The organism is Streptomyces sp. NPDC058653 (genome assembly GCF_042716895.1).
Taxonomy (GTDB): Bacteria; Actinomycetota; Actinomycetes; order Streptomycetales; family Streptomycetaceae; genus Streptomyces.
This window is the reverse complement of the sequence record NZ_JBHXRM010000053.1, coordinates 1-52,687: the sequence shown is the minus strand read 5'-3', so window position 1 is coordinate 52,687 and position 52,687 is coordinate 1. Positions and strand designations below refer to the sequence as shown.

44 protein-coding genes, 2 tRNA genes and 2 pseudogenes are annotated in these 52,687 nt (G+C 69.6%); 21 read left to right on the top strand and 27 right to left on the bottom strand.

Annotated features, from left to right (window positions below):
* A pseudogene (locus tag ACFWU9_RS32055) lies at nucleotides 1-3,653 on the bottom strand (peptidase M23); the annotation flags it as partial.
* 331 nt (nucleotides 3,654-3,984) lie between these two features.
* Between ACFWU9_RS32055 and ACFWU9_RS32050 the strand changes: the two are divergent.
* Nucleotides 3,985-4,275, top strand: coding sequence for a helix-turn-helix domain-containing protein (locus tag ACFWU9_RS32050; protein ID WP_384324579.1), 291 nt, complete (start codon nucleotides 3,985-3,987; stop codon nucleotides 4,273-4,275).
* Between the two features lie 254 nt (nucleotides 4,276-4,529).
* Nucleotides 4,530-4,811: a hypothetical protein gene (locus ACFWU9_RS32045; protein ID WP_384324578.1), complete on the top strand. Its 282-nt coding sequence runs from the start codon at nucleotides 4,530-4,532 to the stop codon at nucleotides 4,809-4,811.
* A 754-nt stretch (nucleotides 4,812-5,565) separates the two neighbouring features.
* Here ACFWU9_RS32045 and ACFWU9_RS32040 read toward each other — a convergent pair.
* The 12 genes from ACFWU9_RS32040 to ACFWU9_RS31985 form a co-directional block, all read right to left on the bottom strand.
* Nucleotides 5,566-5,799, bottom strand: a complete 234-nt coding sequence (locus ACFWU9_RS32040; RefSeq protein ID WP_384324577.1) for a hypothetical protein — start codon at nucleotides 5,797-5,799, stop codon at nucleotides 5,566-5,568.
* 17 nt (nucleotides 5,800-5,816) lie between these two features.
* Complete coding sequence (locus tag ACFWU9_RS32035; protein ID WP_384324576.1) at nucleotides 5,817-6,458, bottom strand: hypothetical protein; 642 nt, start codon at nucleotides 6,456-6,458, stop codon at nucleotides 5,817-5,819.
* Nucleotides 6,455-6,871 carry a helix-turn-helix domain-containing protein gene (locus tag ACFWU9_RS32030; RefSeq protein WP_384324575.1) on the bottom strand — a complete coding sequence of 139 codons (417 nt, stop codon included), beginning with the start codon at nucleotides 6,869-6,871 and terminating at the stop codon, nucleotides 6,455-6,457. The genes ACFWU9_RS32035 and ACFWU9_RS32030 overlap by 4 nt, the downstream gene beginning before the upstream one ends.
* Entirely contained in the window at nucleotides 6,858-7,223 is a 366-nt protein-coding gene (locus ACFWU9_RS32025) for a hypothetical protein (protein ID WP_384324574.1), read from the bottom strand. Before ACFWU9_RS32025 ends, ACFWU9_RS32030 begins: the two co-directional genes overlap by 14 nt.
* A 102-nt stretch (nucleotides 7,224-7,325) precedes the next feature.
* Nucleotides 7,326-7,517, bottom strand: a complete 192-nt coding sequence (locus tag ACFWU9_RS32020; RefSeq protein ID WP_384324573.1) for a hypothetical protein — start codon at nucleotides 7,515-7,517, stop codon at nucleotides 7,326-7,328.
* A gap of 95 nt (nucleotides 7,518-7,612) precedes the next feature.
* Entirely contained in the window at nucleotides 7,613-7,858 is a 246-nt protein-coding gene (locus ACFWU9_RS32015) for a hypothetical protein (protein ID WP_384324572.1), read from the bottom strand.
* Between the two features lie 256 nt (nucleotides 7,859-8,114).
* Nucleotides 8,115-10,796: a hypothetical protein gene (locus tag ACFWU9_RS32010; RefSeq protein ID WP_384324571.1), complete on the bottom strand. Its 2,682-nt coding sequence runs from the start codon at nucleotides 10,794-10,796 to the stop codon at nucleotides 8,115-8,117.
* Nucleotides 10,793-11,008: a hypothetical protein gene (locus tag ACFWU9_RS32005; protein WP_384324570.1), complete on the bottom strand. Its 216-nt coding sequence runs from the start codon at nucleotides 11,006-11,008 to the stop codon at nucleotides 10,793-10,795. The genes ACFWU9_RS32010 and ACFWU9_RS32005 overlap by 4 nt, the downstream gene beginning before the upstream one ends.
* Nucleotides 11,005-11,541: a hypothetical protein gene (locus ACFWU9_RS32000; RefSeq protein WP_384324569.1), complete on the bottom strand. Its 537-nt coding sequence runs from the start codon at nucleotides 11,539-11,541 to the stop codon at nucleotides 11,005-11,007. Before ACFWU9_RS32000 ends, ACFWU9_RS32005 begins: the two co-directional genes overlap by 4 nt.
* A 113-nt stretch (nucleotides 11,542-11,654) precedes the next feature.
* The gene (locus tag ACFWU9_RS31995) at nucleotides 11,655-12,095 is read right to left on the bottom strand and encodes a hypothetical protein (RefSeq protein ID WP_384324568.1); all 441 of its coding nucleotides are present in this window, start codon (nucleotides 12,093-12,095) and stop codon (nucleotides 11,655-11,657) included.
* Between the two features lie 136 nt (nucleotides 12,096-12,231).
* Nucleotides 12,232-12,573 carry a DNA-binding protein gene (locus ACFWU9_RS31990; protein ID WP_384324567.1) on the bottom strand — a complete coding sequence of 114 codons (342 nt, stop codon included), beginning with the start codon at nucleotides 12,571-12,573 and terminating at the stop codon, nucleotides 12,232-12,234.
* On the bottom strand, nucleotides 12,570-12,806 hold the full coding sequence (locus ACFWU9_RS31985; RefSeq protein ID WP_384324566.1) for a helix-turn-helix transcriptional regulator: 237 nt from the start codon (nucleotides 12,804-12,806) through the stop codon (nucleotides 12,570-12,572). The genes ACFWU9_RS31990 and ACFWU9_RS31985 overlap by 4 nt, the downstream gene beginning before the upstream one ends.
* A gap of 88 nt (nucleotides 12,807-12,894) precedes the next feature.
* Here ACFWU9_RS31985 and ACFWU9_RS31980 point away from each other — a divergent pair, with 88 nt between their 5' ends.
* A complete protein-coding gene (locus ACFWU9_RS31980) occupies nucleotides 12,895-13,611 on the top strand; it encodes a helix-turn-helix domain-containing protein (protein ID WP_384324565.1) in 717 nt (238 codons plus the stop codon).
* A gap of 44 nt (nucleotides 13,612-13,655) precedes the next feature.
* A complete protein-coding gene (locus ACFWU9_RS31975) occupies nucleotides 13,656-15,116 on the top strand; it encodes a tyrosine-type recombinase/integrase (RefSeq protein ID WP_384324564.1) in 1,461 nt (486 codons plus the stop codon).
* A gap of 63 nt (nucleotides 15,117-15,179) precedes the next feature.
* Here the strand turns inward: ACFWU9_RS31975 and ACFWU9_RS31970 are convergent.
* A tRNA-Ser gene (locus ACFWU9_RS31970) sits at nucleotides 15,180-15,270 on the bottom strand.
* A gap of 216 nt (nucleotides 15,271-15,486) precedes the next feature.
* Here ACFWU9_RS31970 and ACFWU9_RS31965 point away from each other — a divergent pair.
* Complete coding sequence (locus tag ACFWU9_RS31965) at nucleotides 15,487-15,960, top strand: SSI family serine proteinase inhibitor (RefSeq protein ID WP_384324563.1); 474 nt, start codon at nucleotides 15,487-15,489, stop codon at nucleotides 15,958-15,960.
* Between the two features lie 296 nt (nucleotides 15,961-16,256).
* Nucleotides 16,257-20,480, top strand: a complete 4,224-nt coding sequence (locus ACFWU9_RS31960; RefSeq protein ID WP_384324562.1) for a PAS domain-containing protein — start codon at nucleotides 16,257-16,259, stop codon at nucleotides 20,478-20,480.
* 188 nt (nucleotides 20,481-20,668) lie between these two features.
* Here ACFWU9_RS31960 and ACFWU9_RS31955 read toward each other — a convergent pair whose 3' ends face one another.
* The 3 genes from ACFWU9_RS31955 to ACFWU9_RS31945 form a co-directional block, all read right to left on the bottom strand.
* Nucleotides 20,669-22,327: a long-chain fatty acid--CoA ligase gene (locus tag ACFWU9_RS31955; RefSeq protein WP_384324561.1), complete on the bottom strand. Its 1,659-nt coding sequence runs from the start codon at nucleotides 22,325-22,327 to the stop codon at nucleotides 20,669-20,671.
* A gap of 251 nt (nucleotides 22,328-22,578) precedes the next feature.
* The gene (locus tag ACFWU9_RS31950; protein WP_384324560.1) at nucleotides 22,579-23,235 is read right to left on the bottom strand and encodes a SigE family RNA polymerase sigma factor; all 657 of its coding nucleotides are present in this window, start codon (nucleotides 23,233-23,235) and stop codon (nucleotides 22,579-22,581) included.
* A 512-nt stretch (nucleotides 23,236-23,747) separates the two neighbouring features.
* The gene (locus tag ACFWU9_RS31945; RefSeq protein ID WP_384324559.1) at nucleotides 23,748-24,053 is read right to left on the bottom strand and encodes a hypothetical protein; all 306 of its coding nucleotides are present in this window, start codon (nucleotides 24,051-24,053) and stop codon (nucleotides 23,748-23,750) included.
* A gap of 329 nt (nucleotides 24,054-24,382) precedes the next feature.
* On the opposite strand from ACFWU9_RS31945, the gene ACFWU9_RS31940 reads away from it, so the two are divergent.
* Nucleotides 24,383-25,381 carry a bifunctional DNA primase/polymerase gene (locus tag ACFWU9_RS31940; RefSeq protein ID WP_384324558.1) on the top strand — a complete coding sequence of 333 codons (999 nt, stop codon included), beginning with the start codon at nucleotides 24,383-24,385 and terminating at the stop codon, nucleotides 25,379-25,381.
* Nucleotides 25,382-25,477: 96 nt separating this feature from the next.
* On the opposite strand, the gene ACFWU9_RS31935 is transcribed toward ACFWU9_RS31940, so the two are convergent.
* The 4 genes from ACFWU9_RS31935 to ACFWU9_RS31920 form a co-directional block, all read right to left on the bottom strand.
* Complete coding sequence (locus ACFWU9_RS31935) at nucleotides 25,478-25,837, bottom strand: hypothetical protein (protein WP_384324557.1); 360 nt, start codon at nucleotides 25,835-25,837, stop codon at nucleotides 25,478-25,480.
* A gap of 85 nt (nucleotides 25,838-25,922) precedes the next feature.
* Nucleotides 25,923-26,378 (bottom strand): lamin tail domain-containing protein, encoded by a 456-nt coding sequence (locus ACFWU9_RS31930; protein WP_384324556.1) that lies wholly within the window; start codon nucleotides 26,376-26,378, stop codon nucleotides 25,923-25,925.
* A gap of 398 nt (nucleotides 26,379-26,776) precedes the next feature.
* Nucleotides 26,777-26,863, bottom strand: a tRNA-Ser gene (locus ACFWU9_RS31925).
* A gap of 113 nt (nucleotides 26,864-26,976) precedes the next feature.
* A complete protein-coding gene (locus ACFWU9_RS31920) occupies nucleotides 26,977-27,375 on the bottom strand; it encodes a hypothetical protein (RefSeq protein ID WP_384324555.1) in 399 nt (132 codons plus the stop codon).
* 26 nt (nucleotides 27,376-27,401) lie between these two features.
* Between ACFWU9_RS31920 and ACFWU9_RS31915 the strand changes: the two genes are divergently transcribed.
* On the top strand, nucleotides 27,402-28,523 hold the full coding sequence (locus tag ACFWU9_RS31915; protein WP_384324554.1) for a tyrosine-type recombinase/integrase: 1,122 nt from the start codon (nucleotides 27,402-27,404) through the stop codon (nucleotides 28,521-28,523).
* Nucleotides 28,524-28,595: 72 nt separating this feature from the next.
* Here ACFWU9_RS31915 and ACFWU9_RS31910 read toward each other — a convergent pair whose 3' ends face one another.
* A complete protein-coding gene (locus tag ACFWU9_RS31910; RefSeq protein WP_384324553.1) occupies nucleotides 28,596-29,189 on the bottom strand; it encodes a hypothetical protein in 594 nt (197 codons plus the stop codon).
* Between the two features lie 142 nt (nucleotides 29,190-29,331).
* Here ACFWU9_RS31910 and ACFWU9_RS31905 point away from each other — a divergent pair, with 142 nt between their 5' ends.
* The 3 genes from ACFWU9_RS31905 to ACFWU9_RS31895 all read left to right on the top strand — a co-directional run bounded on the left by ACFWU9_RS31905 (nucleotide 29,332) and on the right by ACFWU9_RS31895 (nucleotide 34,298).
* The gene (locus tag ACFWU9_RS31905; protein WP_384324552.1) at nucleotides 29,332-29,988 is read left to right on the top strand and encodes a DUF3800 domain-containing protein; all 657 of its coding nucleotides are present in this window, start codon (nucleotides 29,332-29,334) and stop codon (nucleotides 29,986-29,988) included.
* 689 nt (nucleotides 29,989-30,677) lie between these two features.
* Nucleotides 30,678-32,486: a TerD family protein gene (locus ACFWU9_RS31900; protein WP_384324551.1), complete on the top strand. Its 1,809-nt coding sequence runs from the start codon at nucleotides 30,678-30,680 to the stop codon at nucleotides 32,484-32,486.
* A 225-nt stretch (nucleotides 32,487-32,711) separates the two neighbouring features.
* Nucleotides 32,712-34,298, top strand: a complete 1,587-nt coding sequence (locus ACFWU9_RS31895) for a family 43 glycosylhydrolase (protein ID WP_384324550.1) — start codon at nucleotides 32,712-32,714, stop codon at nucleotides 34,296-34,298.
* Nucleotides 34,299-34,502: 204 nt separating this feature from the next.
* Here the strand turns inward: ACFWU9_RS31895 and ACFWU9_RS31890 are convergent, their stop codons facing one another.
* Nucleotides 34,503-35,987: a cytochrome bc complex cytochrome b subunit gene (locus ACFWU9_RS31890; protein WP_384324549.1), complete on the bottom strand. Its 1,485-nt coding sequence runs from the start codon at nucleotides 35,985-35,987 to the stop codon at nucleotides 34,503-34,505.
* Between the two features lie 561 nt (nucleotides 35,988-36,548).
* Here ACFWU9_RS31890 and ACFWU9_RS31885 point away from each other — a divergent pair.
* The 5 genes and pseudogenes from ACFWU9_RS31885 to ACFWU9_RS31865 all read left to right on the top strand — a co-directional run bounded on the left by ACFWU9_RS31885 (nucleotide 36,549) and on the right by ACFWU9_RS31865 (nucleotide 41,331).
* A complete protein-coding gene (locus ACFWU9_RS31885) occupies nucleotides 36,549-38,273 on the top strand; it encodes an enoyl-CoA hydratase-related protein (protein ID WP_384324548.1) in 1,725 nt (574 codons plus the stop codon).
* A gap of 224 nt (nucleotides 38,274-38,497) precedes the next feature.
* Nucleotides 38,498-39,136: a dihydrofolate reductase family protein gene (locus ACFWU9_RS31880; protein WP_384324547.1), complete on the top strand. Its 639-nt coding sequence runs from the start codon at nucleotides 38,498-38,500 to the stop codon at nucleotides 39,134-39,136.
* Nucleotides 39,137-39,190: 54 nt separating this feature from the next.
* Entirely contained in the window at nucleotides 39,191-39,529 is a 339-nt protein-coding gene (locus ACFWU9_RS31875) for a YciI family protein (protein ID WP_384324582.1), read from the top strand.
* A pseudogene (locus ACFWU9_RS31870) lies at nucleotides 39,526-39,795 on the top strand (sigma factor); the annotation flags it as partial. The gene ACFWU9_RS31875 and the pseudogene ACFWU9_RS31870, both read left to right, overlap by 4 nt.
* A gap of 594 nt (nucleotides 39,796-40,389) precedes the next feature.
* A complete protein-coding gene (locus ACFWU9_RS31865; protein ID WP_384324581.1) occupies nucleotides 40,390-41,331 on the top strand; it encodes an RNA polymerase sigma factor in 942 nt (313 codons plus the stop codon).
* 27 nt (nucleotides 41,332-41,358) lie between these two features.
* Here ACFWU9_RS31865 and ACFWU9_RS31860 read toward each other — a convergent pair whose 3' ends face one another.
* Both ACFWU9_RS31860 and ACFWU9_RS31855 read right to left on the bottom strand, forming a co-directional pair.
* Complete coding sequence (locus ACFWU9_RS31860) at nucleotides 41,359-42,480, bottom strand: asparaginase (RefSeq protein ID WP_384324546.1); 1,122 nt, start codon at nucleotides 42,478-42,480, stop codon at nucleotides 41,359-41,361.
* A 221-nt stretch (nucleotides 42,481-42,701) separates the two neighbouring features.
* Nucleotides 42,702-44,189, bottom strand: coding sequence for a S1C family serine protease (locus tag ACFWU9_RS31855; protein ID WP_384324545.1), 1,488 nt, complete (start codon nucleotides 44,187-44,189; stop codon nucleotides 42,702-42,704).
* Between the two features lie 270 nt (nucleotides 44,190-44,459).
* Between ACFWU9_RS31855 and ACFWU9_RS31850 the strand changes: the two genes are divergently transcribed.
* The 3 genes from ACFWU9_RS31850 (at nucleotide 44,460) to ACFWU9_RS31840 (ending at nucleotide 47,189) form a co-directional block, all read left to right on the top strand.
* On the top strand, nucleotides 44,460-45,269 hold the full coding sequence (locus ACFWU9_RS31850) for a glycerophosphodiester phosphodiesterase (RefSeq protein WP_384324544.1): 810 nt from the start codon (nucleotides 44,460-44,462) through the stop codon (nucleotides 45,267-45,269).
* Between the two features lie 68 nt (nucleotides 45,270-45,337).
* Nucleotides 45,338-45,946, top strand: coding sequence for an ATP-binding protein (locus ACFWU9_RS31845; RefSeq protein WP_384324580.1), 609 nt, complete (start codon nucleotides 45,338-45,340; stop codon nucleotides 45,944-45,946).
* Between the two features lie 262 nt (nucleotides 45,947-46,208).
* Nucleotides 46,209-47,189: a DUF5926 family protein gene (locus ACFWU9_RS31840; protein WP_384324543.1), complete on the top strand. Its 981-nt coding sequence runs from the start codon at nucleotides 46,209-46,211 to the stop codon at nucleotides 47,187-47,189.
* A gap of 269 nt (nucleotides 47,190-47,458) precedes the next feature.
* Here the strand turns inward: ACFWU9_RS31840 and ACFWU9_RS31835 are convergent, their stop codons facing one another.
* Together ACFWU9_RS31835 and ACFWU9_RS31830 are read right to left on the bottom strand one after the other, a co-directional pair.
* The gene (locus ACFWU9_RS31835; protein ID WP_384324542.1) at nucleotides 47,459-47,974 is read right to left on the bottom strand and encodes a hypothetical protein; all 516 of its coding nucleotides are present in this window, start codon (nucleotides 47,972-47,974) and stop codon (nucleotides 47,459-47,461) included.
* 197 nt (nucleotides 47,975-48,171) lie between these two features.
* Nucleotides 48,172-48,855 carry a bifunctional DNA primase/polymerase gene (locus ACFWU9_RS31830; protein WP_384324541.1) on the bottom strand — a complete coding sequence of 228 codons (684 nt, stop codon included), beginning with the start codon at nucleotides 48,853-48,855 and terminating at the stop codon, nucleotides 48,172-48,174.
* A 519-nt stretch (nucleotides 48,856-49,374) separates the two neighbouring features.
* Here ACFWU9_RS31830 and ACFWU9_RS31825 point away from each other — a divergent pair.
* Both ACFWU9_RS31825 and ACFWU9_RS31820 read left to right on the top strand, forming a co-directional pair.
* Nucleotides 49,375-50,934 carry a PP2C family protein-serine/threonine phosphatase gene (locus ACFWU9_RS31825; RefSeq protein WP_384324540.1) on the top strand — a complete coding sequence of 520 codons (1,560 nt, stop codon included), beginning with the start codon at nucleotides 49,375-49,377 and terminating at the stop codon, nucleotides 50,932-50,934.
* Nucleotides 50,935-51,078: 144 nt separating this feature from the next.
* On the top strand, nucleotides 51,079-52,602 hold the full coding sequence (locus ACFWU9_RS31820; protein WP_384324539.1) for an aminopeptidase P family protein: 1,524 nt from the start codon (nucleotides 51,079-51,081) through the stop codon (nucleotides 52,600-52,602).
* The last annotated feature ends 85 nt before the right edge of the window (nucleotides 52,603-52,687 follow it).

Sequence of the window (52,687 nt, the reverse complement as noted above, 5' to 3'; positions counted from 1 at the left end):
CCACCGCGGGCGAAACCCTTCGGAAGGGACATCTCCTTGAGATCGGCAACACCGGGAATCTTGGCGGCTGTTTTGTTCCATACGCTGACAATTCCACCGTTATATACCGTTTCCACCCAGAATCGGACAGGGGCTTTCACTAGCTCCTTCAGTCCACTCCAGATCTTGCCCAAGCCCTTCTTCAGGGTGTCGAACGCGCTCCGCAGACCTGCGGCGAAGGTGTCGAAGCCCTTTTTCACGGCCTCCCAGGCGTTGGTCGCGGTGGACTTGACCGTGTTCCACAGGGACTGCCAGGTGCGGACGATGCCGTCGCGGACCGCACGGAAAATGCCCAGGGCCCGGTCCCGCAGGCTCGTGAACCAACTGATCGCACCCCGCACGATGTCGGGGATGATCGAGTGGCCGAGGAGCTTGTCAAACAGGTCCGTGAAGAAGCTGAGGATGCCCTTGACCGCATCGGACACGATCTTCACGAACGATGTCACCCATCCGATGACCGTCACGATGACCGGCACCAGGAACAGCAGGGCCGCGGACAGGGCGCCCACCAGCAGCTCGGCGACCTTCGTGATGACGGGCATCAGCGGGACCAGCACGGACAGCAGCAGTTGAAGCAGCGGCGGCACCAACTGGAGCACCGCGAAGACCAGTTGCACGATCGCGGGGATGAGCGGCGTCAGGGCGGGGAGCAGGCTCACGAACAGGCCGAGGACCGACATGACGACCGGCATCAGCCCCTTGATCGCCGTGGTGAGGATCTGCCCGAGCAGGGCGGCGACCTGGGTGATGACCGGCCCGAGCGGGGTGAGTACCGCCGTGGCCAGCTGCACCAGGACCGTGATGATCTGAACGATCACGGGGATCAGCGGCATCAAGGCCGGGAGCAGGGCGGCGATGGCGCCCGTGTACAGGTCGACGAACGCCGTGGCTATCAGGCCGATCACCCCGACCAGGGGTGCGATGACCGGCTGAAGGGCGGCGAAAGCCTGGGTGATCGCCTCGCCGATCAGCGTGACGACGGGAATCAGGGCGTTGATGATCTGCGTCATCGGGCCGGCGAGAGCGCCGATGACCTGCACGATGACGTCGATGACCGTACCCAGGATCGGCGCCAGCGCGTCCACGATCAGCGCGAGGTACTGGCCGAGCGGCGCCAGCAGCGGCATCAGGGCGGTGACCAGGTCGAGGATCCCCCGACCGACCATGTCGATGACGGGCAGCAGTGCCTCGACGATCGGCATCAGCGCCTTGCCGAGGACGTCGGCGAGCTGCGCGAGAACAGGGCCGAACGCCTCGGCAAGCGCTGTGATGGTGGGCGCGAGGGCGGCGAGGAGCGGCAGCACCGCCTGGATGACCGCGCCCAACGTGCCTGCGATGAGGACCGCGATGGCCTGGATGGCGGTGAAGATCGATGTGAGGGCGGCCTGCACCTCGGGCAGGGCGGTGATCCGCCGGATCTCCTCAAGGGCCGATCCGATGACCGCGAAGAAGTCGCCGCCCGCGGTGGCGGCGGCGCCCATTATGTTCTGGACGATCCCGAACACGTCCGCCAGGACTCTGCCGAACGCCACCGCCACATCGAGGGCGGTGTTGATCGCCTCGGTCAGCGTGCCGTTCTCCAAGCCCGCGGCGAGCTTGTCCATCACACTGTCCATCGCCGATCCGGCGCCGGCGGTGATGCGGTCCCACGCGGGGCCGGCGGCAACGGTGAGCTGCGCCAGGCCCGTGACGATCTGCCCGGGGATGCGGGCCATGTTCGTCAGCCCGTCGCGGACGACGTCGAACGCACCCTTCAGCTGGCCGGTCTTCTGAAGGTTCGACACGGCGGTCAGCGCGTTCTGCGCCATCGTGTTGAGGACGCCCGCGGTGCCCGCCAGGCCGCCCCGCAGCGTCGGAAGTACCTGTGTGCCGACCCGCTCCAGCCGGGCCCCCAGACCGGCGAACAGGCGGTCCTGCACGTCGAGTTTCAGGGCGGTCCACGCCGGTGCCATCGCCTGCAACGACCCGACGAACGCCCGCGCGTTCGGCGACAGCTTCCCCAGCGCCGTATCCAGGGCGGAGGTCTGTACCGCGGCGGCTTGCTGCGCATCGGCGACCTGCCGGGCAGCATCCGCGACAGCACGGTGCGCGTCCTGCACGGCACGCTCCTGGGCGGCCACCTGGGCGCCCGCGTCACGGATCCGCTCCCGGGCCTCAACAACCGTGTCGGAGCCGTCCACACCTGCCTTGTTCGCCGCCGCAGCGTCGGTCTTCAGCCGGCTGTACTCGGTGCGCTGCGTCTCGACGGACTGCCTCGCCCGCTCGGCCGCGAGCTCCGCCTGCTGGATCTGCAACTGGGTCGCGGCAGGGTCGGTGCGGGTGCGCTGAAGGTCTTCCTCCGCCTGCGCCACATCAAGGGCGGCCTGCCTCTGGTCCAACGACCCCTGCCGCAGACGGGCGTTCATGTCCTGCAAGTCCCGTGCCGCCTGCCTGCGGGCACCGGACAGGGCCTCCTGCGCGGTGCGGGCATCCCTCTGCGCCTGCGACAGGCCGCGCTCGGCATCCGTCACACCCCGCTGCGCGTTCGCCAGGGACCGTTGCGCGGACTCCACCTGCCGGGCGGCCGATACGGCGGCAGCAGCCCCGGCGGCCGGGTCGGCGAACGCGGCCTTGATCGCCTCACCGACACCTGAGGCACCGATCTTGATCGCCGCGAAAGCGGACCCCAGGGTCAGCACCAGCGGCGCGGCCACCGCGGCAAGCGGACCCAGTTGTGCGATGGCGGACCCCAGTGAGGCGATCGACGGCAACGACAGCAGGGCTGCCGCACCGAGGGCGACGATGCGCCCGGACAGCAGCCCGACCCCACCACCAGCACCACTGGATCCGCCGCCGAGGGCACCGAGCCCCGCCGTGAGCGCACCGAGACCGGACATGCGGGCCCGCACGTTGACGGTCCGGTCACGGGTCAGGACAGCCAGAGCAGCAGCCGCAGCGGCCGTGTCGGCGTTCGCCGTAACACCGACCTGCCGCCTGCGGATCAGGTTCGCGATGTCGTTCGCGGCGACACGCGTATCAACATCGACACCGATACGCACACGCTGCCGCCGGCCGAGGTTCCGCAGCTCATCCGCCGCGACCCTCGTATCCACGACGGGGCGAATGTTGACCGAACGGTCCGCTGTCAGCTTGTCGAGAGCCTTCTCAACGCGCTTCAACGCAGCATCGTTGATCTTCGCCGCCACATCGACGGTCGTCTGGCCGAAACCGGCAAGTTTCGCCTTCGCCGCGGTGTCGTCCAACTGGGCGGTGATCCGGACAGTGCGGTCCACGATCAAGCGGGCTATCGAGACCTTCGCCGCCTTGTCGTCGAACGCGGCCGTGACCTTCAACGTCCGGTCGGCGGTCAGGGCTGTGAGCGACGTCTTCGCGGCCTGGTCGTCAAGGGTGGCCTTCACCTTGACGGTGCGGTCCGCTATCAGCTTCGTCAGGCCTGCCGTGGCGGCCTTGTCGTCGAGGTCGACGGTCAGCTTCACCGTCCGGTCGGCCGTGAGCTTGGCCAGCCCGGCGACCGCCGCCTTGTCGTCCAGGTCGACCTTCGCCCTGATCGTGCGGGGCTTCGTCAGCTCACCAAGCCGCGTCTTCGCCAGGGCGTCATCGAGGTCGACGGCCACCTTGATGACGGGCTTGAAGCCGGTGAGGGTGTCCTCGAACTTCCGCCGGAACGCCAGCCCGGCGGTGACTCCCGCAAGTTCGGCCGGCTGCTTCACGGCCCTGGGCAGCTCGACTCGCAGCAGGTCGCCGAACAGGGACGTGTCGGGGACCAGCGAAACCCGGGTGCGTCCGACGACCTCTGGTCCAGCCATGCCCACACTCCCGTCGATCCGACGCCGTGAGCCCTAGATGACCTTGGAACCATCCCTCACATCAAGCGCCTACCTTTGGATTGTATGACCTAGGGAGACACTTCACCTAGGATCAGCGCTGTCGAAGGGTGGTTTCGGGATGGAATCCAAGGTCAAGGTGCGCATACGCCGGATGCCCCCGGCGAATCTCGGCCCGATGCTCGCCGCCGCGCGGGCCCGAACAGGACTCGGCCAACGGCAGGCATCAGGACGCGCCGGCTTCGGCGGCTCATACCTCAACAAGATCGAGCACGGCCAGCGCACACCCTCCCTCGCCGCAGCCCGCCGCCTCGCCGACGTCCTCAACCTCACCGACGACGAACGCACCCAGCTCTACGCCGCGGCCGTCACCGACGCCGGACTCAGCCACCCCGCACGCGCCACGGCATGACGAAGCCCCCGCTGCGGCGGGGGCTTCTGCTGGTATGGCCGCTACTCCAGGCAGGCGGCAGGCTCACCCTGGACGCCGATGTGACGGACGACCCCCCGGACTGACCCATGCCGGGGGGTCGTCACCTGGCGCCCGGTAGCTCAATAGAGTGGCCGTGAAGCCTTCACCACCCGCTGCGGCCATCCTCCGTGGACGATGGAGGTATGAACGCGCCCAACCGGAGCGGACCACGCGGAGTCGCCTCCGCCTCCTGCATGCTGCTCCTCATCGGGCTGGCGTTCCTCTACGCGGCGTTCTCCAACCCCGTCTACGTGAACTATTACGGGGCGCCCCCCGAGACCATCTACCTCGCCGACTCGGTGGCGGTCATCACTGCCATAACAGGTCTCGTCACGGCCCTTGGTGGAGCCTGTGGAGGTATCGCAGCCCTGATCCTGGCCACCCGCTCCAAAGAACCTCAAAGCCCGTCCAGCCCTCAGCAGGACCCGCCCCCGGCGAGTTCCACTCTCAACGACCGTAGCGACACTAATGGTTGACTCGGCTTGCAGCCCGAAGTCCTCCAACCGAGCAAAGGGTGCCTTCACTGCCCGACCGGCATGACGAAGCCCCCGCCAACGACGGGGGCTTCAGCCGACCGTTTACTGGGGACAGTTCACCTCTTTGCCAGCGACGGGGATGTGACGGGGCTCCCGAGCCTTACCCAGCACGTTGACCAAGGTGATGACTTCACCACAGTCGGGGCAGATCGTGACGCCAGCAGGATCGTTAGTCATAGGGCTCCTCTTCTCGGTTCGAGATCTCACCCCATAGGTAAGCGACCCCGACACTGAACAGCAGGGACTAGAACCTTGCTTGGAGTGTCGCCCCGGCACGCGGGGCGAACCGTGACGGGCGGAGAGGGCTGGCAGCCCCGCTAAAGCCCCATGACGGGGTTGTCTTCCCACAGGCGCCTCAGCAACGAGCCTCGGCAGGGGGACCGTCGGCCGAGATCTTGCAGGTGTCCCAGATGGGACACCTGCTGCACGGTCTGTGTTGGGAACCGACGGTCGCGTATACGCAGGGTCACGTTCGGGTGTTGCATCGAACGTCTGGACTGAGCCTCAAACCGACGTTGTCGACGCCGAGCTGGTCGATCGACTCCCCATGTGCCAACTCGGAGTCATCCAGCCCAGTAATGGCAGGTCAGAGGGCGCGAACCGCACCCTTCATGCGGTTACCCCTTAGCCTTTCGGGCACGAAAAAGGGCGCCCGCCCCCTGGATCGGGAACGGGCGCCCTCGACTGCTGCCTGCTACTCGCCGGCCAGCTCCAGCGCCTCGGCCTCGAACGCCTCAATCGTCGCGACCCGCGGGTCCGCTGCACCCTTCGCCTCGCACAGCTGGTCCGTCACGCCGACCAGGCACCGGGCCAGGCCGTACAGCAGTCCGTCGCGCAACTCCGGCTCCAACCCCTGGATCAGGGCCACCAACCCGTCATCGTCACCCTTGGCCGACGCCAGAGGCGCCGCCACAGTGAGGCGCTTCACCTCCGCCACCATGTCCGTCACAGCCCTGCACCGCCGGCGGTCTGAGCGGCGAGCAGCTGCGCAACCGGATGCGCCTCCGGAGCAGGAGGCGTGAAGCCTTTCGCCAGCCGGCCAGGGATCTGCGCCCGGCGCACCCGCTCGCCCTCGATCACGGCCAGCAGGCGACGCCCGTCGAGACTGTCCTGCCGCGTGTCGTAGCGGACCCCGTCCACCTCGAACACGACCCAACTGGAGTCCTGGTGAAGGATCCTGCCGCTCATCCCCAGGTCGAGGAACACCGCAGCGTGCCGCTCAACCGCAGCCTGCCGTGCGTCCCCCAGCTGCTGCACCCGCTCGATCGCCTCAAGGGCCGCCTCGCACGCTTCCGCCAGCCTCTCGGGGGCAAGCCTCTCCAGTTCCTTGCGCGCCGCCACGAGGGCCGCCTGGCGCCGCTCCTGGACCTCGGCCGCCGCAGCGTCCTTCACACGGCGCTCCGCGGCCTCCTGGCGCAGTTTCGCGAGACGGGCGAGGCCGTACTGCTCCGTCAGCTCCCTCTCGGTCTCCTCCGCCTCACCGGCGAGAACCTGCTTCTCCAGGCCCTGGATCAGACCGTCGAGTTCGGCCTTCTCCTTCTGCGCGTCAGCAAGTTGCCGCTGCGCCTCCGTCAGTTCCGTCGTCACGCTGCCGTCTCCGTCCGTCCTGGGGCGACGATCGCCGCCTCGCGTATCAGCCACTGGCGCCCGACCCGTCGGGCCGGGAGACGCCCCGCACGGGCCAGACGCCGCGCGTACTCGGCCGAGCAGCCCAAGACTTGGGCCGCCTCCGTCGTGCTGATCTCCACACTGCCGACCGGGCCGGCCGGGGTTCCGCTGTCGGAACTCGCCGCCTTCTCCTCGGCCACCGACGCCGTATGCAGGGACCACAGCAGCTCGCGGCACGCAGGTGAAGGGACGCCGCCGTTCGCGTTCACCTCGGCCGTCACATCCCGCAGCAGCCGGCGCAGCAACTCCCCAGCCAACGCGGGCGGCACGACAACCGAGCCGTCCTCGCGCACCAGGCCGTGGGCGCCGGGCGGAATGTCACGCCGCGTCATCGGGCCGGCCCCCGGACATGCTCCGCAGCATCCGCACCGCACGCGGATCACCCTGGCGGGCCAGCCTCCGCAGCACCCTCGCCGCCTTCTGCTCCGCCTCCGCCACCAGCCGGCGGTTACGGGCCGACGAGCCCACCGCCGCATTCGCCTCACCGGCCAGCCGGTCAAGCACCTGCGTTGCCTCGGCCACGATCGGCCCCAGCTTCGCCAACGTCTCCGGATCCGACCGGCGCCCCTCACGCGCCAGCCGCACCATGCCCCGGCGGAACCGCGCCCACGCCGCGTCCAGCTCGGCGCGCCCCTCGATCGGCTGCGCGCCGCGGCCCTGCTTGATCGGTGTCGGCTCACTCACTGCGATCTCCGTTCCGTGCATGCACGCGCGCCTGCGTGCGCTTTAGGTGACGACCGGTCCCGCGCGCGCGGGACCGCGAGAACCGGATACTCACCGCGCGCATCAGGCGGCGTCCGGCGGTGTGCTGGCAACCGTGGGCATATCCCCACGACTGAGGTTGCGGAGCTTGGCGGCGTGCCGGAGGGCGAGGCCGCGTTTGCGTGCGGCAGCAAGTTCGGCCCGCCGGCGCTTGTCGTTCTGGATCTTTCGTCGGGCGGCTTCGACTTTCTCGGCTACCACGTCGTTGATGTCCACGTTGTTCCCAGGTTCCGGGCGGGGGCTGGGGTGGATGGGATGCTGTGCGTGGCCGGGGCCTGATTCAGGCGGGCCCCGGCCGTTGCGCGTGCAGATCAGGCAGGGTCCTCGTAGATCGCTCCGGAGAGGATGTCTGTGGCCATGGACGTGATGACGTCCCGGCGGGTCAGTGCCCCCTCTGCGGTGGGCGCGGGGTAGTTGGCGGGCAGGTCTCGTTCGACGGCGTCGACGATGTCGTCGACCTTGAAGGTGATGCCGGTGTGCGCCGCGAGGCCGGCGACCTGCTCTACGGCCTTCTCGGTACGAGCGATCAGGTCCAGTGCTGTTGCCTGGTGGTCCATGGGGATCTCCTTCGGGGTGAGGGTGGGTCTGCTGATGAGTGACGGACTTTGGGGTGTGACTGTCCGTGGTGTCGGACCTTTCCCTGTCGGACCCGGAAGGTCCGACAGAGGTTCGCGGGGCGACCTGGGGCTTCGCGCGTTTCGTGAGTCTCATCTAGATTATTTTGTCTATTAATGTCCGCATTGGATGAGAGAGGCTGTCGGACCCGAAGGTCCGACAGGTCCGACAGTCCGACAGCACTCCTCGTAGTCACCGCTACTCCGGGGCAACCGAACCGGCCACCAGAAGGGCGCCGTCGTCCAGCAGGGCCAGCCATCCCTGGTCGCATCCGAATTGGAGCGCCGCGGACCACAGGGAGTCCGAGGCGCCGGATGCCCGGTACTTGTCGCGGTCGGTCTTCTTGATGCAGTTCCGGTTGACGTCGCGCAGCGGGATCTCGCCGCCCTTGCGCGTCAGGTAGCGGTGCGCCCGCTTGGCTACGTTGACGACGGAGGGGTGCACGCCGTGCATCGCCTCGTACACCGCCGACTGGGACTCCACGGCCGTGAGAACGGCCTCAGCCCGCCGCGCGTCCATCTCGGCCCGCAGGCGTCGATTGGCGGAGTCCTGGACGCCGTCACGGACCTTCCTGGACGTCCTCCACATCACCACGGCCATGTCCCAGTCTTCTGTCGCAACCGCCGTGCGGCCGTGAAGCAGAGCCATCAGCGCGGCGCACTTCACACGCCACAACGGCTCGTGTGTGTCGAGGGGCGCCAACTCTCCGCGTCCAAAGGAAATCTCCAGCGCGAGATCGTCGAGTTCTTGTGTGACGTGCTCGGGAACTGGGATGACGGTGTTGCGAAGCGCAGCTACCCAGTACGTGACCGGGGTGTCCGTCCCATCCGAGATGGTGACGGTGACCGGCCCCGTCCTGTCGGGCCTCACTTTCGGGGTGTCCGGACCGAGCGTCGCGTGTGACCAGCCGAGGCGCTGCGGTAGGCCGATGGACCCCATCTCCAGTAGTTTGGCGGCCGGTTCTTCCTGGACGCCGAGGGACATGGACAGCGTGTAGCTCCCCTTGGGAAGGGCTCGGCGCCGCTCGACCTCGGCGTTGGAAGTGCCTTGCCGCTCGCTCATCCACGCCTTGCAGAGGACGCCGTTGAGGGTGGCTGCGGCAGACATCTGCGCCATGGCGTCGAGCACGCTGCCTTCAGTGGCGAGTGCGTAGCCGCGGGTTCTTCTCTGGATGAGGATCTTCTTCTTGCCGGATTCGTCGTCCGGGTCGATGTCGAGGTCCAGGTAGGCGGCGATCAGACCTTGCCCGGTGGAGATGTCGATGTACGCGAGGTCGATGTCCGGGAACGGCGCAAGCTCCTCAGCGGTGTTCTCAGCTTGGCCTTTGCCGCTACCGGATGGGCCGTACAGTCCGCAGTACCAGCAGAGGGTGGCGGGCTGGTGGATGCCGTTGTCAACGCGGACCGTGTGATCCGCCATGGCCGCGACGCGGGCGAGGAGGGCGTGCAGGACGGCGTCGGGTGAGGTGCGGCGAGCGTGTGCCATCTGCCGGATTTGGCCGAGGGTGCGTGTGGCGCTCCAGAAGGTGCTGGGCAGCCGGTCCTCGGGTTCGTCGCTGGTGTCATCTTCGGGGGCATCCGCCGGCGGCTCGTCTTGGGGCCCGTCCCATGGATCCTCCGTTTGAGCCTGGACGTTGTCTGCCTCGTCTCTGAGGCACCGCCGCTTGACCTCGTCGAGGATCGTGAAGGGCAGGCTTCCGGCCGCGCCGTGGGCGTCTCGGCCGGTCGCCGCGCGGAGGATGTCGCTGGCAGCTTCGCTGAGGTCTCCGCTGTAGTTGAAGTGCGCCCACAGGTAGGGAACGGTCAACTTGCTCCCGGACGGCTGTGCTCCGACTGGCAGGTCCGAGCGGTCGGAGAAGTTGACGGCCACGTGGTCGTCACACAGCAGGCTGTACGGGCTCGAAGACTCGCCGCCTGCGGCGGGTCGCTTCCACATCTGCCGCCCGTCGCTCTGCTGGGTGCCGACGTAGGTGAACCCTGCGGGTTCGAGGATGTCGCTGAACTCCAGGTGTTCGGCGAGGACGTCGAGCGGCCCGTCTCCGGTCAGCGCAGCTGCTCGCGGTGCGCGACGAGGCCGCGGTGGCGCGGGCTTGACGCCGAGTCGCTGGTTCCGGCGGACCTGCTTCTCGCGTGTCGCTTCGGTAAGGGCTTCGCGGGCGTCCGGCCCAAGGGTGGAGGCCGCTTCGGCCAAGGCGGCGAGGTCGTAGGCGGCGCCGCCACCGGGGCCTATGCCGGTAGCGCGGGCCAGTCCGTCCTTCCGGTTGACGCTGCCGGGCAGCTTCATGAGGCGGTCGAGGTTGCCGACTTCGGTGTCCCACGACCAGCCGTGACGGTACGCCTGGGCGGCAAGGATGGCCTGCCAGGTCATGGTGAGGTCTTTGATCCTGGCGCGGTCTTCGTAATCGCCGATGACGCGCAGTTCGGCGAGCAGCCAGACGGGGTTGTAGCCGCCTCCCGAGTGCACCCACCCACTGGGTTCAGGAAGTCTGGATTCGGCGACGACCTTGGCCACCGCATCTTCGTCGGGCGGGGCAGGCAGGTCGTCAGGGCCCGGCTTGTGGCCGATGGTCCCGAAGTCTCCGTCTGCCCACAGGTGAGTAAGGGCGTGCGCGAGGTCTTCCCCGCCGCGCCCTTCCGCCGGGCGCTCACGAAGGGTGGTGACCTGGGTGTAGATGCCTTTCGGCTGTCGCTTGTCGAGCTTGACGGCGTACTCCGACGCCGACGTCAGCCCAGCCTTGTCGGTAGAGAATCTCCGGCCGGCCCACCTGTCGGCGTCGGAGCAGACGCTGATGAAGCCGGGCGCGTCCGCGTACACGTGTGACAGCCACGTACTGATGACGCTGGGGTCCACGGAGGGCGACAGCTCCGTCTCTGTGCTCACTCGTGGGTCTCCGTGCTGTTCTTGGCCGCGATGACTGACTCGGCGAGGGCGGTGATGTCTCGGCACCAGTCGCGTGCCGAAGCCCGGACGGTGCTTGCCGAGGGCTGTTCGGCGAGCTGACTGCGGATGGCTTCGACGACGACGTGACGTCGTTCGAGTTCGGCGCTCCGCCGAGCAAGGAGCTGGTCTCGTGTTGACGTGTCGGTGATCACGCGACCCTCCTTGCGGTGTCGTTGGTGAGGTACTGCTGTGGCTGGCCGGGTACGCGGACGGGCGGCCAGCCGGGGGTTGCGCGCAGCTGGTGCGTGGGCTTGGGCTTGGCGGCCTGGTCGAGTTGCGCGCGGGTGGCCACGCACCAGACGGGCCCTTGGGTCGCGGGAAGCTGTTGCAGCCATTCGGTGACGTCGTCGCCGTAGAGTCGCCACTTCTCGGCGGCGTCGAGCGCGGCAGCGATGCGCCGGGGATCGTCGGGCCCGAGCGCGATCCAGGCCGACGATCCGTAGGGCGGGAAGTCGTTGGCGAGGTAGAGGGACTTTGCGTCCGCCCACAGGCCGACGATGTCGTCCGGCTCGACGTGGATTTCGTCCCGAGTTTCGTCCCGCCTGGGCTCTGCGCACGTGTCGACGCAGTTTTCGGGGTCGCGGTGTCCGCACGCCAACGGCTCGCAGCGGGCAGCCGCTTCACGGCGTCGGCGGAGTTGTCCGGCCAGGTCCCCCATGTTGCTGGTCTCTGCTTCTGTGCTCACGGTCGGTTCCTTCGCGAGGGGCGAGGCGGGGCGGGTACCAGTGACGGTCGCCTCGCGAAAGTGGTGGGCGTGCGGCCCCGGCGCCGCGGTGAGGTGACGCCGGGGCAGGCGCTTCAGGTCGCGTCGCTCTGAGCAATCGAGACCCGGTAGCGCAGAAGCTCCAGCTCCCGGAGGACCCGTTCGAGGGAGTCGCCGAGGAAGCCGTCGACCACGGTGTCCTCGGCGACGGGGGCCGCGTTCATGAGCGCTTCGTGGATGAGCGGCAGGTCGTCCGGTTGGAGGTAGGTGCCGCTGGTGCCGAGCGCGTCGTGTGCGTGGGCGCTGCGCTCCTCGCTGAGCTTGAGGTAGTACGCGGTGCACAGGTCGTTGAAGGCGCGCTGCTGCTCGGCCTCGGGAAGGTTGAGCCAGGCGTTCTTGACGAGGCGGTCGGCCCATCCGCCTTCGCGGCTGCGGAGTGCCTTGGAGATGGCGGCGTCCACGGCGGTCCGGAGGGCTCCAGAGTTGGTGAAACTGAAGGCGATGTCTTCGAAGGCGGTCGGATCTTGTGCGACCATCGTGTGTAGTCCGTTCTGTTGTCAGGGCCCGGTTCGCTGGCGAGCGATGAAGCCGGGCCTTTGGCATGTCTGGGATCGGATGGCGGCCCCTGCCGCGCTGGCGCTGGAACGCTGGCGGTCTCGGTGGGGGCCGTTTCTATGCGCCGCGGAGAGCGTGAATGGGCTCCACATCGGCGACCCTGCAACCGCATTGAGACTGCGATTCACTGCCTGTGACCTGCTGGTTCGTGATCTCGTTACTCGCCGACGGCACAGTCGGGTCGGTGGGCAGATCGGCGCCGTACAGGGCCGAGAGCAGGTCTCTGGTGGGGATGCGAATCTTCCGGCCGAGCCGGAGTACACGCGTCGTGGTCCATTCGTCGCGGCGGATCTGCGAATAGATCGTGTCGGGGTCGACCTGGAAGATCGATGCCGTTGTCCGGACATCGGTGATCGGCCCGAGGGCCTCGATGGCGGCGCGCGTCCAGGTGCCGCTCATGCCGCACCCCTTACCGACTCTTCGCCCTGGTTCAGATAGGCGCGAACTTCGGCCTTGTCGTAGCGGATGACGCGGGGGCCGAGGCGGATCGGGCGAGGCCCGATCCCCTTGCGCGCCCACCTCTTGACCGTGCTGACGTCCACTCGCGCCATGCGGGCGAACTCAGGCCGGGTCAACTTCTCCGCGCTTGCCTGTTCGCTGAGATGCCGATTGTCGGCAGTTTCGTTCGTCACGATGCTAAGGGTGCATGCGGGGGTGGCAGGTGTCAAATGTTTCGGATACCGTCATCTCAGAAAACGATCGCCTCGCAGAAGGAGCCCAGTGGACAAGCCGGAAGATCTCGGGACAACACGGCTCGAAGAGGGGGAGGCGTGGCGAGCGCGGCTGGCCGCCGGCGCCGCGCAGAGCGTGCGGCGAAGGCGACTCGATCGAGGGATCAGCGTTCAGAAGCTGGCCGACATCTGCACCAATGACTACGGCCTGCCGATAAAGCGAAGCGTCCTCGCGAACTTCGAGGGCGGTCGTCGGCCGGCCCTGAGCGTGGCCGAACTGCTGGTGCTCGCGAAGATCCTTGAGCTTTCGCCCCTGGAGCTGCTTTTCCCCGTCGGGATGGACACAGAGACAGAGATCCTGCCCGGCGTAGCAGCGGACACCTGGGAGGCCGCGAAGTGGTTCACGGGCGAGCAGGCTGGCGTTCCAGGACAGGAACCTGCCGAGCCGGCCGAGCCGCACGCGGTGCAGCTGTTCCGTGAATACGACCGGCTAGTCGCCGGGTGGCGCGAGCAGAAGAAGGCCGTCTTCACCCTCGTCCACACCCAGGCCACAGGCGGAGGCGCGGCGGACGTCGCCTTCTTCGAGAGCTTGGCGAAAGCGGTGGCGGAGCTTGAATCGTCCATCACCGTGCAGCGCCAGAGGATTCGCACCCGCGGCCTGAAGCCACCTCGGCTACTTCCAGAGTTGGAGCATCTTGAGGCAGGCGACACGCGAGCCAGCCGCCAGCTGGATGCCCTTTCACCCCGCACCAATGGAGAGAAATGAAGCCATTTCGCGCGTGCTCATGCCGCGATCCGCAGACCAAGCGTTTGCTCGGTAAGAAGTGCCCTGACCTGGCGAAGAAGAGTCACGGCGGTTGGTACGCCCGCTATGAGGCGCCGCGGTCCGCGAGCGGGAAGCGCCGTCAGCCACGAGTCGGCCCCTTCACCACCGAGACGGAGTGCAAGAAGGAGGTCGCCAAGGTTCTCGGCACGGCCGCCAACCCGAAGGCGCACGACGAGCGCAACACCACCTTCGGGCAGTACCTCGAACGCCGCTACGCCTGGCGCATCTCCGAGGCCGAGACCGGGGAAGGGCTCGCCAAGACGACGCTGGACGCCGAGCGCGAGACGATCGACCTGTACGCGAAGCCCGGACTTGGGCACATCAAGGTCGTCGACCTCACCGACGAGCACTTCCGCGAGCTGTACGCGGACATGCGGAAGATCAACCGCCCCGAGGAGCACACCCAGCGGACGGAGTTGCTGCGCCGACTCCTCGAAGCCCGGCACAGCCGGGACGGGAAGCGACTGCACAGCCGGCCGATCGGAGAGTCCCGTATCCGTCGGATTCACGCTGTTCTCCACGGGGCTCTGACCGACGCGGTCAAGCTGTCGAAGATCCGGCCCGACAATCCGGCAGACGGGGTCTGGAGATCGAAAGGCGGCAAGAAGAAGAAGGGCCGCAAGAAGCCGCTGCTGTGGACCGCTGAGCGGGTCGAGCAGTGGCAGAAGACCGGGGTTGTCCCGGCGAAGATCATGGTGTGGACCGCGGACCAGACAGGCAACTTCCTCGACTTCACCGAAGCGTCGCAAGAGCGCCTGTACCCGGCGTTTCACCTGGATGCCTACTACGGGCCGCGGCGCGGCGAGCTGGTCGCCGCCGAAGAGCAGCACTTCAGCCTGGAGCGCGCCCGTCTCCACATCCTCCAGTCGCAGGCCAGCGATGAGCTTGACGACACCAAGAGCGAGGCTGGATGGCGCCAAGTCCCCCTCGACGCGGACACCGTGCGCGTCCACAGGGCGTGGCACAAGCGGAAGCTTGAGGAGCGGCTGGGGTGGGGCGAGCTGTACCAGGACTCGGGCCGGCTCTACTGCTACGAGGACGGCCGCGAGTTGAAGGCGGAGTACCTGTCCAGCCGTTTCGTGATCCTCATCGAGCGGCACGCCAACATCAGGGCGAGGCACGCTGAGGGCTGGTCGGTGGAGCGGATCGCCCGGAAGTACCGGACGACCGAGGCCGCCGTCGGGGTGGCGCTGTTGATGCCGCTGCCGCCGATCCGCTTTCATGATCTGCGGCATGGTGCGGCGACGATGCTTCTTGCGGCCGGTGTGGCGATCAAGTTCGTGAGCGAGATCCTGGGGCACGCCTCGGTGTCGTTCACGATGGACATCTATGCGGTCGTCGCGGAGGAGATGGCCGCGGACGCCACGGCTCGCATCGCGGCGTTCATTCCCCGGCAGAACCGCCTTGCGGCCGTTGGTGCCAGCAATGTGCCATCCCGGGGCTGAATCCGCCCCTGAAAGCAACTCAGGGAGCCCACGCCGTTTGGCATGAACTCCCTGGTCAGGTTGCGGAGGCGGAGGGATTTGAACCCTCGATGGGCTTTAAGACCCAAACCGCATTAGCAGTGCGGCGCCATAGACCGGACTAGGCGACGCCTCCAGCACACCCGCGCGGGCGCGGATGGTGCGTGTCAGATGATGACACAGCCGAGCGCGGTGTCACCAATCGCCGCCCACGGTACTAGGCGGGAAGCCCGCAGGGCAAAGCGCTTCTTCGCGCCCCCGGCCCACGCGCAACGACTGGAGCCCGCGCGCGTTAGTGATGCCGGGCGCGCACCGTCGGGCCCTTCGGATTCGTCTGCCGTCAGGAGTTCCCGTGTCGCGTCGTTTCTCCCTCACCGCCACCGCCGCCTTCGCCGCCTCGCTCGCCGCCGTGGCCGCCTTCGCGCCCACCGCCGCCGCGGTCGGCCCGTTCGGCCTCGCGCCCCTGCCGCTTCACTCGCCGCTCCAGGAGCAGGCGCAGGACCGGCTCACCGTGACCGTCGTCGACACCAACGTCAATCGGGCGGACGGTACGTACGAACTGCGCTGCGCGCCCGCCGGCGGTACGCACCCCGAGGCCGTCTCCGCGTGTACGCGGCTGGACGAGCTCGCCGCCGAGGGGAAGGACCCGTTCACGCCGGTGCCCCAGGGCCAGATGTGCACCATGCAGATGGGCGGGCCGGCCACCGCCCGGGTCACCGGGACGTGGCAGGGCCGGAGCGTCGACGCGACGTTCAGCCGCAAGAACGGCTGCGAGATCTCTCGCTGGCAGAACCTCGTCCCCGTACTCCCCGCCGCCCGGGGCTGAACCGAACGCGGGCACGGCACACGGGCACCGCACACGGGCGGCGCGGGCGGGCACCGCGGGCAGGCGGCGCGGGCCCCCCGGGTGCGGCGTGCGCGGTGGCAGTGGGGGCGGGCGGGGGAGCGCGGGGACGGCGTACGTACCAGGTCCGCACACAACCTTGGTGAGAGCTCCCCCTCATCGGCCGCCCCGCCACGCCCCCAGCCCTTAGACTCCCTCCAGTGACAGGCTGAGACTCCGAGGGGCAAGATGGGACCGGCCGTCCGCAAGGTGCAGTGGGTCAGGGAGGAAGCGTCGTCGTGAGCAGCAGGCCATCCCGAGGCGCTGCTCGCCTCGCGGCGATACTTGACGCGCTTCCAGACGGACTGGTGCTCGTCAACAGCAACGGCACCGTCGTCAACGCCAACACCATCGCGCTCGACGCCTTCGAAACCCCGGGGACGGCCCTGGTCGGGCGAGGTCTGCTCGATCTCCTGCCGCAGTTCGACCCGCGCCTGATCCCCGGTTCGATGCGCCGGCCCGAGGCCTCCGACGAGCGGGGCCGTACGAAGCCCACCCGGATGATCGCCCGCCGTACGGACGGCAGCGAGTTCCCCGTCGAGGTCACCAGCGCCAATCTGGAGGACGGCCAGCAGGCCTACAACGACCTCCACAACTACACCGGCGACGAGCTGCTGATGCTCGTCGTCCGCGATCTCTCGGGGACGGTCGACACCGAGGCGGAGCTGGCGCGTTCGCAGCGCCAGACCGAGATGATCCTGCGGGCCGCCGCCGAGGGCGTGGTCGGTACGGACACCGACGGCCGCGTCGTACTCGTCAATCCCGCCGCCGCGCAGATCCTCGGCTTCCGGGCCAGCGATCTGGGCGGCCAGCAGCTCCACCCGCTGATCCTGCACTCGCGCGGCGACGGTGAGCCGTTCCCGTACGAGGACTCCCCCCTCGCCGACACCCTCAAGTCGGGGCGCAAGCACCGGGTGCGCGGGCAGGTGCTGTGGGCGAAGAACGGCAAGCAGGTCCCGGTGGACCTGACCACCGCGCCCGTACGGGACGGGGAGCAGCTCGTCGGCGCGGTGATGACGTTCACCGACCGGCGGCCGTACGAGGAACTGGTCGAGGCGCACGCGAACGAGGCCAGCGAGACGGCCGAGCGGCACGCGGCGGAGCTCGCGGAGACGATCGAGCGCCACAAGGCCGAACTCGACGCGGCGGTCGAGCGGCACACCGCCGAACTCGCCGACCGCAGCGACCGGTACGCGGCCGAGATCGAGGAGCTGGCGGAGCGGTACGACAACACGGCCCGCCGGCACCACCAGCTGACGGCCGTCCTGGGCGGTGCGCTGCGCGGGCCGCTGGAGGAGCTGCGCGGTGAGCTGTCGACCCTCGCCGCCGACCCGGCCGGGCAACTGTGGCCCGAGGCCAACCAGATGCTGCACCATCTGTCGGCAGGCTACGCGCGGATGACGACGCTGGTCGACAACGTCCTCGGCTATCAGCGGCTCGACGAGGGTCTGGAGCGGCTGAGCAAGGTCACGGTGCTGCTCGACGGGGTCGTCGCCGCCGGTGTCGAGGGCGCGATCGAGCTGATCGGTCCGGGCCGGGCGCAGTTCGCCGTGCACGCGCCGCCGATCGAGGCGGAGGTCGACCCCGTACGGCTCGCGACGGCGCTCGCGCATCTCACGGCGGATGTGGCGGGAGTCGACTCCACGGGGCGTACGCGGGTGGTGCCGGGCGGCGGTTACGTCGACTCGACGATCGTGGTGGCGGCGGCGCAGCGCGGGGATGTCGTACGGATCGAGGTACGCGGGCCGTTCGCGGGCGGCGATCCGGTGCACGAGCCGATCGTGCGCGGGATCGTGCGGGCGCACGGCGGGGTGTTGCAGACGCACGAGATGCCGGGCATGGGCGGCAGCGCGTACGTGCTCGAAGTGCCGCTGGGGGAGGGGGCGGGGACGTATCACGCGCCCGCGCCCGTGGAGAGCCAGGCGCCGGTACAGCAGGAGGCGGCGCAGCAGGAGGCCGCCCAGGGGTCGACGGGCGGCTCGGGCCGGTCCGGCGGCGGGCGCCGGCGTGCGCGGCGGGCGTCGACGGACGCGTTCCTCGGGGCTCCGGGCGAGGAGCCCGCCGGCGAGCCCACGGGGCGGCGCAGGGCTCGTACGGAAGCGGCCCCCGACGCGGGACCGGCGTCCGGGCAGATGCCTGGACAGGTGCCCGGACAGGTGTCGGTACCGGCGCAGGACTCCGGCGCGACCGGCGGCGGTGCCCCGGGCGGGGGTACGGGCCGCAGGCGCGGCAGGCCCAGCCCGGCGGAGAGCGGGGCCGGACCAGTCCCCGGCCCCGGCGCCGAACTCGCGGTCTCGGCCCCGCCCGCTCCCGCCCCGCCCGCTCCTCCCGCCCTGTCGCCCGCCGCTTCCGAGGGGTCGGTCGTGACGGCCGCGGAGGGGGCGCACCCCAACGGGCGCGCGGCCTTCGGCCAGGCCGTGCCTCCGCAGGGCGTACCGCACGGCGCACAGCAGGAGGCGGCGGCCGGTGCGGGACGACGTGCCCGGCACGGCGGCCAGAACGCCCTCCCCGCCCTGCCCTCCGGCCCCTCGCCGGTGGCGGAGCAAACGCCACGCCACGTGCCGGACCAGGCCCCGCAGCAGGCCCGGCAGCAGACCCCCCGGCCGGCACCGCAGACTCCGCGGCCGGTTCCGGCCCAGCAGACGGCGCCGGGGCCCGTACCCGCGCAGCAGCAGCCGGCCGTCCGGCGCCCGCGGCGCGCGCTGGCGGCCACGCAGCAGCGGTCCGAGCCCGCGCCGGCGCCCGCCGCCGACGCCGCGCCCCGCGCGCAGTTCGCGCTCCCCCCGGCCGACGCCGACCGCGCGCCGGCGCCCGGTGCCGGGGGTGCGCCGGACGCCTCGTTGCCGGGGCGCCACGACGCCGTACGGGCGGATCCGCGCGCGGACCACACACCGCTCAAGCCGCACCCGGTCTCGCCCCAGACCGACCGGCGACGCGGGGGGCTCACGGATGCCCCCGCGCGCCCCAACGACCCGCGCAGGACGGACCCGCGGACGAAGGACCCGCGCCGGGCGCTCGCGCCGGAGCCAGTGGCCAGCGCCGTCCCGGCCGACGACCCCAACAGCTGGGCGCCCGCGATGCCCACCGCGTCGGGCGTCGGCGTGATGCCGGGGGCACCGGCCGAGCCTGTCCCCGGTCAGCCTTCGTGGCCCATCCCCGGAGCCGTACCGCCGTCCATCGAGCCGCAGCACCCGCAGACGCACACGCACCCGGACGACGACATCGACGACACCGACGCCGACGCCGACCGGACCAACGGCGGTGACAACGGCCCCGGGAACACCCCCCGGAACACCGGTGCGTCGAACGGCGACGGCGCCGGCGGCGCCCCCCGGGACCCCCGCGCGCCCCAGCCGTTGCCCCTCGCCCAGCCGCTGCCCGACGAGGAGCCGATGCCGGCGGACTCGACGCAGGGCGGGCGGGCGTTCAGCGTGCGTACGCTCGGCCAGGGCGTGCCCTTCTCGCAGCAGATCACCAAGCAGCAGAACCAGAGCCTCGGTTCCGGCCGCCGCCGCAGGCTCTCCTCCCCGCACGACCCCGACGACACCGGCGCCACCGCCTCCGGCCCCTCCCACGGCGGCCAGGGCGGATCGCTCGGCCACGGCCCGCACTCGGAGGGTCGCGCCTACGCGATAGGAGCTCCGGACGAGGGCGCCGAAGGCCCCCAGCCACTGGACGGCCCCGGCGGCGCGGTCGAGGTCGCGAACCGCCCCCAGCCCCGTCCCGTCGACGACGAACTGCCCCCCGAGCCGCTGGACAACCCGCGCCGGCTGCTGGTCTGGCCCGCCCCCGACGTCTCCACCCAGCAGGCCCTCAGCGACCGCGGCTACCGCCCGGTGATCGTGCACTCCCGCGAGGAGGTCGACGCCCAGATCGCGGCCTTCCCCGCGGCGCTGTTCGTGGACCCGCTGACGGGCCCGATCACCCGCACCGCGCTCCAGTCGCTCCGCCAGGCCGCGGTCGCAGCCGAGGTCCCGGTGCTGGTGACGGCCGGGCTCGGGCAGGCGACACGCGAGGCGGCGTACGGGGCGGACCCCGCCGTACTCCTCAAGGCGCTGGCGCCGCGCGACAGCGAACAGCACCCGCCGCGCGTGCTGTTGATCGAGGAGAGCGAGGAGATCGCGCTCGCGCTGACGGCGACACTGGAGCGGCGCGGTATGCAGGTGGCGCGCGCGGGGACGGACAGCGACGCGGTGACGCTCGCGGGCCAGATGCGGCCGAATCTGGTGGTCATGGACCTGATGCAAGTACGGCGCCGGCGCGCGGGCATCATCGACTGGCTGCGCGCGAACGGCCAGTTGAACCGTACGCCACTCGTCGTCTACACCTCCACCGGCATCGACCGCGCCGAGCTGCCGCAGCTCTCCGCCGGGGAGACCGTGCTCTTCCTCGCCGAGCGGTCCACGAGCGAGGACGTGCAGGCGCGGATCGTGGACCTGCTGGCGAAGATCGGTACCAACTGAGCCTCGGGGAAGGTCGTCAGTTGGTACCGCCTCGCGGGTGGGACCTGGACGCGGGGTGGGGTGGGCGTGGGGCGGGGGTACCCCCGGGGCCCCAGACACTTGGCCTGAGCTGGACCCGGGCTTGGCCCCGGGCCTGGACGCGCGGCCCGAGCTGATCCCCGGGCCTGGGCCTCGGACCGGCCCCCTGCCTAGACCTCGGTGACGTCCAGCTCCCCGTCCGCGTACTGCTTACGGATCACCTTCTTGTCGAACTTCCCGACGCTCGTCTTCGGCACCGAGTCCACCACCGACCACCGCTCCGGCAGCTGCCACTTGGCGATCTTCCCGGCGAGGAAGGCCTTCAGCGACTCGTAGTCGGCGCTCGCGTCCTCCTTCAACACGACTGTCGCCAGCGGCCGTTCGCCCCACTTCTCGTCGGGAACGGCGACGACCGCGGCCTCGGTGACGTCCGGATGCGCCATGAGCGCGTTCTCCAGCGCCACGCTGGAGATCCACTCGCCGCCCGACTTGATGACGTCCTTCGCGCGGTCGGTGAGGGTGAGATAACCGTCGTGGCTTATGACGCCGACGTCGCCCGTCTTCAGCCAGCCGTCCTCGCTGAACTTGTCCTCGGGCCTGAGCGGTTCGGCGTCGCCGCCGCCGTAGTAGGAGTTCGCGATCCAGGGCCCGCGTACCTCCAGCTCGCCCGCCGACTCGTTGTCCCACGGCAGCGTGTCGCCGGCGGGTCCGGTCAGCCGGGCCTCGACGCCGACCGGGAAACGGCCCTGCGTGATGCGGTACGGCCACTCCCCCTCGGCGTCGAGACCGGCGGGCGGGTTGGACGTCGTACCGAGCGGTGAGGTCTCGGTCATGCCCCAGGCGTGGCAGAGCCGTACGCCGAGCTTGTCGTACGCCTCCATCAGCGCGGGCGGACAGGCCGCGCCACCGATGGTGACGCGGGCCATCGACGTCAGATCGCGCGGCTTGACGAGGACCTCGGCGAGCAGCCCCTGCCAGATCGTCGGCACGGCGGCGGCGTGCGTCGGCTTCTCGCTCTCGATCATGTCGGCCAGCGGGGCGGGCTGGAGAAAGCGGTCGGGCATGAGCATGCCGACGCCGGTCATAAAAGTGGCGTGGGGCAGGCCCCAGGCGTTCACATGGAACTGCGGTACAACGATCAGGGTCGTGTCCTGGTCGGTCAGCCCCATCGACTCGGCCAGGTTGATCTGCATCGAGTGCAGATAGATCGAACGGTGCGAGTAGACGACACCCTTCGGCTCACCCGTGGTGCCGGAGGTGTAGCACATGGCGGCGGCGGTGTATTCGTCCAGCTCGGGCCAGTCGTACGTGGTGGGCCGGCCGGCGATCAGGTCCTCGTAGTCGTGCACGTGGACGCCGCCGGCGGCAGCCGCTTCCCTCAGCGGGCCCTGGTCGCCGGGGCCGGAGACGACGACGTGCTCGACGGTCGTCAGATGGGGAAGGAGCGGCGCGAGGAGCGGGAGCAAGGACCCGTTCACCAGGACGACTCGGTCGTCGGCGTGCCGGACGATCCAGACCAACTGCTCGGGAGGCAGGCGCAGATTGAGGGTGTGGAGGACGGCCCCCATGGAGGGGATCGCGAAGTATGCCTCGACATGTTCGGAGTTGTTCCACATCAGAGTGGCAACGCGTTGGTCGCCCGTGACACCGAGCTCGTCGCGCAGGGCGCCGGCGAGCTGTGCCGCGCGTGCGCCGATCTCGGCGAAACTGCGGCGGTGCGGCTCACTCTCCCCGGTCCAGGTGGTGACCTGTGACTTCGCGTGGATGGTCATCCCATGACGCAGAATGCGGGTCACAGTCAGCGGTACGTCCTGCATGGTGCTCAGCACGGCGTCCTCCCGGTGGGCGCTGGCGCCAGGCGACAGCGGCGCGGTGTGGCAGAAAGGGTTGCGGAGATTCTGCGCACATACCGCTCGGTATGTCACTACCCGGGAGTACTAAACACTGTGTTCGGAGCGGGACACCCGACGTCCGGTGTCCTCACTTGGTGGTCGCCTCGGCGGACGGGCATCAGCGATCGGTCGCCAACGGACGGGTACTAACGGACGGGTACTAACCGGCGGGCATCAACGGACGGGCATCAACGGACGGGCATCAGCTCCGGGTCCTCGCGCAGTTTCCCCAGCGCGCGCGACACCGCGCTCTTCACCGTGCCGACGGAGACGCCGAGCACCTCGGCGGTCTGGACCTCGCTCAGGTCCTCGTAGTAGCGGAGCACCACCATCGCGCGCTGCCTGTCGGGCAGTTTCATCACCGCGCGCCACATGGCGTCGTGCAGCACCTGCTCGTCCGCCGGGTCGGGCGCGGGCAGCCCGGCCGGCTCGGGAAGCTCCTCGCAGGCGAACTCGTCGACCTTGCGCTTTCGCCACTGCGAGGTACGGGTGTTGACGAGGGCCCGGCGGACATAGCCGTCGAGGGCGCGGTGGTCCTCGATCCGGTCCCAGGCGACATACGTCTTGGTGAGAGCGGTCTGCAGGAGGTCCTCGGCGTCGCTCGGATTCGCGGTGAGCGAGCGCGCGGTACGCAGCAGCACGGGCCCCCGCGCCCGTACGTACGACGAGAAGGACTTGTAGGGCGCCTGCGCGTGGGTCCCCGGATGGGTCTGCTGGTGGGACTGGAGGTGCGCCTGCTGATGGGTCTGCTGGTGCGGTTGGGGATGCGCGGGTGGATGCGAGTTCGGGTGGTACGGCGAATACGAGGCGGCCTTGGAGGCGCTCGTGCAGACGGGCGTGGTCATGACTCCACGCTAGGAGCGGGCCCTTCGCAGGGGATCGCCCCCAGGTCCCGAAGCTGCGTCCGCCTCAGGGAGTAGGAGTGGTGCTGCCCACACCTCCTGAAGATGGAGGAGGGGATCACTCTCGTCAGGGTCACCCCCGGAGGGCGGGTGCCGTTGTGGATCTTCGAGGGGGTGTCGGGGGGTTGGTGTGAAGCCTTGGTGCGACTGACTCCGCAGGTGGAAGCGGTGCGGGCCGCGCACGCGAGGGCGGGGGGTGTCGGAGCCGTACACCTTGGTGATGAGGGGGGAGACGCGGCGCGGCGTGTCGGACGGGGGTGGTGGAGCGAGTACGGGAGCGGTCGGGAGGTGCGGGTGGGCTGCCGGCGGGCGTACGGGAGCGGTCGGCCGGGGCTCAGGAGACCTGGGCGCCCGGGCGCCGGGGCAGAAACGAGGACGGTCTGCACGGCGACACCGAAGTGCCGTCGTACAGACCGCCGCTCACCCCTCAGCCAGGCCCCCCGTCGGGCCGCTCACTAGAAGAGATCGAAGAAATTCACCGAGATGTTCTCGTTGGACTGGTCGATCACGGTGAAGCCGGAGCCGTTCACATTGGCGGTGTTGTTCTGGTTCGACGCACCCGCGCCGGTCGCCGTCTGCTGTGTGGTCGTCGAATTGCCGGAGTTGTCGTCACCCACACCACTGCCGAGGATCGTGGCCACGCTCGCGTTCGATCCGTCGTCCGCGAAGTCGTCGGCGGACGCCGAGCCGGTGAACAGGGCCGCGGCGAGGGGCAGGGCGGCGACGGCGGCGAAGACGCGGGCGGTACGGAAGCTTGCCATGTCAGTTCCTCCAGGAACGAGATCTTCTGAACGAGAAGTACGGCTTTTGCCAGGGCAGTTGGCCGACCGCCCCGACGTTGTTCTCGACGTCGCGGATCAAGAATTGCCCACCGAATCCCCGGCGAACCAGCCTTCAGCGGGTTATTCCCTCGCAAGCGTGAGGACATGTCGATAAACCCCCTTCATGACATCAACAGGCCAGTTCGGTCGGTATGCACCCGTACGGATCGCGCGACGACCCGGTTCTCGCAAGGGGTGAAGCGTTTCGGCACAGTTTCGGCCAATCTTTCCCACTCCCCTTATTCGAACAACAGTGCGAACATAGACCCATGGCCATCACAGCCCCGCACTCGACCACCCTGGCCCTCGCATACGCGCTCTCAGCAGCCGAAAGCGGGTTCCCCGTCATCCCGCTGTCCCCCAGCAAGCTCCCCGCCCTACGCTCACCACATCGGGACCGGCCCGGTTCCGGGGCCAGCCCCTGTCGGGGCGAGTGCGGCCTGCCCGGCCACGGCGTGCACGACGCCACGACCGATCCGGCCGCCGTACGCGCCCTGTTCGCCGCCGCTCCCTGGGCGACGGGCTACGGCATCGCCTGCGGCCGGGCGCCGCACCATCTCGTCGGCATCGACCTGGACGTCACGCCGACGGCGGCGGGGGCGAGCGCGGGGGCCGGCTCTGGTTCTTGGCCGGGTGCGGGTCCGGGTCCCGGGGCGGTTGGCCTGGGTCCGGGTCCGGCGCCGGTCGGCGCTGGCGCCGAGGCCACGCCGGACTCCGTGGCCGCGCTCCAGCAGCTCGCCTTCCAGCACCTGTTCACGCTGCCGGAGACCGTCGTCGTCCTGACCCCGAGCGGCGGCCGGCACATCTGGCTGTCCGGCCCGGCCGGAGTCACGGTCCCCAACTCGGCCGGCCGCCTGGCCCCCGGCATCGACGTACGGGGCGCGGGCGGCTATCTCGTCGGACCGGGCTCCGTCTCCGCCCGCGGCGCGTACCGGCTGGCCCCCGGCTCGGCCGGCCTCACCCCCGCGCCCTGCCCACGCGCCCTGCTTCGCCTGCTCACGCCCCCGGAGCGCGCCCGTCACTCGGGGCCGGGCGGACGCCGTGGCCGCCCGGCGCGCGGTCACGGCCTGGTGCAGTTCGTACTCGCCGCGCACGCGGGCCAGCGCAACACCCGGCTCTTCTGGGCCGCATGCCGGGCGTACGAGCACGGCTTCGGCGACGAGCTCGCGGAGTCGCTGGTCGACGCCGCCGTACGCACAGGCCTCACCGAACACGAGGCGCGCGCGACGATCGCGTCGGCGTCCCGCCTGACGTCGGGCCCCGCGTAGCGCCGTACGGCAGAGGAGCACTCAACAGGTGGAGGGGCTTCAACGGCACACCCACGCCGCTGAACGCCTCTCCACTCCCACCGATCCAGGCGCCGGCTACCGCATGTCGATCCTCAACACGGCCCTGTTGTTGGCCTTGTCGGTGTCGTAGTTCGACGTCGCCTTGACCTCGCTCGACGTATAGGCCCCGTCGCCCTTGTCGATCTTCAGAACGAGGGCGAACGCCTCGATCTCACCGACCTCCAGGCTGTAGTCGTCCTCCTGGCAGACGTACTTCCGGTGCCCCGGCTCCGACGGACCGGTCGGCCCGTCGATCCCGAGGTCGGCCGAGCTGTCCGCGTGCGGCGCGAGCCGGCGGTGGGCGTCGCCGTAACCCTCCCCCGGGGCCTCGCCCGTACGGTCGATGCCGTACTCGACGACCTCCATCAGCGCGTTCTTCAGCACCTTGTACGTCACCGGCACCCTGTAGCTCCCCCCGGGCGCGGTGCCCCTCCCACACGGTACGAGGAGGGACACCGCCCTTTACTTCACAGCGTCCCGGTCAGCACATCTTGTAATCGACGCGGGTCGAGTTGTACGAGCATGTGTCCACCAGGGCCCCGGTCGACTTCTTGAGCGTGGCCTTGTCCCGGTCGTTGTTCCAGACGTACGCGGCACGCCCCTGATAGCGGCTGGTCGAGGTGTTCGTCCCCGAACCGGTGCGCACGGTAACGGTCTTGCCCCGGGCGAGGGAGTAGCTGCCGAACTTGTACTTGTGGCTCGCCCCGTCGACAACGGTCCAGCCCGTCAGGCTGACGGCCCTGGTCGTGGTGTTGCGGATCTGCACGTACTCCCCGTTGAGACTGGCGTTGGAGCGGCTGTCCGTGCCGGGACTGTCGTAGTAGACCTTGTACAGGTGTACGGACCCGACGGCCTGGGCCTGCGTAGGCAACAGAACCGTTCCGGCGACCACGGCGGCCGTGGCGGCAACGGTGGAAAGCGTGCGGGAATAGCGCATGAGCATCCTCTGATCGAGCCGGGCACCCCCCAAAGGGCCCGGCAGGCGCCCAGAGTATGACCAAGCCACCACAACTGACCCCCTTTTCAAGAACAAGGACATACTGCCCGGTAGAACCCTCAACTCCCGTACAGTGAGCCCCATTTCGCCCCACCCGAACCGAGCGAAACACCGCCCCCGGCCCGCGACGCCACGCCCCAAACCCGCCGACGTTAAATAAGGCACCGGCCCCCGCCCGACGGCGATCGCAGCACACGGCCACGCTGATCACAGCGGGTTCCCGCGAGGCCGGGTGACGAACACAGCAAGCCTTGCCCCGTACCGACCACACGCGCGAGGACGAACTCAACGCCAAAGGGGCGCCCCGGTTCGGAGACGCCCCTTCTGACCTGCGACTGCGGTGGGTGTGGGATTTGAACCCACGGTGACATCGCTGCCACGACGGTTTTCAAGACCGTTCCCTTAGGCCACTCGGGCAACCCACCCACGCCCCGCCCGACCAGCGGCGGAGCGGCTACAGCCTACCGGCTGTGGCTCCTCCCTGCTTCTGCCTGGCCAGAGGATGGCCACAGCTTCCGCTGCGGGGGCGAGCCCGATACTACGAGTCACCCTCGCGTCGAGCAGCCGGCAACAGCAACTCCCGCTCAGGGTGCTTCTCCCCGGTGACGCTGCCGAGGACACCGAGGTCGGTCCGGGCGGCTTCGTGGAAGTCGTTGATGGCCCGAAACGCCGCGCGGTGCAGCTCCCACCACTCCTCCAGCGTCCCTTCCGTCCGCCCGGTCGCCTGCCAGTCGATGGCCCGCACGGCCGCGCTCAGGTCGTGAGCGGCCTCCACGACGTCGTCCCCACCGAGCAACATGATCTGCTCGAACGACCGCCCCCGCTGCCACTCAGCCTCGGCCATCTCCAGGACCAGGTCGGCGTCTGGCTTCTCGCTCCGCTTGATGCCCTCGCGGTGCTCGTAGAGCTGCACGGCGAGGAAGATGCCGGCCCGCACCCGGTCGACGTAGCCGCCACGCCCTCATGAAGTGGCCGAACGCCTCGGCCAAGCACCGCGCCGGTATTGCCGAGGCCCTGGTGGTCGTCATGACGGCACTGGTGACCACCCGCAAGGGCCGCCCGAAGCCGGCCATCCTTCGGCTGGCACTCCGTTCCTGGGCCTTTCAGATGGTCAAGGACGACGAGGGGCAGTGGGCCGTACGCAAGGACGTGGTCGACCCTCCGGACGACATCAGCGCGGCACTGGGGTGGGTTGCCGCTCACTCCCTCAAGGTGAGGGATCTCGCCCAATCCGACAACCTTCGGCCAGCCCTCGAAGCCCTGTCGCTGAAACTGAACGGCAGGCGCGCGGCGGACAACACGATCAACCGCAAGCTCACCGTGCTGAGCAACGCCCTTCGGTACGCGGTGGAGCGTGACCTCCTGACCACGAATCCGCTCTCCCGCATCGACTGGCACCCGCCACAGACAGACGACGAAGTCGACTTCCGTTACGTGCCCGGCCCGAACCTGGCGCGCGAACTGCTCGCGGCCGTCAACGCGCAGGGGCCGCGCGGTGAGCACCTGCATGCCTTCTTCGGCTGCCTCTACTACGCGGCCATGCTCCCGTCCGAGGGCGCGGATCTCCGCAAGGGGGACTGCCGCCTGCCGGAGAAGGGGTGGGGTGAACTCGTCCTGGCGGGCAGCCGCCCCGAGGTCGGCGCGGGTTGGACGGACGACGGCAAGCCCTACGAACAACGTGGCCTGAAACGCCGCGCCCGCCGCTCCACCCGCTCGGTCCCGATCCCACCGGCGCTTGTCGCACTGCTGCGCGCTCACATCGCGACGTACGGAGCGGCCCCGGACGGCCGCCTGTTCACGGCGGTACGCGGCGGCCGTATCCGCTCCACGGAGTACACGGAGATGTGGCAGGAGGCCCGCCGCTCGGCCCTCACCGCCCCGGACGTGGGTACCCCGCTCGCCAAAGTCCCCTACTCCCTGCGCCACGCGGGCATCTCGCTCCTGATCAAGGCCGGAGTCGACCCGGTCGAGGTCGCCCGCCGCGCGGGCCACAGCCCGGCGGTGCTCTGGCGCTTCTACGCGAAGCTGCTGCGGGGCCAGCAACAGCAGGCGAACGACCTGATCGACGTGGCGCTCGGCGAGTAGTGTCCCGGAGTCATCTGCTTGGGCAGGCCGTCGTTCCGGAGCCTCGGCCCCCAACCAGCGCTGGACTGACCCTCAGTCATCCGAAGTAGACCCTCTAACCCCCGACCTGCGTTGCCGAGTGACAACCTTCGGCACCTGGTCCAGGGGGTCATGAAAACGTCCCCGCCTGCGATTGATAACCCTGGCTCGGGTATCGATAACTTCGTTTCTGTCAGGGTAGGCGTCCGGTACATCACGTTCGGCTGCGTAGAGATAGTCGCTCATCCACCGGTATTGCTGCTCCAGCGTTTGGCTTCTGGCCTCATCCGGATGCTTGCCGAAGCGCTTCTGCACAGCGGTGCGACCCACGCCGAAGCATTCTGCGATGCGTCCCCACGAGAAGCTTCGAGTGCGCGACTCAGCCACGACGTCGGCTACGACTCGGCCCACCGCATCCTCATAGAGGGCTGCCGCCCGAAGCATGGTCATTCCTTGCACGCTCCGCTGCAAGTACCAGATGCCCAGGCGCACTGCCGCATCAGCAAGATCTTCGTCGTCCATCAAGATCCATGGATCAAGCGGCCAAGCGGGATCGTCGTACGACACCCGTGGCCAAGGTCGGGAAGCGGCGAAGTTGTACTCAGCCGAACTATCGGCCGACGAGTTTTCCCCAGCTAGGTTGCCCATGTGTCCACCCTAGGTGGACAGTTCAGTCACGCAAACAGGGTAAGCGTCGAATTAGCATGCCAACATATCTACGCATGAACGGAGTTGGGACCTACAGCCGTCCACTCCACGACGAAAACAGAACGGAAGGGGTGGCGGTTGCATGGCCGAGATCTATGTATACGCGGATGAGACAGGTGACTTGGACATGTCAGGCTCCGTGGGTGCAAGCACCTACTTCGGGTTTGGCACTGCCGTCTTCAAGGGAGACCACGGACACCGCCTCTGGGAGGGTCTGCAACTCCGATGTCGTTTGGAGCGAAGAGGCGTCTCACTGCCTCAAGGCCTCCATGCGAAGAACGACTCGCACACCACCCGTGGAGAGGTGTTCGAACTCATCGAGTCGCAGGCACCGCGTATTGACACGACCTTCCTCCTTAAGGGAAACGCCTACGAGCGCATCCGTGAGGCCGGCCCGATGCGCCTCTACAAGCTGGCCTGGTATCTGCACTTCAAGGAGATCGTTCGCCGCGTAAGTTCACCTGGCGACACTGTCTACGTGATCGCCGCATCCTTGACGACCAACAAGAAGGAGGGCAGCGCTCGGGACGCCCTTAAGGACGTGTGCCAGCAACTCGCCACTGACCGCGAGATCGTCCTCTGCGTCTGGAACGCCCAGACATCCTGGGGAGTTCAGGTTGCCGACTACTCACTGTGGGCGGTGCAGCGGATACTCGAGGGGCGCAAGTGCTCGTGGTACGACACTTGCATCACGCCTACGCTCGAAACGACCTTCACGCCGTGGGGAAGGGCAAGGTAAAGGTCAGCTATCCCGTCTCCGGGAAGAAGTCCCCTGGACCCCTTATCACTGACCACTAACTATGCAACCCGATGACGCTGACAGCGTCAAGGGCACTGACACATAAAATTAAGCATCACGTCGAACAAATGATCCAATAAAGATCTTGGTGCGCCTCGACAACATTGAGAAACCTCGCCGTCACCGCCCACCTCACCAACCGGTCCCCGGAAACGTGCATGGAGACCAGAGCCAGCCGGGTTCGTAGCTGGCAAGTTGGCCACAGGGTGGCCACACACCCTGATCAACAGCCGGATCGTGGTGAGACACCGTGGGACTGCTACACACGTGGGAGGGGCTGCCGAAGAGTTCGGCAGCCCCTCCCACGTGCAGCTTCGCCAGCTGCGAAGAAACTCAGGTTCGGGCCCAGGAGCCAGCCGCAAGGCCGATCGCGGATTTCAAGACCGTTCCCTTAGGCCACTCGGGCAACCCACCCACGCCCCGCCCACCAGCCGCGGAGCGGGTACAGCCTACCGGGTGTGGGTGGGGCGGCGATTCCCTTGTTTGTGGGGGCGCGGGGGGACCTTTTGCGTAGTTGGGGTGGGAGTGGGGGTGGTGGGGTACCTTCGGATTGGGCAGGGGGCGGGGGGCTCGGGGTGGTCGTTTCTTTTGGATTCGGTGGGTTTCGGCGCGTTGATGAGGCGAGCTGGGTGCACTCACACTCCGGGGACCGGGTCTCGCTGGTGGTGAAGGACTCGCCGTTGACCGAGGCCGTCTGGTTGGAGGACGTGCCCGCCATGCGGCGCAGCCTCGCCGGCTCGTACGCGCGGATGGGATGTCTCATCGAGGCCGACGCTGTCGTGGTCGGTGGTGTACGCGGGGTCGCCCAGGTGGTGAAGGTGCCCCTGCCGAACGCCCCCGCCGGGCAGCTCTTCATGGCGATGATCTTCCTGGCCAAGGCCGATTCCCACGCCATGCTCGGCTACTTCGCCGAGGAGCGCGGGATCACCGGAATGCGCGAGGCCGCGATCCTTGCCAGAAGCGGTGTCGCGGGTCTCGAGGGCTGGGTGCTGCCGCACCCGTACGCGCCCGAGGTCCAGGGCGTCCTGCCGTACCACCGCGGTGACGATCCCACCTGGGACGCGCAGTTCCCCGACCATCCGCTCACGCGGGCGCGGGCCTGGGTGCGGTCGGTTGTCGCCACCGCCACCGTCGATCCCGCGTTCGCCGCTCTTCCTGACTTCGTACCCAGCCGCAGGGCCTTCCGGGACAGGAAGGCGCAGGAGGGAGATCCCGCCGTGTTGTTGCAGAAGGGCGCCAATACACCGGTGCCGAGTGCCAGGGTTCGGGTGGAGCTGGGCTGGCAAGGAGGGCCGGGGACGCCTGATGTGGACGTGTCGGCCCTGTTGCTGGCCGGGGCCGGCAAGGTCCGGTCGGACAACGACTTCGTCTTCTACAACCAGCCCGTTCATCACAGTGGAGCCGTACGTCTCGAAGGCAAGCGCCAGGAGCGCACGGGCTCCGTCGAGACCATCGCCGTGCAACTGTCCTCGGTCGAGCCGGAGATCGGGACCGTGGTGATCGCGGCCTCCACCGACGGCACGTTCAGTCAGGTACGCGGTCTGTTCGTGCGCGTGCTGGACGCGCAGAGCGGCGTCGAGACGGCGCGGTTCAACGCCACGGGTGCCACTAGTGAAACCGCCTTCGTGCTGGGCGAGTTGTACCGGCGCAACGGGGCGTGGAAGTTCCGGGCCGTCGGCCAGGGATACTCCTCCGGCCTCGCCGGGCTCGCCACCGACTACGGCATCACCGTCGACGAGCCCGCCTCGCCCCGGCCGGTCGCGCCCCCGCCCCCCACGCCCGTCCAGCCGACCCGGCCCGTCCAGCTGTCGAAGATCACGCTCACCAAAGCGGCTCCCTCCGTGTCGCTCACCAAGCAGGGCGCCACGTCAGGTGCCATGCGGACCAATCTCTCCTGGAGCGCCCGCAAGCCCTCGCGCGGCTGGATGAACAGGGGACAGGACGCCGTCCGGCTGGAGGACATCGACCTGGACCTCTCCTGTCTGTGGGAGCTGCAGAACGGGATGAAGGGGATCGTCCACCCCGTGGAGAACCAGTTCGGCTCGTTCGACCAGCCGCCGTACATCCGGCTGGACCAGGACGATCGCACCGGCTCCAGCGAGGACGGCGAGAACCTGATGATCAATCTTGATCACGCTGCCGAGATCAAACGCATCCTGGTCTTCGTCGCCATCTACTCCGGGGCCTCGAACTTCGCCGGCCTGGACGGGGTCGCCACGCTGTACCCGCCGGCGGGGCCGCCGATCGAGGTGCGCCTGGACGAGTGCACCGCTCCCTCGCCGATCGCGGCGATCGCGCTCATCGAGAACGTGAACGGCGAACTGATCGTGCGGAGGGAGGCCAAGTACGTCCTCGTGCCGCCCGGGGTGTTCAAGCAGCAGGCCATGGACATCGAGTACGGCTGGGGGATGACCTGGCACGCGGCCGCCAAGGACTGAGCCGCCGGCCGCGACCGCCGCATGTGCCGGAGCCTTCCGCGTCTCGGGGGGGGAGGGAGAAAGAGGGAGAGGGCGGGAAGGCCTCCGGCCGACCCGCCCTATTGACGACCCCTCGGCCGCGCGTGCAGCATTGATGGAACGTGTACGTTCCTGTTGCTTACTGTGCGGGGATGTTCTCCGAGACCGGTGTTCGTGCTGCCGACCCGACATGCGGAGCTGCCGACGATGAACGCTCGAATGCTCAGACTCCACGCGAAGGCCGTCGCCGCACTGGCCGTGGGCTGCCTGGTCGCCACGTTCTCGCCCGGCTCCGCCGTCGCGGCGCCCGACGACCGGGCAACCGTCGACCGGGCAACCGCCCCCGCACCCGAGCACCCCGTATCCGAGCGCCCGGCCGCCCCCGCGCCCGACAACTCCGTCGCCGGCGCGGGCAATCCGTTCGTCGACGGCTGGTACGCCGATCCGGACGTCGCTCTGTACGACGACACGTACTGGGTGTACCCCACCACCTCGAAGACGTACGCGGAGCAGACCTACCTCGACGCCTTCTCCTCGACCGACATGGTCAACTGGACCAAGCACGAGAAGGTGCTGACCACCGCCGACATCTCCTGGGCCGAGTACGCGGTCTGGGCGCCCGCGCCGGTCGAGCGCGACGGCAAGTACTACCTGTTCTTCGCGGCCAACGACATCCAGGACAACGACAGCCTCGGCGGTATCGGCGTCGCCGTCGCGGACAAGCCGGAGGGCCCGTACTCCGACGCTCTCGGCCACCCGCTGATCGAGCAGTTCCACAACGGCGCCCAGCCCATCGACCAGGACGTCTTCATCGACGACGACGGTCAGGCCTATATGTACTACGGAGGCTGGGGGCACGCGAACGTCGTCAAGCTCAACGACGACCTGACGAGCCTCGGCACATTCGCGGACGGCAGTACGTACAAGGAGATCACTCCCGCGGACTACGTCGAGGGTTCGCAGATGTTCAAGCGCGACGGCACGTACTACCTGATGTGGTCCGAGGGAGGCTGGACCGGCCCGAACTACTCGGTCTCGTACGCCATGTCCGACTCACCCACCGGCCCCTTCGTGAAGATCGAGAAGGTACTCGCCCAGGACCCCGCCGTGGCCAAGGGCTCCGGCCACAACTCCGTGGTCAACGTGCCCGGCACGGACATCTGGTACATCGTCTATCACCGCAGGCCGCTCAGTGAGACCGCCGGCAACAACCGCCAACTCGCCTACGACCGCATGTACTTCAACGCCGACGGCACGATCCGACCCGTCACGATGCAGGTCGAGGACAACTTCGCCGACGGCAACGCCCTGGGCTGGAAGACCTACGGAGGCTCGTGGTCGGCGGACGGCGGGCGGTATCGGGCGGACGTCTCCCTCGGTGGCAAGGCCCTGCTCGACACCAACTTCGCCGACTTCACCTACGACGCCGACGTCAAGGTCACCTCGGGGCGGCGCGGTGACGCGGGCCTGATCTTCCGCGCCACACGCCCGTCGGTCGGCGTCGACAGCTACTCCGGCTACTACGCGGGCGTCAGCGCGACCGGCGAGGTGGTCCTCGGCCGGGTGAACGACTCCTGGACCGAGCTCGGGTCCGCGGAGCTGTCCCGCCCCGCGGGCCCGTCCCACCACGTAAGAATCTCGGCCGTCGGCTCCGCGATCAAGGTGTACGTCGACGACATGGCCACGCCGAAGATCTCGGTGACCGATGCCACGTACGGCAGCGGTGCGAATGGAGTACGGGTCTTCGACACGGCCGCGACCTTCGACAACGTCGCCGTCCACAAGGCCGGTTGAGCCCCGGGGGCCGCGATGAGGGCGCCGCCGGTCCGATGTCCGGCGCCTGCCCGTCCGACTCCCGGACTCGCGCCTGATCCCGGGCGGCGACCGGCCGATCACCGAGCTCCTCGCGACCACGGCCCTGACCCCGGCCCCGGCCCCGACGACCACGACCACGACCACGACCATCGTCACGTCCGACCCGACCCGGCCCGGCCCGCCTCAGTGTCCGCCGGTGATCTCCTCGTACTCGTGCGCCGTGGGTTTGGTGATCTGCCCGTCGGCGCCGTAGTAACCACGGCTGAGTCTGACGCGCAGGCGCTCGCTCCAGGCGCGGTCGCCGTTCGGTGGGACGGGCTCGTACTGTTCGTGGGCCGTCAGCGAGTGGAGCTGTCCCGGGGTGAGAGGTTCGTGCACCTCGACGAACTCGCCGTACGACAAACGCTTGATCACACCGGTCTCGCGGCCGTGCAGCACCTTCTCGCGGTCGCGGCGCTGGAGGCCGAGGGCGCACCGCTTCGCGAAGATGTAGGTGACCACGGGTACGACGAAGAGGCCGAACCGGACCGCCCACGTCACCGTGTTGACGGAGAGATGGAAGTGCGTGGCGATCAGGTCGTTCGCCGCGCCGAGCAGGGCCACCAGGTACACGCTCAGCCACGCGACGCCCAGTCCGGTGCGGACGGGGCGGTCGCGTGGTCTGTCGAGGAGGTTCTGTTCCCTGTCGTCGCCGGTCACCCAGGCCTCGATGAAGGGATATACGCCCATCGCCAGGAAAAGACCGACACCGACCAGTAGGGGGAGGAAGTTGTCGATGGCCAGGGTGTGGCCCCAGAGATTGATCTCCCACCCGGGCATGACGCGGAGAAGTCCGTCTGCCACACCCATGTACCAGTCGGGCTGGGACCCCGCCGACACCTGGTCGGGGCGGTAAGGGCCGTACCGCCAGATGGGGTTGATCTGCGCGATGGCCGAGGCGATGAAGATCACGCCGGTGAGCATGAAGAAATAGCCGGTCGACTTCACCGCGTAGACCTGGACGGGCATACCGACGACATTGTTCTTCGTACGGCCGGGGCCGGCGTACTGCGTGTGTTTGTGGTAGAGCAGCAGGCCCAGATGGGCGACCACAAGTGCCGCCATGATGCCCGGGATCAGCAGAATATGAATGGTGGTGAAACGGGGCACCAGATCGTTTCCCGGGAAATCCCCGCCGAACAGGAACATCGACAGATAGGAGCCGACGATGGGGGTGGAGAGGAGTACTCCGTTCACGATCGCGAGGCCGGTTCCGGACAGTTGATCGTCCGGCAGGTCGTATCCGGTCAGCCCCGCGAACATGGCGAGGACCAGCAGGGCGAATCCGAGCAGCCAGTTGACCTCGCGCGGCTTGCGGAAAGCGCCGGTGAAAAAGACACGCATCATGTGCACCAGCACGGCGGCGACGAACACCAGCGCCGCCCAGTGGTGGGCCTGGCGGATGAGCAGGCCGCCGCGGACCTCGAAGGAGATGTGCATCGTCGAGGCGAATGCCTCCGAGACGAGCTGACCGCGCAGCGGCGCGTAGCTGCCTTCGTACACGATCTGGGCCGATGACGGGTGGAACCAGAAGGTCAGATACACACCCGTGAGAATGATGACGACGAAGCTGTAGACACAGATCTCTCCCAGCAGGAAGGACCAGTGATCCGGGAATGCCTTCCGCATGGCGGCCCTGACCACTTTGTGCAGGCCCAGTCGGCCGTCCGCCCAGTCCGCGACCTTCTCCCCCGTACGCCTCTGATGTTTCTGAGGCGCGTGAATCCCTTCCGATCTTTCGGGCTCTTCAAGCTCCTGACGCCCTTGACGCCCCTGACGTCCTTGACGCCCTTGAAGCCTTTTCTGGGACTCGGCCGGTCGGTCCTTGCTGCCCATTCTTCTACCCCTCGTGCAGTGGGGGGTACTCGGTGCGGTCTCGCCCGGGGAGATCAATACCTCGTACGGCGGCGACCGATGGGTGCCGTGACCGCTTTCACCGGTACGGGGCGGCGTCCGGGGCCGTGGATGAGACCTGGCGCTCGTCTTGGGAAGGGCGGGCTCCGCCGTTTGGCGGTGGGATGTCGGTGCGGGGTCGGCGATCGAACGTCGGTGGGCGCTCGGCAGTCGGCCGTACGGTGCCCGTGCGCGCTCGGGCGGGGCTCCCCGGCCCGACCCGCCGGGTGGGTCATGATCGGCGGCGGGTGGCGTCGGGTCGCCCCGGGTCGGTCGGCGTGAGGGAGACAGACGGTCGTGGACATCCTGCTGGTCGCAAGTGCCTTCAACAGTCTGACCCAGCGCGTCTTCGCCGAGCTCGGGGACCGCGGGCACACCGTCCGCGTCGAACTCGCCCTGGGTAACGAGCACTTGCGTGAGGCGGTACGCCGGAGCGCCCCCGACCTGATCATCGCCCCCATGCTCAGGACCGCGATCCCCACCGACATCTGGTCGGCGTACGTCTGTCTGATCGTCCATCCGGGTCCGGCGGGCGACCGGGGGCCGTCCTCCCTGGACTGGGCCATTCATACGGGCGCCGCCGACTGGGGTGTGACGGTCCTTCAGGCCGCGGCGGAGATGGACGGCGGGGACGTGTGGGCCTCGGTCCGGTGCCCGGTGCCGCCGATCGGCAAGAGCGACCTCTACCGCAACGAGGTCTCGGACGCCGCCGTCGAAGCCGTACTGCTCGCGGTGGAACGCTTCGCCTCCGGGACGTACGTTCCGAGTCCGCAGAGCGCCGCCCCCGGGGACACGGGGGTCTGTTCCGCTCCGGTGCGCGTCCGGCCGTACTTCGAGCAGAGCCGACGGCGCGTCGACTGGGCCTCGGACCCGACCGACACGGTCGTACGCAAGCTGCGCGGGGCGGACTCGCAGCCCGGCGTACTGGACGTACTCCTCGAAGAGGAGTGGTACCTGCACGGCGGCCACGCCGACGACACCCTGCGCGGGCGGCCCGGCGAGCTGCTCGCCACCAGGTCCGGGGCGGTCTGCCGGGCGACCGTGGACGGCGCCGTGTGGATCCCCGAGCTACGGGCACGGCGCGCGGCGGGCGGCCCGGCCACCTTCAAACTGCCCGCCGCACTCGCTCTCGGCGACCGGATGCCGGTGCTGCCCGAGGTCGGCGTCCCCTGGGAGCTGCCCGCCGGGCGGCGGACGTGGAGCGAGATCCGCTACCGGGAGGAGGGCCCGGTCGGTTTCCTGTCCTTCGCCTTCGCCGGCGGCGCGATGAGTACGGGCCAGTGCGGCCGGCTGCTCACGGCGTACGAGTTCGCCTGCTCACGGCCGACCACGGTGCTGGTGCTCGGCGGGAGCCGGGACTTCTTCTCCAACGGCATCCATCTGAACGTCATCGAGGCGTCCGCCGATCCCGCGCGGGAGTCCTGGGAGAACATCAACGCCATGGACGACCTCGTGGAGGCGATGCTGACCACGACGGACCGGATGCTCGTGAGCGCGGTCGGGGGCAACGCGGCGGCGGGCGGCGCCATGCTGGCCCTGGCCGCGGACCAGGTCTGGAGCCGGGCCGGAGCCGTACTCAATCCGCATTACCGGCTGATGGGGCTGTACGGGTCGGAGTACTGGACGTACACGCTGCCCCGCCGGGTCGGGCCCGACGAGGCCGAGCGGCTGACGCGGCGCGCCCTCCCGATGACGGCGGCCCGGGCGCGCGAGACCGGGCTGGTGGACGTCGTCATCGATGTCGCGCCCCAGGACTTCGGCTCCGCGGTCGCGCACCGCGCGGCGGGGCTCGCGTCGGCGCCGGCGACGCAGCGGCGCGTCAGCGAGAAGAAGGCGGCGCGCGAACGGGACGAGGCAGTCGCGCCGCTCAGCTCGTACCGGGAGGCGGAACTGGCCCGGATGCGGGACACGTTCTTCGATCCCGCCGCGTCGTACCACGCCCTGCGGGCCGCCTTCGTAAGGAAGACGAAGCCCTCGGCCACGCCGGAACACCTCAGGGCCGGGGTGTCGCGCCTCGGCTGAGGACGGCTGCACGGATGCCCTTCCGTCTGCCGCTGACCGGGGGATTCGGCCGGTCATCTCCCGGTGTCGCCCGGTCCGCGCCGTACGCCTCGCCCCCGCGCCTGAATATTTGTCTCTCCCGACCTGTCGATCGCGGCCGTCCCGTTCGCCGTTGTCAGTGAGGCCGTCGGCACAGGGGCGGCACGAGCGCACGTACGCAAGAGCTCACGAACGAAGGAACGCGCATGCGGAAGCTGATGGTGACCACATTCCTCTCCCTCGACGGGGTCATGCAGGCCCCCGGTGGCAGTGAAGAGGATCGCGACGGCGGATTCGAGCACGGGGGCTGGTCCGCGCCGCACTTCAGGATGGATCTCCTCGACCGGATGGCCGACGTGGTCGGCCGGGCCGACGCGCTGCTCCTCGGGCGCAGGACGTACGACATCTTCGCCGAGGCCTGGCCGCTCGCCGCCGACGACGATCCGATCGGGGCGAAGCTCAACACCATGCCGAAGTACGTCGCGTCGCGGACACTGGACACCGTCGCGTGGCAGAACTCGACCCTGCTGACGGGGGACGTCGCCGACGCCGTCACCGCGCTCAAGGAGAGCGAGGGCGGTGAGATCCAGGTGCACGGCAGCTGTGGACTGCTTCAGACGCTGATCGAGCACGATCTCGTGGACGAGTACCACCTGCTGGTCTTCCCGGTGCTCCTCGGCTCCGGCAAGCGGCTCTTCGGGGAGGGCACGGTGCCGGCCGGGCTGAGGCTGCTCGACAGCACCACGTCGGAGAGCGGGGTCGTCGTCAGCACGTACGGGCGGGGTGGCAAGGTCGAGTACGGGGCGATGGGCCCGGAGACGGACAACTGGCGGACCGAGCGCTGAGTGGGCGCTGAGTGGACGCGACGAAGCGCCGGGCGAAGGGGCGGGGTGAGCGGAATGCCGCAGTACGCGATTCTGATCTACGAGAAGGAGACCCCGGGCGGCGTCGCCGACATCCCGCCGGAGGTCATGGAGGCCAACCTGCGCGTCGGGGAGCAGATCGCCGCGATGGGGGCGCGCGTCGTCCATGAGCAGGGGCTCGAACCGAGCGGGGCGACGCGGACGATCCACAAGGACGGGCTGGTCACCGACGGGCCGTTCATCGAGAGCAAGGAAGTGATCGCCGGGTTCTTCGTGGTCGAGACCACGGATCTTGAAACGGCGGTCGCCATCGGCAAGTTGCTCCCGATCATGGACGGCGCGGTCGAGGTACGGCCGCTGCTTACCGTCGAGTGACGGCGAGCGGGGCGTCGCCGCCCGGCGGCCCGGTCGGGGGCGGGGGCGGGAGCGCGGTGGCGTACGCGGTCGAGGAGGCGCATCGTCGCGAGTGGGCCTCGGTGCTCGCCGCGACGGTACGCGTCACCCGCGATCTCGACCTGGCGGAGGAGTGCGTGCAGGACGCGTACACCGCCGCGCTCGTCGAGTGGGCGCGCGGCGGCGTACCGGACAGGCCCGGCGCCTGGCTGACGACCGCCGCCCGCCACAACGCGCTCGACGCGCTGCGCCGCGCGAGGACCCTCCGCTCGAAGCTCCACCTGCTGATCGAACCGGAGCCTCAGCCGGAGGCGACTCCCGAACCGAACCCGGAGGCCGGGTGGGGGGCGGGGCGGGGCGCGGGGCGGGTCGCCAGCCCCGGTGCGGGGCGAGTCCCCGGACCGGGTGCAGGCCCGGGCACCCGGCCGGGCGCGGGCCCAGGTGCAGGGCGGATCACCGACCCAGACGTCGCGCCGGGCTCAAGGCCGGGGGCGGGGCAGGTCGCCAGCCCGAGTGCCGGCCCGGGCGCGGGACCACATGCCGGACCAGGCGCCAGGCCGGGCACCGGCCCGGGTGCAGGCCCGGGCACCGGCCCAGGCGCAGGGCGGATCACCGACCCAGACGTCGCGCCGGGCTCAAGCCCAAGCGTCGGGCCGGGCTCAAGGCCGGGTGCAGGGCGAGTCGCCAGCCCGAGTGCCGGCCCGGGCGCGGGCCCATATGCAGGACCAGGCGCCAGGCCGGGCACCGGCCCGGGCGTCGGGCCGGGCGCCAGCCCAAGCGTCGCGCCGGGCTCAAAGCCAAGCGTCGGGCCCGGCTCAAGGCATCCGCGTGAGGCCGGCAGCTTGGGCGTTGCCGACGATCGGCTTCGGCTTGTCTTTCTCTGCTGCCATCCCGCCCTCGGCCGCGCCGCGCAGATCGCCCTCACCCTGCGGCTCGTCTGCGGCGTCCCGACCCCCGACATCGCCAAGGCGTTCCTCGTCCCCGAGCCGACCATGGCGGCCCGCATCACCCGCGCCAAGAAGAAGATCGTGGCCGCCCGTATCCCCTTCCAGATGCCCGGCCCCGACGAGTTGCCGGACCGACTCGACGCCGTCCTCGGCACCATCCATCTCCTCTTCACCACCGGCCACATCGCACCCGCCGGTCAGGCGCTGACCAAGGACGACATCGCCGGGCACGCGCTCGGCCTGGCGCGGATGCTGCACGAGCTGCTGCCCCAGGAGCGGGAGGTACGGGGGCTCCTGGGGCTGCTCCTCGCCAACCACGCCCGCCGCGCCACCCGTACGACCGAGGACGGGCGCCCGGCGCTGCTGGAGGAGCAGGACCGTACGGCCTGGGACCAGGAGGCCATCGCCGAGGCGCACGAACTCGTCCTCGGCGCGCTCCGGGGCGGCGACCCCGGGCGGTACGCGCTCCAGGCCGCCATCGCCGCGCTGCACGCGTCCGCTCCGGCGTACGCCGCGACGGACTGGGAACAGATCCTGGTCCTGTACGACGCGCTGCTGGCGATCTGGTCGTCGCCGGTGGTCGCGCTCAACCGGGCGGTCGTTCTCGCCATGGTCGACGGGCCGGCGACCGCGCTCGCCGAGGTCGAGGCCCTCGAAGGGGACCGGCGCCTCGCCGACTACCGCTATCTGCCCGCCGTCAAGGCGGATCTGCTGCGGCGGCTGGGGCGGGAGGGGGACGCGGTCGTCGCGTACGAGCGGGCCCTCGCGCTCTGCGACAACGACGCGGAGCGCGCCTTCCTCACCGACCGCCTCGCCGAGATCCGGCGCACGCGCTGACCCCGCCCCCCGCCCCCGGCCGCTCGCTCAGCGGTGGTTCTGGAACTCCGCCGTCCCCAGCGTCGTGAACCACCCGCGGATCTTCTCCACGTCGTCCGTCTTCGCCAGCGAGAGCAGCAGCAGGATGCGGGCCTTCTGCGGCCCGAGGTCCGCGGCCCCGACGACCGCGCCGCCACTCTCCTCGTCGTAGACGGCGCCGTTGCCCGTACGTGTGGTGGACGCGAACACCACGCCCTGCTTGGTGGCGTCCGCGCGGGCCGCCGACATGGCGGACGAGATGCCGCCCGCGCCGGTGCCCGCCGTGACGACGCCGTCCGCTCCCGCGTCGGCGAACGCCTTCACGGCCTCGCCGCCCGCGCCCTGGTAGCTGTAGGCGATCTCGACCTTCGGCAGGTCCTTCTCACCGATCCGGCCGACGTCGAAGGGGGTGCGCCAGCTCGGCTTCCCGCACTTCTCCACCCGTGCGGGCGCCCTGTTGATCCGGACGCGCTCCTGGTCCACCACGCCCAGCGAACCGCTCGCACCGCTGTTGAAGGTGTCCATGCGCAGCGCGTCCGTCTTGCGCACCTCACGCGCCGCTTGGACCTCGTCGTTCAGCATGATGACGCTGCCGAAGCAGGTGGTCTTCCGGCTGGCCGCGAGCTGGATGGCGTTGTACAGGTTGGCGGGGCCGTCCGTACCGAGGACGGTCCAGGGGCGCATCGCCCCGGTCAGAATCACCGGCTTGTCGCTACGGACCGTCAGATCGAGCCAGTAGGCGAACTCCTCCATCGTGTCCGTGCCGGTGGTGACGACGGCGGCGTCATTCGTACGGAGGGCCTTGTCGACCGCGAGGGTCAACTCGCGGAACTCGGCTATGGAGTAGCTGCCCGAGCCCTTGTTGCCGAACTGCACGGTGGAGACGTCGGCTATCGCGTTCACCTCCGGCTTGAGGTCGCCGACCAGCTCGGCGACGGGGATCTTGCCGGACTGGTAGTCCTGGAAGTCGACTCTGCTGTCGCTGACCCCGGCGATGGTTCCTCCGGTGCCGATGACCGCGACCTTGGGGCGTTTGACGGGGGACTTGTGCTGTTCGGCGGCGGTGGCCGTACCGGCGGTCAGGGCGACGACCGCCGTCAGCAACGCGGTTCGACGCAGGATTCCTCGCATGACGTACCTCTCCCAGACGGACCGATCACGTCAGATCTGGGAGAAAGGTGTCCGAGGCATATTTCACGGCCGGGCGGTCGCGGTTAATTCAGCGTTTCCAGGCCGTCGCCCTGGGACGGGACCGACCCCTGGCCGCTTTCCGGCCGTACGCCTGGAAACCGGCCGCGGACGAGGCGCCGACCCCCCACCCGGCGCCCCGTCCGTCGGTCCTTAGCCCGCTCCTACCGTGTGTCGCCCTTGCGCTGGCCCAGGGTGACGTCCACCTGCCGCTCCTTGCCGTCGCGGGTGTACGTGATCTTGATCTTGTCGCCCGGCTTGTGCGTCCAGATCTCGCTGATCAGCGTCGGACCGCTGTCGATCTGCACGTTGTTGAACCTGGTGATGACGTCACCGGACTTGAGCCCCGCCTTCGCGGCCGGCCCGTCCGGCGTCACCGCCGGGGTACCGCCCGCGTCGTCGCTGGAGATCGTCGCGCCCTCGCCGCCCTCGGACATGGAGACCGTCGCGCCGATGACCGGGTAGACGGGCTGGCCGGTCTTGATGAGCTCCCCGGCGACGTTCCTCGCCTGGTTGATCGGGATGGCGAAGCCGAGGCCGACCGAGCCCGACTGGGCACCGCCGCCACCGCCGCCGCCCGTGGGCTGGATGGCCGAGTTCATGCCGATCACCGCGCCCCGCGCGTCCAGCAGCGGACCGCCGGAGTTGCCGGGGTTGATGGAGGCGTCGGTCTGAAGGGCGCTCATGTACGAGTTCTTGTCGCTCGTGCCGTCGCCGGAGGCCACAGGGCGGTTCTTGGCGCTGATGATGCCCGTGGTGACGGTGTTGGAGAGCCCGAACGGCGCGCCGATCGCGATCGTCGAGTCGCCGACGGCCACCTTGTCGGAGTCGCCCAGCGCCAGCGGCTTCAGCCCGGACGGCGGGTCCTTCAGCTTCATCACGGCGACGTCGTAGCCCTCGGCGCGGCCGACGACCTCGGCCGCGTACTCCTTGCCGTTGGAGAACGTGGCCGTCAGGTCCCCGCCGTCGGCGGCGGACGCCACGACGTGGTTGTTCGTGAGGATGTGGCCCTGCTTGTCGTAGATGAAGCCCGTGCCCGTACCGCCGTCGCCGCCCTGGGCCTGCGCCGTGATGGTGACCACGCTCGGGAGCGCGGCGCCGGCCACCGCCGCCGTACTGCCGGCCTCGCGCTTGATGGCCGGATCGGCCGCGGAGATGGTGCTCGATCCGCCGCCGACGCTGTCGTCGCTGTTGTCGGCGGCCCAGAACCCGATGCCGCCGCCGACCACACCGGCGACGAGCGCCGCCGCGAGGACCGCGGCGATCAGCCCACCGGGGCGCTTGCGTGACGGCTGGGGGCCGGAGGCGGGCGGCTCGCCCCATCCGCCGCCGCCTCCGTAATGAGGCTGGCTCGGCGGGGGCGGGGGCGGCGGCCATCCCGCGTCGGGGGCCGAGCCGGCGGAGCCGGGGTGGTACGCCGGTACGGACCCGGGCAACTGCGTGGTGGGCTCGGAGCCGTGACCCGGCTCACCCGGCCGCCCCGGCTCACCGGCCCGGCCCGGCTGATCGCCGCTGCCCGCCTGGCCGCTGTACTGCCGCTCGTGGGTGAAGCCCCCCGGAGCGGACGCGGGCGTGCCCTCGGGAGCGGCAACCGGCACAGGAGGTACGGACGGGGCGGACGGGACCGCTGTGCCCTCGTTCTCGGTGCTCACAGTCTTTTACTCCTCAGGTTCCACAACAGTCTTCGGCAAGAGTTCCGCTGTATTCCGCCGCGCTCAGGTGCCGGCACATGCCCTTCGGCATGTTCATGTCTCTTGTACGTCTCTGCCCTCAGCTTTTCCCACAGCACGTCAGGCCACGGTAAGCAGTACCTGTGTGTCTCCCCGCCATCCTTTATTACTGGACAAACGGGACGCATCCCCAGCGGGTCCCAGGAGGGGCACCCCGCCACGCTTACCCCGTCTCGGTGACACCATGGCGGGGTGACCCAAGCACGGCAGCCCACCATCCAGGTCGTCGCCCACCGAGGAGCCTCGGAGGACGCCCCCGAACACACTCTGGCCGCTTACAAGAAGGCCATCGAGGACGGCGCGGACGCGCTGGAATGCGATGTGCGGCTGACCGCCGACGGGCATCTCGTGTGCGTACACGACCGCCGGGTGAACCGCACCTCCAACGGACGCGGCGCCGTCTCCGCCCTGGAGCTCGCCGATCTGGCCACCCTCGACTTCGGCTCCTGGATGGAGTCCATGGACAGCGAGGAGAGCCCGGACTGGAAGGACCGCTCCCTCACCTCCGTACTGACGCTGGAGCGCCTGCTCGAACTCATCGCCGACACCGACCGGCGCGTCGAGCTCGCCATCGAGACCAAACACCCCACCCGCTGGGCCGGTCAGGTGGAGGAGCGGCTGCTCCGGACACTGGCCCGCTTCGGGCTCGACGGACCGCCGCCCGGCGAGTCCTCGGTACGCATCATGAGCTTCTCGGCCCGCTCACTGCACCGCATCGCCGACGCGGCACCGCAACTGCCGACGGTCTATCTGATGCAGTTCGTCTCACCCCGGCTGCGCGACGGCCGGCTGCCCGCGGGCGCCCGGATCGCCGGGCCCGGCATCCGGATCGTGCGCAACCAGCCGGGCTATGTGGAACGGCTGCACAAGGCGGGCCACCGTGTCCATGTCTGGACGGTGAACGAACCGGAAGACGTCGAACTCTGCGCGAGTCTCGGAGTGGAAGCAATCATTACGAACCGACCCAAACAGGTGCTGTCCCAACTTGGACGCCTTGCCTGATTTGCCGGGGATTAGGGTGCACACAGGGTGACTTGGAGTGCACCGGCGCGTTCGGTACGTGTTCGACCATGGTGAGTGCGTCAAGGTCTCACCTTGGCCGGTTTCCGGTCCAGGCCATTGGGGCATCCACACCGTGGCGTGGGGCAAAGGAGGTCTCGGGGGTGGCATTTGTGGTGGCACACGAAGTGCCCACGTCGTCGAGCATGGCCGTTCCCCATGGCCCTGCGGGCGTGGGACAGGCAAGGCATCGGATGCGCGAACAACTGCGCGGCCGAGGGATGTCGGACGGCGTCGTCGACGACGCCGTACTGATCCTCTCCGAGCTGCTGAGCAACGCCTGCCGGCACGGCAGGCCGCTCGGCCGGGCGGAGATCGGCGACGGCGACGTACACGCGGCTTGGGAGGTCGACCAGGCGGGCCGGCTGACCGTCGAGGTGACGGACGGCGGCGGCCCGACCCGGCCGGTTCCGGCGACACCCTCGGTCACCGCGCGCGGAGGGCGCGGTCTGAACATCATCAGTTCGCTCGCCCAGGACTGGGGCGTGCGGAACGGCTCCGCGGGTGAGGTGACCGTCTGGGTCGTCGTCACCGAAGGACGGCACCGCGACGATTTCGCTACGCGCGTCGACGTCTCTGAACTGGACTTCGCCGACGCGTTCGACTCGGCCGACGACTGAACCGGTCGCCGGCCGGGCGCGGGACGCCGATCCACCGTGCCGTGGAGCGCTCCCGCCGTACAGCGCCGGGAGCCCGCTCGCGACCGGCGGACCCCTCGTAACCGTCTGCCGTCCCGTACGCGGAGCGTGCGCGCCGAGCCCGTACGCAAGCCCCGTACGCGCCCCCACCCACCCTCGCCCGATGAGCCGTTGCGCCCATGGCGATACGCGGTACGGCTAGGCTCGCGCCGACACCGCACTGCCGCTATCGGGAGAAGCCACCATGGCCAAGAAGCGCCCCCAGACCAAGGCCGCGAAGGCTCAGTCCGCGAAGGCTCAGCTCACGGACGGACCCATTCCGGTCGTGGGCGCCCGCGAGCCCTGCCCGTGCGGCTCGGGCCGCCGCTACAAGGCCTGTCACGGCCGGGCCGCCGCCCATGCCGTCACCGAGCTGGTCCAGCGCCCCTTCGAGGGGCTCGCCGGCGAGTGCGACTTGATCGCGCTGCGCGAGCTGGTGCCCGCCGCGACCGCCGAGCTGACCCTCAAGGGCGGCCTGCCGGACGGCGTGCCGTCCGTGACGCTCGCGACCGTCCTGCCGATGGCCTGGCCCGCGCTGCGCCGTGACGACGGCTCGGTCCTGCTGGCCCTCCAGAACGACACGTCGTCCGGGGACCTCAGCCGCGACCTCGCCGACACGCTCCAGCGGGCGCTGACCGCCGAGCCCGGCAATCCGGTCGCCGCGCAGCGGGTTCCGGCCGACGGGCCGCGCCTCCAGGACCTGCTGGACCCGGAGGCCGGCTTCGCGCCGGTCGTCCACCCCGGCTTCGAGTTCTGGGTGCCGGACGCCGAGAACGCGACCCCCGAGGTGAGCGCGTCCCTGGAGCGGGCGAACGCGGCCGCGATCCCCACGGTGAAGCTGACGGGCACGGACGCCGCGTACTGGTGCGAGACGCCCGAGAAGAACCATCTGCGGTGGGTCATGCCGCACCCGGAGGAGAAGCTCCTCGACGCGCTCGCCCGGCTGCACGCCGCCGGTACGTCGAGCCTCGGCGAGGGGACGCGGCTGGTCGGCTCCTTCCGGGCGCACGGGCTGACGGTCCCGGTCTGGGACCTGCCGAGCGCGATGCGGGCGGAGGACTGCGAGAAGCCCGCCGCGGAGCTCCAGGAGCGGCTGGCGGCGGCCCTGGCGGTCGACGCTCCGCTCACGGGGGACGAGCGCAGGGCACGGGGAGGGCTCACCAATCGCCAGGTGACGCTCAGCTGAGCGTGGAAATCGTCGCCCAGAGTGACAGTGATCACAACTGCCCGTACCGGCAAGTAATTTCTTGTCCGAATACATCAGATCGAATTTGCTAACCGCCGATCTCTTGTTACCGTTCTAGAAGCCCGGTCGCTGGTGCATCCCCCGTCGCCAGCGACCGGGCGCCTTCGTTCCCCGGCGCCGTTCCTGCAATTTCCGGAGTGAAAACTGCAGAGTTGTCGCGGCGTTGTGGCGCCCCTCGGCCGTCGCTACCGCGAAGCGGACCGACCCCCTCAACCGGCCGACGGAGCAGGCGAGTTGCTCCCGGACCGAAGCAGAAGCGGCCCCGTCCCGCCATCACTTCCCGCGAACTCGGCCACCGCCCAGTACCGCTCGGGCTTTCCCGCCGTACGTTCACGCGGAGTTTCACAAGAACCCGGCTCGTCGCCGTCTTCGACGACGCAGTGGGTCCCTACGGTCCGCCCCTCGGGCCCCATCAGGCTGAGCACGGAACGCAATTCCTCACCTGACGCATTCCGGTAGTACGTACGGCCCCAGGTGTCGCCGTTCCCGGTCAGAACACAGGTCTGGGCCTCGATCCCGTCACGCGACGTGAGCGCCGGGCCGCAGTGCTCGACGGAGGGAGACGGGCCGCTCCCGGGCGCGTGGGGCGCGGTCCTGGGTGCCCGGGGCGGGGCCTCGGGCCCCGGGAGTGCCGCGGGGCCCCCGGCGGGCCCCGCGGAGGCGGCCAGCGGCAGCAGGGCGGTGAACACCACCAGGGTGGCGAGCCCGATCACACGAGGATTCATGGGGCCCACCTGCCGCTGCCGGAAAGAATTGTGATCCCGGCCGAAGATATCGGCGCGACAGGGCCGCCCGGCGCGCCGCGCGGCCATTTCCCGTACAACTCGGGCCACCTCGCACCCGTACGAGTGACGGACACAACAGAAACCGGGCCGCGCCTCGGAGGCACGGCCCGGATTGTCGGTGCTCAGGCACCCGGTGTTCAGTACGCGAGCCTGCTGCCGCCGTCCGGCGCGCTCGTGCTCGCCTCGACCAGCGCGTCCACGACCGCCTCCACGTCCGGCAGCCACGGCGACGCCGAGCCGGGCAGTGGCGCCCGCTCCCAGCGGACCTGGCCGCCGGCCGCCTCGGACGGCGGAAGCACCAGATAGCCGCCCTCGCCGTGGAAGCGGAGCGAACTGGGCACCCAGTCCTTGGCGAAGAGGAGCTCGCCGAGCCGCTCCAGGGTGTACGGGGCCACCAGCAGCGACCACCGCGTGGGAGTCGCCACGACCGGGCCGAGGCGCATACCCATCTCGTCCAGTGCCACCAGCGCACGCTCTCCGGCGGGCGCGGGCAGACTCACCGCGCACGGCGCGGTGCCTCCGGTGGCCAGCACGATCGGGGCCGTGGGCCGGTTGGCCCACCACCAGCGGACCATGCGTTCGTCGGTCGTGGCGGCCAGCAGGCCTGGGTCGAATGGGTGCGCGCCGGGTACGGCGCAGTCGGGATCCGGGCAGGCGCAGCCGCGGCCACGATCACCCCGGCCGCCGGACGTCTTGAGGCCGGCTCCGGGAAGTACGGGCCACTGCCATGCCGTGGCGCATGTCAGCGCCGCTTCGAGTGGGGCAGGCATCCCCTTGCGCCTGAACAGGAGCCTGCGTCGCCTTCCGAGGATCTCGCGCATGAGCGCTCGTTCCTTTCCGTTGAACGCCGAGGTCCACATGCCACACCGGTAAATCTGTGTGCATGGCTTCACTGTGCGTATCGCTGTGCGTACAGTCGACGTGTGTCGTCGACGCTCCGCCGCCCCTTTGGACGGGGCACAGTCGGACTTCGCCAACCTGCGGCAGGGATCACCGCTCCTGGGCCGAACGCAGTCTGTCTTCGTTAACGCGTGGCGATGGGTGGCGCAGTGGGTGGTCTGTCGTCCCGCTGTGACAGCCCCGCCACCCCGGGATGGCGCGCGGGCTACGGCGGTTAAGACGCCGGAGCCGTCCGTCAGGTTCCGGGGCCGTCCCAACTGCCCCTGTCCGTCACCGTTTACGTACCCATCACGTGCGGAATGACGCTCCTCCTCGATGTCGCCTGCGCTTCACCGGGGAGGTCCCTGCCGAGTTCCCTCAGTCGATCGCAGAATACTGCGCTGGGGTCATTTTCTCGCCAAGTTAACCGTCGCACAGACACCACCGGTTGCGCCAGGACAATGCTGGACATCGCGTCAGTTGTGCGTGTACATGTGGATGCACTGATAGTGGCGCAGAATCATCTGGTGGTTTGCGATGCTATTGCGCGAAACGCACCAGTCAGAAAGCCGGTTGCCATGAGCGCTCCGCACATGCCGAAAGTGGCTGGAATCGATTCAGCAGTTCCGGCTCCCGCGCACACTGTCGCGCCCCTCGACGAGTCCCCCGGCGCACCGGCGGTGATGATCCAGGACCGGCTGGCCGGCTGGGTCTCCGATCTGACCACCCTCCACGAGCTGACCGAACGCCTGGCCAGGACGGGTTCGGTGGACGCGGCGCTCAACGAGGTCGTACGGGCGGGCGCCGCGCTCGTCGGCTCCTCCCGCGGCCTGGTCGTCCTCGAACCGGCGTCCCGCGCGGACGAGCACATTCCGCGTACCACCGTGGGGCTCGGTTTCAGCCACCCCGACCTCGGACAGCTGGAGACGGTGCCGCGCGCCGCGACCTCCTACGGAAGGCTCCTCGACGAGACCTCGGAGCCCGCGACCGCGGCGGAGTCCGTAGGAGACGTCCTCGGCGACCCGGGGCTAGACCCGCGCCACCGCGATGTCGCCGTCCGGCTCGGCTACAGCGCCACGTACGCGGTCTCCCTCGCGGCCCAGACGGCGGGCCGGATCGGGGCCGCGGCCTGGTTTTACGACGAACCCGCCGAACCGGTGGAAAGGCAGCGCCATCTGGTGGGTCTCTACGCCCGCTACGCCTCCGAGCATCTGGCGCGCCTCCTGGAGCTGGAGATCTCCCGCGCGTGGGAGACCACGATCGCGGACGAACTGCTGCCCGGCCGGCTCCCCCGTGTTCCCGGCGTACGCCTCGCGGTGCGCCACCGCGCGGGCGGGGACGGCGGCGGTGACTGGTACGACGCGCTCGCGCTGCCCGACGGCGCGCTGGGCCTGGCCGTCGGCTCGGTGAGCGGATCGGGGCCGAGCGCCCTGGCCGCGATGGGACGGCTGCGGGCCTCCCTGCGGGCGTACGCGGTGATGGAGGGCGAGGATCCCGTCGCCGTCCTGTCCGACCTGGAGCTGCTGCTGCGGCTGACCGAACCGGCGCGCACCGCCACCGCGCTCTTCGCGTACACCGAACCGGCGCTGCGCAAGATCGTGCTCGCCGGGGCCGGGCACGCGCCGCCGCTGATCGTGGGGGAGAAGCGTACGGAGTTCGTCGAGACGACCCTGTCCGCGCCGCTGGGGATGCTGTCGTGCTGGGAGGCGCCGAGCGTGGGGCTGTCGCCCGCGCCAGGAGAAACGGTGCTGCTGTACACGGACGGCCTGCTGCGCCGTACCGGCGACCCGATGGACCGGGCCTTCGCCCGGCTGCACGCGGCGGCCGCGAGCGTGCCCAGGAGCCTCAGGGACGATCCCGGGGCGATCGCGGACCATGTGCTGAGGCTGGTGCTGCCCGGAGGAACGGACGCGCCCGGCCCGGGCAACAGGAACGGGGCGGGGGCCGGGGCGGGGGCCGGGACCGGGACCGGCGCCGGGAACGCCGAGGACGTCGTGATCCTCGCCGTCCGTTTCGAGTGAACCGGACGAACTCCCTCCTGCCTGAAGTCCCCGGTGGTCCACCCGCCGCCGGAGTTGTCCACAGGCCCCCTGGCCAGTCGCCCGTACAGACATACGATGGTGCCGGGACCCGAAAGGTCCAATGTCGTACAGAGGAGGCAGACCGTGGCCGAGGAGCTCATCCCGGAAACACCGGAGACCCCGGAAACGCTGGGAGTTCTGGACACAGTGCTCGACGACGCCGATGAGGCGTCGGCCGGTAAGCCCGTCAAGCAGCGCAAGAACGGCCTCTATGTGAGCGTGTCCGACGAGCTGGCCGAGAACATGAAGTCGGGCTGGGCCGACACCGAGCTCCGCGATCTGGAGCCCGCCGCCCAGGCGCCGTACGCCGCGGCCCGCCGCGCCGCGCTGTCCGCGCGATTCCCGGGCGAGCGCCTGGTGATCCCGGCGGGCGGCCTGAAGACCCGGTCGAACGACACGGAGTACAGCTTCCGTCCCTCCACCGAGTACGCGTATCTCACCGGCGACCAGACGGAGGACGGCGTCCTCGTGCTGGAGCCGGCCCCCGGCGGCGACGGCCACCGGGCCACGATCTATCTCACCCCGCGCTCCAACCGGGAGAACGGCGAGTTCTGGCTCGACGGCCGCCAGGGCGAGCTGTGGGTCGGCCGCCGGCACTCCCTCGCCGAGGCCGAGCAGCTGCTCGGCCTGCCCGCGAAGGACGTACGGGAGCTGGCGGAGGCGCTGCGCGAGGCCACGGGCCCGGTGCGCGCCGTCCGCGGGCACGACGCCGCCATCGAGGCAGCGCTGACCGACAAGGTCACGGCCGAGCGCGACGACGAGCTGCGTGTCTATCTCTCCGAGGCGCGCGCGGTGAAGGACGAGTTCGAGATCGGCGAGCTCCAGAAGGCCGTCGACTCGACCGTCCGCGGTTTCGAGGACGTCGTAAAGACCCTCGACAAGGCCGAGGCGACGAGCGAGCGCTACATCGAGGGAACGTTCTTCCTGCGTGCCCGGGTGGAGGGCAACGACATCGGCTACGGCTCCATCTGCGCGGCCGGACCGCACGCCACCACCCTGCACTGGGTGCGCAACGACGGAGACGTACGCCCCGGCGATCTGCTGCTGCTCGACGCGGGCGTGGAGACCCACACCCTCTACACCGCCGACGTGACACGCACCCTGCCGATCAACGGCCGGTTCGACGAGGTGCAGCGCAGGATCTACGACGCGGTGTACGAGTCGCAGGAGGCCGGTATCGCGGCGGTGAAGCCGGGCGCGAAGTACCGGGACTTCCACGACGCGTCCCAGCGGGTGCTCACCGAGAAGCTCGTGGAGTGGGGCCTGGTCGAAGGCCCGGTGGAGCGGGTCCTGGAGCTGGGTCTCCAGCGCCGCTGGACGCTGCACGGCACGGGCCACATGCTCGGCCTGGACGTCCACGACTGCGCGGCGGCGCGGACGGAAGCCTATGTGGACGGGACGCTGGAGCCCGGCATGTGCCTCACGGTCGAGCCGGGGCTGTACTTCCAGGCGGACGACCTGACGGTGCCCGAGGAGTACCGGGGCATCGGGGTCCGGATCGAGGACGACATCCTGGTGACGGCGGACGGCAACCGGAATCTGTCGGCGGGACTGCCGCGGTCCTCCGCCGAGGTGGAGGCCTGGATGGCCACGGTCAAGCAGGGCTGAGCCGGGCGTCCCGGCTCCGGACAGTCGGCCGTGGGGGCCCGGCCCCCGGCGGGGGGGGGCGGGGGGGGCGGGGGCGGGGGGGGGG

Coding starts and splice junctions, on each gene's coding strand:
- ACFWU9_RS32015 (WP_384324572.1), bottom strand. CDS start 7,858: ATGGACCACCAGGCAACAGCACTGGACCTGATCGCTCGTACCGAGAAG.
- ACFWU9_RS31995 (WP_384324568.1), bottom strand. CDS start 12,095: ATGGTCGCACAAGATCCGACCGCCTTCGAAGACATCGCCTTCAGTTTC.
- ACFWU9_RS31910 (WP_384324553.1), bottom strand. CDS start 29,189: ATGGGCAACCTAGCTGGGGAAAACTCGTCGGCCGATAGTTCGGCTGAG.
- ACFWU9_RS31845 (WP_384324580.1), top strand. CDS start 45,338: ATGGTGAGTGCGTCAAGGTCTCACCTTGGCCGGTTTCCGGTCCAGGCC.
- ACFWU9_RS31830 (WP_384324541.1), bottom strand. CDS start 48,855: ATGCGCGAGATCCTCGGAAGGCGACGCAGGCTCCTGTTCAGGCGCAAG.
- ACFWU9_RS31895 (WP_384324550.1), top strand. CDS start 32,712: ATGAACGCTCGAATGCTCAGACTCCACGCGAAGGCCGTCGCCGCACTG.
- ACFWU9_RS31835 (WP_384324542.1), bottom strand. CDS start 47,974: ATGAATCCTCGTGTGATCGGGCTCGCCACCCTGGTGGTGTTCACCGCC.
- ACFWU9_RS31860 (WP_384324546.1), bottom strand. CDS start 42,480: ATGCGAGGAATCCTGCGTCGAACCGCGTTGCTGACGGCGGTCGTCGCC.
- ACFWU9_RS32030 (WP_384324575.1), bottom strand. CDS start 6,871: ATGACGCGGCGTGACATTCCGCCCGGCGCCCACGGCCTGGTGCGCGAG.
- ACFWU9_RS31880 (WP_384324547.1), top strand. CDS start 38,498: ATGCGGAAGCTGATGGTGACCACATTCCTCTCCCTCGACGGGGTCATG.
- ACFWU9_RS31890 (WP_384324549.1), bottom strand. CDS start 35,987: ATGCGGAAGGCATTCCCGGATCACTGGTCCTTCCTGCTGGGAGAGATC.
- ACFWU9_RS31990 (WP_384324567.1), bottom strand. CDS start 12,573: ATGAGCGGCACCTGGACGCGCGCCGCCATCGAGGCCCTCGGGCCGATC.
- ACFWU9_RS31950 (WP_384324560.1), bottom strand. CDS start 23,235: ATGACCACGCCCGTCTGCACGAGCGCCTCCAAGGCCGCCTCGTATTCG.
- ACFWU9_RS31915 (WP_384324554.1), top strand. CDS start 27,402: ATGAAGTGGCCGAACGCCTCGGCCAAGCACCGCGCCGGTATTGCCGAG.
- ACFWU9_RS31945 (WP_384324559.1), bottom strand. CDS start 24,053: ATGGCAAGCTTCCGTACCGCCCGCGTCTTCGCCGCCGTCGCCGCCCTG.
- ACFWU9_RS31840 (WP_384324543.1), top strand. CDS start 46,209: ATGGCCAAGAAGCGCCCCCAGACCAAGGCCGCGAAGGCTCAGTCCGCG.
- ACFWU9_RS31905 (WP_384324552.1), top strand. CDS start 29,332: ATGGCCGAGATCTATGTATACGCGGATGAGACAGGTGACTTGGACATG.
- ACFWU9_RS31940 (WP_384324558.1), top strand. CDS start 24,383: ATGGCCATCACAGCCCCGCACTCGACCACCCTGGCCCTCGCATACGCG.
- ACFWU9_RS32045 (WP_384324578.1), top strand. CDS start 4,530: ATGCTGCTCCTCATCGGGCTGGCGTTCCTCTACGCGGCGTTCTCCAAC.
- ACFWU9_RS32050 (WP_384324579.1), top strand. CDS start 3,985: ATGGAATCCAAGGTCAAGGTGCGCATACGCCGGATGCCCCCGGCGAAT.
- ACFWU9_RS31930 (WP_384324556.1), bottom strand. CDS start 26,378: ATGCGCTATTCCCGCACGCTTTCCACCGTTGCCGCCACGGCCGCCGTG.
- ACFWU9_RS31825 (WP_384324540.1), top strand. CDS start 49,375: ATGCTGGACATCGCGTCAGTTGTGCGTGTACATGTGGATGCACTGATA.
- ACFWU9_RS31875 (WP_384324582.1), top strand. CDS start 39,191: ATGCCGCAGTACGCGATTCTGATCTACGAGAAGGAGACCCCGGGCGGC.